Here is a 57,671-nt window from a genome sequence, read left to right as displayed (position 1 = left end):
GGTTGGGCGTAAAGCGCGCAATAATACGGGTTTTGCGCCTGCTTCGCTATTGCTCCGCCAAATTTCTCAACGCATTGTTACGGCTTTTTCGCACTCTGGCAGCTGTCTGATTTTACTTCACCGGGCTGCCTCACAAAATTCCGTGGCTTATTACATTTGTGACATAAGCTGCGGTGGAGCGGGCTCTGGAAATGTGATCGCTGCCGGATAAATGATTGCAGCCATCCGGAGGCAATGATAAAACCGATGGGGTATTCATAACCGTTCGATATGACAATGGTGAGGGGAAATGGCGCAGGTTTATAATTTTAGCTCCGGACCGGCAATGCTGCCGGTGGAAGTGCTTCGTCGTGCAGAACAAGAACTGACAAACTGGCATGGATTAGGCACCTCGGTGATGGAAATCAGTCACCGCAGCAAAGAGTTTATTGAAGTCGCGGAAGCGGCGGAGCAGGATTTTCGCGATCTGCTGAAAATCCCGGCCAACTACAAAGTATTATTCTGCCATGGCGGCGCGCGTGCGCAGTTCGCGGCAATCCCGGGCAATCTGCTGGGCGATGCCAGCCGCGCGGATTACATCGACGGCGGCTACTGGGCGCACAGTGCTATTAAAGAAGCAGAAAAATTCTGCTCGCCGAACGCCATTGACATCAAAACCACCCGTGAGGGTAAACGCGCACTGTTACCGATGCGTGAATGGCAGCTCAGCGATGATGCGGCTTATGTGCATTTCTGCCCGAATGAAACCATTGATGGTATTGCCATCGATGAAGAGCCAGACTTCGGCGATAAAGTGGTGGTGGCCGATCTCTCTTCGACCATCCTGTCCCGGCCGCTCGACATCAGCCGCTACGGCGTGATTTATGCCGGCGCGCAGAAGAACATCGGTCCCGCTGGCCTGACGCTGGTGGTGGTGCGTGATGACCTGCTGGGCAAAGCGCAGCGCTGGGTGCCCTCCATTCTCGACTACAAAGTGCTGGCCGAAAACGATTCGATGTTTAACACGCCGCCGACGTTTGCCTGGTATCTCTCAGGCCTGGTGTTCAAATGGCTGAAAGAGAAGGGCGGTGTAGCGGAGATGGACAAGGTTAATCAGGCGAAAGCCGATCTGCTGTACGGCGTGATTGATAGCAGCAGCTTCTACCGTAACGACGTCGCCAGTGAAAACCGTTCCCGGATGAACGTGCCTTTCCAGCTGGCCGATGCTGCGCTGGATAAGGTGTTTCTTGAAGAATCACTGAAGGCGGGCCTGCATGCGCTGAAGGGGCACCGTGTAGTTGGCGGTATGCGTGCCTCGATCTACAATGCGATGCCGCTGGAAGGCGTTAAGGCGCTGACCGAATTCATGGTCGACTTCGAACGTCGTCACGGTTAATTATCTACTTTAGTGCCAGCCTGCCCGGCTGGCATCAGACCCTGTCACTGGACAGGGTCTCGTATTTCTGGAGATTTGGTTTCACATGCAGGACTCCCTGACTTTACAGCCGATTGCCCGCGTTGACGGCACGGTAAACTTACCGGGCTCAAAAAGCGTATCAAACCGCGCCCTGTTACTGGCTGCACTGGCGAACGGCACCACGCGCCTGACCAACCTGCTCGACAGCGATGATGTTAAACACATGCTTAATGCGCTGCAGGCGCTGGGTGTCAGCTATACCCTGTCAGCCGATCGCACCGTGTGTGAAGTGGTCGGCAATGGTGGACCGCTGCGTGCCGAACAGCCGCTGGAATTGTTCCTGGGCAATGCCGGAACCGCGATGCGTCCGCTGGCGGCCGCACTGTGCCTCGGTGAGCAGTCGGTAGTACTGACCGGCGAACCGCGCATGAAAGAGCGTCCTATCGGCCATCTGGTCGATGCGTTACGGCAGGGCGGCGCGCGCATTGATTACCTCGAACAAACCGACTATCCGCCGCTGCGTCTGAACGGCGGATTTACCGGCGGCGAAGTCAGTGTCGATGGCAGCGTTTCCAGCCAGTTCCTGACGGCGCTGCTGATGACCGCGCCGCTGGCACAAAACGACACCACGATCACTATTAAAGGCGAGCTGGTTTCCAAACCCTACATTGATATCACTCTGCACCTGATGCGTTGCTTTGGCGTGGACGTTGAGAATCAGCACTACCAGCGCTTTGTGGTGAAAGGTCAGCAGCAGTATCAGTCGCCAGGTGATTATCTGGTGGAAGGCGATGCGTCGTCAGCGTCCTATTTCCTTGCCGCTGCGGCAATCAGAGGCGGTACGGTGCGGGTTACCGGCATTGGCCGCAACAGTGTGCAGGGCGACATCCGTTTTGCCGATGTGCTGGAGAAAATGGGAGCGGTGATTGAGTGGGGCGACGATTATATTGCCTGCACGCGCGGTGCGTTGAACGCCATTGATATGGACATGAACCATATTCCGGATGCGGCAATGACAATCGCTACCACCGCGCTGTTTGCCGAAGGCACCACGCTGATGCGCAACATCTATAACTGGCGCGTAAAGGAGACCGATCGCCTGGCGGCCATGGCAACCGAGTTGCGTAAAGTCGGTGCGGAAGTGGAAGAGGGGCACGATTTTATTCGCGTCACACCGCCTGCGCAGTTACAGCACGCCGATATCGGCACGTACAACGATCATCGTATGGCGATGTGTTTCTCGCTGGTTGCGCTGTCCGACACGCCGGTAACCATTCTCGATCCCGGCTGTACGGCGAAAACCTTCCCGGATTACTTCCAGCAGCTGGCAAAAATCAGCCACGCATCCTAATCCGCCAGCCCGGTACCGCTGTGCCGGGCTTCTGAACCCTCTGCTGGCCTCACTGGCGGGAAATTGTTCTGAAACTGTCGAAATTTCTGGCGCTGTCTACGCTAAAGGGTAACCAAGCGGACGCGGGCAGCGTATAATGCCGCGCAATCCAGACAGCCAAGAAGGCTGATCATCAGCACGCAGCAACAGGAGAGAACAATGACGGCAATCGCCCCGGTAATTACCATTGATGGCCCAAGCGGCGCGGGTAAAGGGACTTTATGTAAAGCGATGGCGGAGTCGTTGCAGTGGCACCTGCTGGATTCAGGGGCTATTTATCGCGTACTGGCTCTGGCCGCGCTGCATCATCAGGTGGATATCGAGTCGGAAGAAGCGCTGGTGCCTATGGCGGCGCACCTTGACGTGCGTTTTCTGTCGGTAGACGGTGAAATGCAGGTAGTGCTGGAAGGTGAGGATGTCACCGGCGAAATCCGCACCCAGGAAGTGAGCAATACGGCGTCGCGCGTGGCGGCATTTCCGCGCGTGCGTGAAGCCTTGCTGCGCCGACAGCGTGCTTTCCGCGAGGAGCCGGGTTTAATCGCCGATGGACGTGATATGGGCACCGTAGTTTTCCCGGACGCGCCCGTTAAAATTTTCCTCGATGCCAGCTCCGAAGAGCGTGCGCATCGCCGTATGCTACAGTTGCAGGAAAAGGGCTTTAGTGTTAACTTTGATCGCCTTTTATCCGAGATAAAGGAACGCGACGACCGCGATCGTAACCGCGCCATCGCGCCTTTAGTGCCAGCCGCTGATGCTCTGGTGCTGGATTCAACCAGCATGACCATTGAGCAAGTGATTGAAAAGGCACTAGATTATGCCCGCCAGAAGCTGGGCATTTAATCTTTTCGGCGACCGAATTGTAGTAACCCTGTGCCAGGGAAGCGGTGCAGGGCATGTGAAACAACCCCATCCGACAATGACGTCAGGTGGACGTTAAATTGAAGAATCCTAAGATTATCAATATGACTGAATCTTTTGCTCAACTCTTTGAAGAGTCCCTGAAAGAAATCGAAACCCGTCCGGGTTCCATCGTTCGTGGCGTCGTTGTTGCTATCGACAAAGACGTCGTGCTGGTTGATGCGGGTCTGAAATCTGAATCTGCTATCCCTGCAGAACAGTTCAAGAACGCAGCCGGCGAACTGGAAATCCAGGTGGGCGACGAAGTTGACGTTGCTCTGGATGCAGTAGAAGACGGCTTCGGTGAAACCCTGCTGTCCCGTGAGAAAGCTAAACGTCACGAAGCTTGGATCACGCTGGAAAAAGCTTACGAAGACGCTGAAACTGTTACCGGTGTTATCAACGGCAAAGTTAAAGGTGGCTTCACAGTTGAGCTGAACGGTATTCGTGCGTTCCTGCCAGGTTCACTGGTTGACGTTCGTCCGGTCCGCGACACCCTGCACCTGGAAGGCAAAGAGCTTGAATTCAAAGTAATCAAGCTTGATCAGAAGCGTAACAACGTCGTGGTTTCTCGCCGCGCGGTTATCGAATCTGAAAACAGCGCTGAGCGCGATCAGCTGCTGGAAAACCTGCAGGAAGGCATGGAAGTCAAAGGTATCGTTAAGAACCTCACTGACTACGGCGCATTCGTTGACCTGGGTGGCGTTGACGGCCTGCTGCACATCACCGATATGGCGTGGAAGCGCGTTAAGCATCCAAGCGAAATCGTCAACGTGGGCGACGAAATCACTGTTAAAGTGCTGAAGTTCGACCGCGAGCGTACTCGTGTATCACTGGGCCTGAAACAGCTGGGTGAAGATCCATGGGTTGCTATCGCTAAGCGTTATCCGGAAGGTACCAAACTGACCGGTCGCGTGACCAACCTGACTGACTACGGCTGCTTCGTTGAAATCGAAGAAGGCGTTGAAGGCCTGGTACACGTGTCTGAAATGGACTGGACCAACAAAAACATCCACCCATCTAAAGTTGTCAACGTAGGTGATGTGGTTGAAGTTATGGTTCTTGACATCGACGAAGAGCGTCGTCGTATCTCCCTGGGTCTGAAGCAGTGCAAATCTAACCCATGGCAGCAGTTCGCAGAGACCCACAACAAAGGCGATCGCGTTGAAGGTAAAATCAAGTCAATCACTGACTTCGGTATCTTCATCGGCCTGGACGGTGGCATCGACGGTCTGGTTCACCTGTCTGACATCTCCTGGAACGCGACTGGCGAAGAAGCCGTTCGTGAGTACAAGAAAGGCGACGAAATCGCTGCCGTTGTACTGCAGGTTGACGCAGAGCGTGAGCGTATTTCTCTGGGCGTGAAGCAGCTGGCTGAAGATCCATTCAACAACTACATCACCCTGAACAAGAAAGGCGCAATCGTGACTGGTAAAGTCACTGCAGTTGACGCTAAAGGTGCTACAGTAGAATTAGCTGACGGCGTAGAAGGTTACCTGCGCGCTTCTGAAGCTTCTCTGGACCGCATCGAAGACGCCACTCAGGTTCTGAGCGTAGGCGACGACGTTGAAGCGAAATTCACCGGCGTTGACCGTAAGAACCGCGTTGTGAGCCTGTCTGTTCGTGCTAAAGACCAGGCTGACGAGAAAGAAGCTATCAACACTGTTAACACCAAACAGGAAGATGGCAACTTCTCTAACGCAATGGCTGAAGCGTTCAAAGCGGCTAAAGGCGAGTAATCGACCCGAAGCACCGGACGGTGAAAATCGTCCGGTTTCGGTAAAAGCTGTCATACCTTTCCAAACAGGGATTAACCGGAGGTTACATGACCAAGTCAGAACTGATTGAAAGACTTGCTGGCCAGCATACTCATATCCCGGCGAAAGTCGTTGAGGATGCGGTCAAAGAGATGCTCGAGCACATGGCCACTACGCTGGCCCAGGGCGAGCGCATTGAAATCCGGGGATTCGGCAGCTTTTCTTTGCACTACCGCGCACCGCGCACTGGTCGTAACCCGAAAACGGGTGACAAAGTGGAACTGGAAGGTAAATACGTTCCCCACTTCAAGCCAGGCAAAGAATTGCGTGACCGTGCAAATATCTACGGCTAAGCCGTTACCGAACGATAAAAACGACACCTGCAGGTGTCGTTTTTTTTTGCCTCGCATTCAGGTTTGCGATCCTGCTTCCATGTTGCTGTTCATTTCCTGCAACCACTATAAACTGCGCGTAATCCCTCTCTGAAATCGACATTTAGCCACATGCTTTTCCCTCTGCCAGCGCGCACAATCCGCGGCAATGACAGAAGAGGGCGTGCGCGTGACAATAACAGTGGTAGCCAGAATGATGCTCCTCGCGGCGCTGCCGCTGGGTATGCTGCCGCACATCCCTGCTTACAGCACCATTGTGCTGCTGTTAATAAGCGCACTGTTGCTGGCGTGTACATCAGTAATGCTTTTGCGCTACGCCGGACTGGGCTTGCTGCTGTTGAGCTGGGCACTGATCGAGGCGCGTCAGACGGTCGATACCCTCGAGCAACTGACCATGGCACCGGTGGCGGCCACGCTTCAGATAACTGCAGTGAATCCCGCGAAGAACCAGCTCACGGCGCAGATAATCCGGACAGGTGACCGCTACGTCTTTCCACCGTTGTTTGTCACGCTGCGTAATGTCAGCGATGAGGTCGCCTGGTGTGCCGGACAGCGCTGGCAGATGCAGCTGCGGCTACGCGCGGTGCACGCCCGGCTCAACGAGGGCGAATTTGATCTGCAACGTTTTGCCATTGCTAACCACAGCGCGCTGCAGGGGCGTATTGTCAGCCAGCAGGCTGAGTCTCTGCGCTGCAGCTGGCGGACGCGTTTTATCGATCATCACCTGGCGCGTTTCACCGGGTTAACGCAGCCCGCAATAATACAGGCACTGGCCTTTGGCGTGCGTGATGCGATGACCCCGGCCCAGCGAGCCTTGCTGCGCGAAACCGGTACCGCACACCTGATGGCCATCTCCGGCATGCATATCGCGCTGGCGGCCAGCGTAGGCTGGCTACTGGCGCGCGTCATTCAGTTAGTGTTACCTGCCAGGCAAATCGGCTATCTGATGCCGCTGCTGATCAGCGGGTTAACAGCGGCAGCCTATTGCTGGATCTCCGGCAGTCATCCGCCGGCACAGCGCGCGATGCTGGCGTTAACACTGTGGCTGGCGACGCGTATATCTGGCTGGCAGCTGAGCAACTGGCAGGTGTGGGCGCTCTGCGTGGGGAGTTTGTTATGGCTTGATCCGCTGACGGTGCTGTCAGAGAGCTTCTGGCTGTCGGCGCTGGCCGTGGCGATGCTGATACTGTGGTTTCAGTGGTTTCCTCTGCCGCCACGTTTCCGTCAGCCGCGTCGCTGGCTAATGCTGCGACTGCTGCACCTGCAATTGGGCATGATGATTCTGATGGCGCCGCTGCAGATCTTTCTGTTCCACGGGCTCAGCCTGAGCGCGCTAGTGGCCAACCTGCTGGCGGTGCCGGTAGTGTCGCTGATTACCGTGCCTTTGATTCTGCTGGCGATGCTGTTGCAGCTGCCTGCAATCACCGTTCCGCTATGGCAGCTGGCCGATCTGTCGGTCAGCCTGGTGATGCAGGGGCTGGCGTGGCTGCCCGCCGGCTGGTGGCGCTGGAGCGATACGCTGCCGGCGGTGCTGCTGCTCTGGGCCGGGCTGGCGCTGTGGCGCAGCGGCTTGCTCGCGAAGGCGCTGATGCCCTGCTGCGCGCTGTTGCTATCGCTGTGGTTCTGGCGCAGCAATGCCCAGCAGGATGACTGGCAGATTGACATGATCGATGTCGGACATGGTCTGGCGGTGGCGATCAGTCAGGGAAATCAGGTGATGCTGTATGACAGCGGACCCGGCTGGGCAGAGGACAATGCAGGCGGGCGAGTTTTGTTACCCTGGCTGCACTACACCGGGCGCCAACTGCAAGGGGTGATCCTGAGCCACAAGCATCTCGATCACCGTGGTGGATTAGCCGCGCTGCAACAGGCGCAGCCTGGTCTGCGGGTACGCAGCGCGCTCGGCGAGCCCGGGCATCTGCCGTGCTATCGCGGCCAGCAGTGGCAGTGGGGGCGTTTGCACTTTCACGCGCTATGGCCGCCGCGCGCGCAGACTGCCGGGCAAAATAACGACTCCTGCGTGGTGCGTGTGGATGATGGTCAGTTCAGCCTGTTACTGACCGGGGACATCGAGCTGGAGGCGGAGCGCAAGCTGGTCGCCCTGGAAAAGGGCGGCTTGCAGTCCACTGTTATCCAGGTGCCCCATCATGGCAGTCGGAGCTCCTCCGGCCCTTTACTGTTACGGAGTGTTGCCGGGCAGGCGGCGCTGGCTTCGCTGGCGCGCTATAACGCCTGGCGTATGCCCGCCGTCGCCGTGGTCCAGCGTTACCGCGAGCAGGGCTATCGCTGGTATGACACTGCGCAATCAGGCCAGATTCACATCGCGATACGGCAGGGTCGCTGGCAGATTAAGGGGTTAAGAGAGCAAATAATCCCCCGCTGGTATCATCAGTGGTTTGGCGTCAAACACGATTCCAGGTAGAATGAGCGGCTATTTCAAACAGCGTGAATAAATAATGCATCAAGACAAAGACCTCTCAACGTGGCAGACATTTCGCCGACTCTGGCCGATGATTGCACCGCACAAGGCTGGCCTGATTGTGTCCGCCGTGGCGCTGATACTCAATGCGGCAGGCGACACCCTAATGCTCTCCCTGTTGAAACCTTTACTGGATGATGGTTTCGGCAAAGCCGACAAATCCGTTCTGCTGTGGATGCCGCTGGCGGTCATCGGCCTGATGCTGATCCGCGGCGTAACCAGTTATATCTCCAGTTACTGCATCTCATGGGTCTCCGGCAATGTGGTGATGAACATGCGCCGTCGCCTGTTCGGCCACATGATGGGCATGCCGGTTGCATTCTTCGATCAGCAGTCTACCGGTACGCTGCTGTCGCGGATTACCTACGATTCTGAACAGGTGGCCTCTTCCTCCTCCAGCGCGCTGGTGACGGTGGTACGCGAAGGCGCATCGATCATTGGCCTGTTCATCATGATGTTCTACTACAGCTGGCAGCTGTCACTGATTTTGATCCTGCTGGCGCCGCTGGTCTCTTTTGCCATCCGCACCGTATCCAAGCGCTTCCGCAGCATCAGTAAAAATATGCAGAACACCATGGGGCAGGTAACCACCAGTGCTGAGCAGATGCTGAAAGGGCACAAAGAAGTGCTGATTTTTGGCGGACAGGAAGTGGAAGCCGAGCGTTTCTCGCAGGTGAGCAATAAAATGCGCCAGCAGGGGATGAAACTGGTTTCGGCCTCTTCGATTTCCGATCCGGTGATCCAGCTGATCGCATCGTTGGCGCTGGCTTTTGTGCTGTATGCCGCCAGCTTCCCGAGCGTGATGGATACCCTGACTGCCGGTACCATCACCGTGGTGTTCTCGTCGATGATCGCCCTGATGCGTCCGCTGAAATCGCTGACCAACGTCAACGCCCAGTTCCAGCGCGGCATGGCGGCCTGTCAAACGCTGTTCACTATTCTGGATAGCGAGCAGGAGATCGACAACGGCAAGCGCGAAATCACGCGTGCAAAAGGGGATGTTGAATTCCGCAACGTGACCTTTACCTATCCGGGCCGCGACATTCCGGCGCTGCGTGATATTAATCTCACGCTGCCCGCGGGTAAAACCGTGGCGCTGGTGGGCCGTTCCGGCTCGGGTAAATCCACCATGGCCAGCCTGCTGACGCGTTTTTACGATATCAACGAGGGCGAGATTCTGCTGGATGGTCACGACCTGCGGGAATATACCCTGCGCTCGCTGCGTAATCAGGTGGCGCTGGTCTCGCAAAATGTCCATCTGTTCAACGACACCATCGCCAATAACATCGCTTATGCGCGCAACGGTGAATATACCCGCGAGCAAATCGAGCAGGCGGCGACCATGGCGCACGCTATGGACTTCATCAACAAGATGGATAACGGTCTTGATACGGTCATTGGTGAAAATGGCGTGCTGCTGTCTGGCGGCCAGCGTCAGCGTATCGCCATTGCTCGTGCGCTGCTGCGTGACTGCCCGATTTTGATTCTCGACGAAGCCACTTCGGCGCTGGATACCGAATCCGAGCGTGCCATCCAGTCGGCGCTGGACGAGCTGCAGAAGAACCGCACGTCGCTGGTGATTGCGCACCGTCTCTCCACCATTGAAAAGGCCGACGAAATCGTGGTGGTCGAGGATGGGCGAATCGTGGAACGCGGTACCCATGAGGTGCTGCTGGCGCAGAAAGGCGCTTACGCGCAGCTGCACAAACTGCAGTTCGGTCAATGATTGAACGTATCTGGAGCGGACGCTCGCCGCTGTGGCTGCTGTTGTGGCCGCTGAGTCTGCTGTATGGCGCTATCACCTGGCTGATTCGCCTAAGCTATCAGCGCGGCTGGCGTACCCGCTGGCGCGCGCCCTGTCCGGTCATTGTCGTTGGCAACCTGACCGCGGGCGGCAACGGTAAAACACCGCTGGTGATTTGGCTGGTGCAGGCGCTGCAACAGCAGGGGCTGCGTCCGGGTGTGGTGTCGCGCGGTTACGGTGGTAAAGCGGAACGCTATCCGCTGCTGGTCAATCAGGATAGCGCGACGGAACAGGCTGGTGATGAACCGGTGCTGATCGCCCAGCGCACTCAGGTGCCGGTGGCAGTGGCACCGCAGCGCCGGCAGGCAATTGAGGCCCTGCTGGCGGCGCATCCGCTGGATGTGATTGTGACGGATGATGGCCTGCAGCACTATGCGCTAGAGCGCGATCGCGAAATCGTGGTGGTGGATGGCGTGCGTCGCTTTGGCAACGGCTGGTGGTTACCGGCCGGACCGATGCGTGAAGGCGCATCGCGGCTGGAGCAGGTTGATGCCGTGGTGGTCAACGGGGGCAGCGCACAGGCTGGCGAGATCGCCATGACGCTGCAGCCGGGTCTGGCGGTCAATTTGCTGACCGGTGAACAGGCTGCGCTGATGCAGCTGCCGCCAATTGTCGCGATGGCCGGCATCGGTCATCCGCCGCGTTTCTTCACTACGCTGCAGCAGCAGGGCGTGCAGCCGGTGGCAGAGATCGCCTTTGCCGATCACCACGCTTACAGCGAAGAAGAGTTACGCAGCCTGACTCAGGATGCACAGTGCCTGCTGATGACGGAAAAAGACGCGGTCAAGTGCCGCCATTTTGCCCGCGCTAACTGGTGGTATCTGCCGGTGGATGCGCATCTGGCGGGCGCGCCGCTGGCCGCATTACTGGCCGATCTGACGCAACTCTGTACAGCTGCGCGCGACGCCCGGTCGCGCTAACCATCCAAAGGGACGACGTAATGACCAGCACGCATTCCCTCTCTCTGCAAACCGCCCGCAACCTGCACCTCTCTGCCCAGGGCCTGCTACGCCCGCCGCGCCGTCAGGCGCGTTTTGCCGATATTCACGCCTGTGTGCGGCAGATGTCGCTGCTGCAAATCGATACGATTAATGTGGTCGCGCGCAGTCCGTATCTGGTGCTGTTCAGCCGGCTGGGCGCTTTTCCTGCTGAGTGGCTGGAGCAAACGCTGGCGGCGGGCGCACTGTTTGAATACTGGGCGCATGAAGCCTGTTTTATCCCTTTTGAAGATTATCCGCTGCTGCGTCACCGCATGCTGGCACCGCAGCGCCTGGGCTGGAAATACAATCAGCAATGGGTGGATCAGCATCAGCAGGAGATCGCCGATCTGCTGCAACATATCGCCGCCACCGGTCCGGTTCGCGCCGCTGATTTTGCCAGCGACAAGCACACCAAACCCGGCTGGTGGGCGTGGAAGCCGCACAAGCGACATCTGGAGAACCTGTTTAGCGCCGGTGAACTGATGGTTGTCGGGCGCCGTAACTTCCAGCGCGTCTACGATCTGCGTAGCCGGGTGATGCCGCACTGGCGCGACGAGCAGCATGCGCTGAGCGAGAACGAGGCGGTGATGCAGATGCTGGAGCACAGCGCGCGCAGCCTCGGCATTTTCCGCGCCAGCTGGCTGGCCGATTACTACCGGCTGAAACGTGCGCCCATCGCACTCTGGCTGGCGCAGGCCGCTGAGCAGGGAGTGATTCAGCGCGTCGAGGTTGAGCAACTGGGTGAGATGTGGCTGCACCATACACTGCTGCCGCAACTTGCGCAGCCGCAGGCCGCCACGCACAGCGCGCTGCTGTCACCGTTTGATCCGGTGGTATGGGATCGCCGCCGCGCGCTTGAGTTGTTTAATTTTGATTACCGCATCGAGTGCTATACGCCGGAGCACAAACGTAAATACGGCTACTTTGTCCTGCCGCTGCTGCACCGCGGCGTACTGAAAGGGCGCGTCGATGCCAAAATGGATCGCCAGGCGCAGCGCCTGATTCTGCGAGCCTTCTGGCTGGAGCCCGGCGTGCGGATGAGCCAGCAGTTTCTCGCCGATGTGCATAAAGCCATTAACCGCTTCGCCGCCTGGCAGGGCGCCAGCGAAGTGGTGCTGGAAAACGCGCCTGATGCGCTGCGGGCCGCCTGGTCCACGCGCTGGCACGTCAGCATATAAGCCGATGGCGGCGCGCCGTCCCTGATTGCGCTATGGTATGCTAATCCTCTGACGTATCGGTCCTGAAAGGAGAAAAGTATGGATCACCGTTTACTTGAGATTGTGGCCTGTCCGGTCTGCAACGGAAAACTGTATTACAACAAAGAGCAGCAGGAGTTGATCTGCAAACCCGACGGCCTGGCGTTTCCGGTGCGAGACGGTATTCCGGTATTGCTGGAAGTAGAAGCGCGCACCCTGTCCGTTGAAGAGATTCATCCATGAGTTTCGTGGCGATTATTCCGGCACGCTACGCCTCCACGCGCCTGCCGGGCAAACCGCTGCTGGATATTCACGGTAAACCGATGGTGGTGCACGTGATGGAGCGTGCACGCGAGTCCGGTGCTGAGCGGGTGATTGTGGCCACCGATCATCCTGACGTGGCGGCGGCGGTGACCGCTGCCGGCGGGGAAGTCTGCATTACGCGTGCCGACCACCAATCTGGTACCGAGCGTCTGGCCGAGGTGATTGAAAAGTATCAGTTTGCTGACGATACCATCATCGTGAACGTGCAGGGCGACGAGCCGATGATTCCGGCCGAGATTGTGCGTCAGGTCGCGGACAATCTGGCCCAGGCGGATGCCGGCATGGCCACGCTGGCGGTACCGATTCACGAGGCAGAAGAGGCGTTCAATCCCAACGCGGTAAAAGTGGTCACCGATGCCAGCGGTTATGCGCTCTATTTTTCACGTGCGACCATTCCGTGGGATCGCGAACGTTACGCGCAGTCGCGTGAGCAGATTGGCGATACGCTGCTGCGCCACATCGGTATCTACGCCTATCGCGCCGGTTTCATCCGTCGCTATGTGGCATGGCAACCCTGTGCGCTGGAGCAGATCGAGTTGCTGGAGCAGCTGCGCGTACTGTGGTACGGCGAAAAGATCCACGTGGCGGTAGCGGCTACCGTTCCGAGCGTCGGTGTGGATACGCCGGACGATCTGTTGCGCGTGCGTGAAGCGATGCAGGCATAATCGTCAGCGGCCAGCGCCCCGGCTGGCCGCAAAGTTTGATCTGGCGCTAAGTTTTGCGCCGTCATGACCTCCAGGATGGTGCAATGAGTTAACTCCGGAGGACTCTTCCATGGAACAACTCCGTGCAGAACTGGCGCTGGTGCTGGGCGAAGGCGTCAGCCGGCTGGAAACCATCAGCGAACAGGCACAATCGCGGCTTTACGCCCTCTATGATGACCACGGCAAGCCGATGCCGCTGGTGGCCAAATATTTTCGTCATCAGGGACGCGCCGCGCTCGAAGCGAAAAAACTCACCATGCTGGCGCATGAAGGGCTGATTACGCTGCCCACGGTGTACGGCCTGGTTTTGAGTCAGCAACCGCCGGCGCATGAAATGCTGCTGCTGGCACGCTTAAATGGCGTATCGGCCGAAGCGCCGGCGCGCACGGCAGCGCGCTGGGAGCAGCTGTGTGAACAGATTGTCGAAGGGCTGCTGGCGTGGCACCGCATTGACAGCCATGGCCTGGTCGGCAGCGTTGACAGCGTGCAGGAAAATCGCTGGCCGGCATGGTATCGCCAGCGGGTGGAAGTGCTGTGGTCCACGCTGGGCTACCTGTCGCCCCCCGGATTTACCCACGCCGATCGTCAGATTCTGTTTCGCAGCCGTGAACAGCTGGCACAGCTGTTCACGGCTTTGACGATCCGTGCGTGCTAATGCACGGCAATCTGCGTCTCGCCAGTATGCTGAAAGACCCGCACAGCGATCAGCTGGTGGCGATGACCCAGCCGGGCACCATTTTGTGGGCACCGCGTGAGTATGAGCTGATGCGCCTGGCGGAAAACGGTGCTGAAGCATCGCTGCTGCAGCACTATTTACAGCGTGCGCCGGTGGATGACGGTTTCGTCTGGCGCCGCTGGCTCTATCAGCTGTGGGATTGCGTTGACACGCTGGTCAGCAGCGGCCAGTTTGACCGGCCGCGCTTTGACCATGCCCGCGCGCAGCTACTCCCCTGGCTCGGCTGAAGGTTCGCCACTGCCGCGCAGCCGCTGCCAGATCAGCCCCAGCGTTTCGTACACCGCGCGCTGGCTATGGCTGAGCCACAGCGGCGAGGGCAGCGTGCGATCCCAGACGCTGATCGGTGAGGTGATCGCCAGCTGGTTAGCCGGTGCCGGTAGCGGATTCAGGCCGGCGCTCTGGAAAAAGTGCATGGCGCGTGGCAGATGGTTGGCAGACGTCACCAGCAGAAACGGATGCTGCCCGATGGTCTGCTTCACCGCCAGCGCTTCTTCGCCGGTGTCATGCGGCTGATCCAGCACGATAATGGCATCGTCGGGCACGCCAAGGCTGCGCGCCACGTCAGCGGCAACGCTGGCGTTGCTGCGCGGATTGTAGCCCGCAGCGGCACCGGTGAAGATCATTTTGGCCTGAGGATAGCGTCGCCACTGGCGAACGCCTTCGGTCACGCGCGGCAGGCTGTTGTTCAGCAGGTTGGAGCTTGGTGCCCACTGCCGGTTATAGGTGTAACCCCCGCCCAGCACCACGATATAGTCCACCGGCTCGCTGCCATTCCACGTGGCATACTGGTTTTCCAGCGGGGCCAGCAGCCGATCGGCCACCGGTTGCAGGCTCAGCAGTAACAGCATCAGCCAGCTCAATGAGATAAGGATTTTGCCGCTTTTTTGCCAGCGGCTGAACCAGAGCAGTAAAAGTCCTGCCGCCATAAGCGTTAACAGCAATGGCAAAGGCAGTAGCATCGCGCCAATCCATTTTTTTAAGGCAAAAAACATCGAAAACGTCTCCTTTTGTCCGAAAAAACAGCAGCCAGACAGTTACTGCGGCATGAAAGGTTCATTCTTGTCGAGCCTGTGACAAAATAGCACAAGTTGAATGCAGCAAAGCGGAGCCATCACCATGCAGGATCGTAACTTTGACGATCTGGCGGATAAATTCTCGCAAAATATTTATGGCACCCGTAAAGGCCAGGTGCGTCAGGCGATCATCTGGGATGAGTTGAACGCCATTCTGCCGACGCTGCCCGCCGGCCCGCTGAGGGTGCTGGATGCCGGTGGTGGCGTCGGTCAGATCTCCAGCGGTCTTGCTGCGCAGGGGCACCAGGTACTGCTGTGCGACCTGTCGGGCGAGATGCTTAAGCTGGCCGCCGCCCATGCGCACAGCGCAGGTGTGAGCCACAACATGCAATTCAAACAAATTAGCGCGCAGCAGGTTGGCGAACATTTGGATAAGCCGGTGGATCTGGTATTGTTTCACGCTGTGCTTGAGTGGGTGGCGGATCCGCTGGCGGTGCTGCAGGCGCTGTGGCATACGCTGAAACCCGGTGGTGTGCTGTCGCTGATGTTTTATAACGCGCACGGCCTGACGTTCCGCACCCTGACGCTCGGCAATTTCGGCTATCTGCGCGCCAACATGAACAAGCGCAAAAAACGCACGCTGTCGCCGGATTTCCCCCGCGATCCTGACGATGTACAGCGCTGGCTGACGCAGTGCGGATTTATCACCGAGCAGCGTGCCGGTATCCGCGTGTTCAGTGACTACATGAAGCCGCAGCCCGGCGCCGGGAAGAGCGTTGAGGAAATTATTGAGATGGAACGGCGCTACTGTCGTCAGGAGCCCTTTTTGAGCTTAGGGCGCTATATCCACGTGACTGCGCGCAAACCCAGGTAGAAGGATCAACTATGAGCGAATTTTCCCAGACGGTCCCCGAACTGGTGGCATGGGCGCGCAAGAATGACTTTTCCCTTGCGCTGCCGGTAGAACGTCTGGCGTTTTTGCTGGCCATCGCCACCCTCAATGGGGAGCGCATGGACGGCGAGATGAGTGAAGGTGAGCTGATTGACGCCTTTCGTCACGTCAGCAAAGCATTTGAACAAACCCACGAAACCATTCAGGTCCGTGCCAACAACGCCATCAACGACATGGTGCGTCAGCGCCTGCTTAACCGCTTTACCAGCGAGCTGACCGAAGGTCACGCCATCTATCGTCTGACGCCACTGGCGATCGGCATCACCGACTATTACATCCGCCAGCGCGAATTTTCCACGCTGCGCCTGTCGATGCAGCTGTCGATTGTTGCGCAGGAGCTGAAGCGCGCCGCCGACGCCGCCGAGGAAGATGGCGACGAATTTCACTGGCATCGCAACGTCTTTGCGCCGCTGAAATATTCGGTCGCGGAAATCTTCGACAGCATCGACATGACGCAGCGCCTGATGGACGAACAGCAGCAGGCGGTAAAAAGCGATATCGCCGATCTGCTGAATAAAGACTGGCGCGCGGCCATCTCCAGCTGTGAGCTGCTGCTGTCGGAGACCTCCGGCACGCTGCGTGAACTGCAGGATACGCTGGAAGCGGCAGGCGACAAGCTGCAGGCTAATCTGCTGCGGATTCAGGACGCCACGCTGAGCAGCCCGGATCTGGGCTTCGTCGACAAGCTGGTGTTTGACCTGCAAAACAAGCTCGATCGCATCATCAGCTGGGGCCAGCAGGCTATCGATCTGTGGATCGGTTACGACCGCCACGTGCACAAATTTATTCGTACCGCCATCGACATGGATAAAAACCGCGTGTTCGCGCAGCGTTTACGCCAGTCGGTGCAGAACTATTTCGATCAGCCGTGGGCGCTGACCTACGCCAATGCCGACCGTCTGTATGACATGCGCGATGAAGAGATGACGCTGCGTAACGACGAGGTGATGGGCGAGCTGCCGCCGGAGATGGAGTACGAAGAGTTTAACGAAATCCGCGAGCAGCTGGCGGCGATGATTGAAGAAGCGCTGCAGATTTATAAGCAGCAGCAGAAGCCGCTGCATCTCGCCACGGTGATGCGTGACTATCTGGCGCAGTATCCCCGCGCGCGCCACTTCGACCTCGCACGCATCGTCATCGATCAGGCGGTGCGACTCGGCGTGGCCGAAGCCGATTTAGCCGGTCTGCCTGCGGAATGGCAGACCATCAATGATTACGGAGCCAAGGTGCAGGCACATGTCATCGACAAATATTGAACAAGTGATGCCGGTCAAACTGGCGCTGGCACTGGCAAACCCGATTTTTCCCGCGCTTGATAGCCAGTTACGCGCCGGCCGCCACATTGGTATTGAAGAGCTGGATAATCACGCTTTTCTGATGGATTACCAGCCGTTCTTAGAAGAGTTTTATGCGCGCTACAACGTTGAGCTGATCCGCGCACCGGAAGGGTTTTTCTATCTGCGTCCGCGCTCAACCACGCTGATCCCGCGCTCGGTGCTGTCCGAGCTCGACATGATGGTGGGTAAAATTCTCTGCTATCTCTACCTGAGCCCGGAGCGGCTGGCCAACGAGGGCATTTTCACCCAGCAGGAGCTGTACGACGAGCTGCTGTCGCTGGCGGATGAAAGCAGGTTGCTGAAGTTGGTTAACCAGCGCTCCACCGGGTCGGACCTGGATCGCGCCAAACTGCAGGAGAAGATGCGTGCGTCGCTCAGCCGTCTGCGCCGTCTCGGCATGGTGTGGTTTATGGGCAACGACAGCAGCAAATTCCGCATCATGGAGTCCGTTTTCCGCTTTGGTGCGGATGTGCGCAGCGGTGACGACGCACGTGAAGCGCAGCTGCGCCTGATTCGTGACGGTGAAGCGATGACGCTGGAGAACGCACCGGTCGCCAGTGAGAGCGACGAGGCAGAAAATGACAGCGAACACGACGCGAGCGAGCGCGCGGAGGATGAACAGGCATGATTGAACGCGGTAAATTTCGATCGCTCACGCTGATCAACTGGAACGGTTTCTTTGCCCGCACCTTTGATCTGGATGAGCTGGTCACCACGCTGTCCGGCGGTAACGGTGCCGGTAAATCGACCACCATGGCGGCGTTTGTTACGGCACTGATTCCGGACTTAACCCTGCTGCATTTCCGTAACACCACCGAAGCCGGTGCCACGTCCGGCTCGCGCGATAAGGGCCTGCACGGCAAACTGCGCGCGGGCGTCTGCTATGCGGTGCTGGACGTGGTCAACTCGCGCCATCAGCGCGTGGTGGCTGGCGTGCGCCTGCAGCAGGTGGCCGGACGCGATAAGAAAGTCGACATCAAGCCGTTCAGTATCCACGGGCTGCCGACCGATACGCTGCCAACCGATATGCTGACCGAAATTCTTGGCAGCCGTCAGGCGCGCGTGCTGCCGCTGGCAGAAGTGAAGGAGCGGGTGGAAGCGCAGGAGGGCGTGCAGTTCCGCCAGTTCAGCTCGGTCACGGACTACCACGCCATGATGTTTGAGCTCGGCGTGGTGCCGCGTCGTCTGCGCACCGCCGGCGATCGCAGCAAATTCTACCGTCTGATCGAAGCCTCGCTGTATGGCGGTATCTCCAGCGCCATTACCCGCTCGCTGCGTGATTACCTGCTGCCGGAAAACGGTGGCGTGCGTAAAGCGTTCCAGGATATGGAAGCGGCGCTGCGCGAAAACCGCATGACGCTGGAAGCGATTCGCGTCACGCAGTCGGATCGCGATCTGTTTAAGCATCTCATCTCTGAAGCCACCAGCTACGTTTCTGCCGACTACATGCGCCACGCCAACGAGCGTCGCATCCATCTCGACGGTGCGCTGCAGCTGCGTAACGAGCTGTTCACCAGCCGCAATCAGCTGGCATCGGAACAGTATCGTCACATCGAAATGGCGCGCGAACTCTCTGAGCACAACGGCGCAGAGAGCGATCTGGAAACCGATTATCAGGCGGCGAGCGATCACCTTAATCTGGTCCAGACGGCGATGCGTCAGCAGGAGAAGATCGCGCGTTACGACGCCGATCTGGAAGAGCTGACTTATCGTCTCGAAGAGCAGAATGAAGTGGTGGCCGAAGCGCGTGAGGTGCAGGAAGAGAACGAAGCGCGCGCTGAAGCGGCGGAAATTGAAGTCGACGAGCTGAAAAGCCAGCTGGCCGATTTTCAGCAGGCGCTTGATGTGCAGCAAACCCGCGCCATCCAGTATCAGCAGGCGTTGCAGGCGCTGGAAAAAGCGCGGGCGCAGTGCCAGCTGCCGGACCTCACCATCGACAACGCCGCAGAGTGGCAGGAAACCTTCCAGGCGCGCGAAGAAGAGGCCACCGAACGGCTGCTGCGCCTGGAGCAGAAGCTGAGCGTGGCGGAAGCGGCGCACAGCCAGTTTGAACAGGCGCTGGCGCTGGTCACCAGCATTGCCGGCGAGGTAAGCCGGCAGGATGCGTGGCAGGTCGGGCGCGAATTGCTGCGCGATGCCGCTAACCAGCGCCATCATGCCGAACAGCTCTCTTCGCTGCGTCTGCGTCTCAACGAACTGGAAACCCGCCTGCGCGAGCAGCATGACGCCGAACGTCTGCTGGCCGACTTCTGTAAACGTCAGGGCCAGCATTATGACGCTGACGCGCTGGAAGGCCTGCAGCGTGAACTGGAAGCGCAGATAGAGCAGCTGAACGAAAGCGTGGCCGACGCCGGTGAACGCCGCATGCTGATGCGCCAGGAGCTGGAGCAGCTGCGCGAGCGCATCACTGCGCTGACCGCGCGGGCACCGCACTGGCTGGCGGCGCAGGAGATTCTCACCCAACTGAGCGAGCAGACCGGCCAGACGCTGAGCAGCAGCCAGCAGATCACCGAATATATGCAGCAGCTTCTGGAGCGCGAGCGTGAAACCACCGTCGAGCGTGATGAAGTGGCGGCGCGCAAGCGTGAGGTGGAGCAGCAGATTGCGCGGCTCAGCCAGCCGGGCGGGGCGGAAGATGCGCGCCTGACCCAGCTGGCGGAGCGGTTTGGCGGCGTGCTGCTGTCAGAAATTTACGATGACGTGACGCTGGATGATGCGCCGTACTTCTCCGCGCTGTATGGCCCATCGCGTCACGCCATTGTGGTACCGGACCTGTCGCTGGTGCGCGAGATGCTCGACGGCCTTGAAGAGTGTCCGGAAGATCTCTATCTGATCGAAGGCGATCCGCAGTCGTTTGATGACAGCGTCTTTAGCGTCGACGAGCTGGAAAATGCGGTCGTTGTCAAAGTGGCGGAGCGCCAGTGGCGTTATTCGCGCTTCCCGAAAGTGCCGCTGTTTGGTCGCGCGGCGCGGGAAAATCAGCTGGAGCTGTTGAACAATGAGCGCGACCAGCTGGCCGAACGTTTTGCCACGCTGTCATTTGACGTGCAGAAAACCCAGCGTCTGCATCAATCGTTTAGCCGCTTTATCGGCAGCCACCTGGCGGTGGCCTTCGACGAAGATCCGGAAGCGCAGATGCGTCAGCTCAACAGCCGTCGTGGCGAGCTGGAGCGTGCGCTGGCGCAGCACGAGAATGACAATCAGCAGCAGCGTGCCCAGTTCGAGCAGGCAAAAGAGGGTGTGGCGCAGCTCAACCGCCTGCTGCCGCGCGTTAACCTGTTGCTTGACGACTCGCTGGCCGACCGCTGCGAAGAGATTCGTGAGCGGGTGGAAGAAGCCCAGGAAGCCGCGCGCTTCCTGCATCAGCACGGCGCGAAACTCAGCAAACTGGAGCCGCTGGTGGCGGTGCTGCAGAGCGATCCGCAGCAGCACGAACAGCTAACGCGTGATTATCAGCAGGCGCAGCAGCAGCAGCGCGAAGCGCGTCAGCAGGCATTTGCCCTGACCGAAGTGGTGCAGCGCCGCGCGCACTTCAGCTATGAAGATTCGGCTGGCATGCTGACCGGTAACAGCGATCTCAACGAAAAACTGCGCCAGCGTCTGGAGCAGGCAGAAGGCGAACGCAGCCGCGCGCGCGAACGACTGCGTGAACATCAGGCGCAGCTGACGCAGTATTCCCAGGTGCTGGCATCGCTGAAGAGTTCGTACGACGCCAAGCGCGACATGCTGAAAGAGTTGCAGCAGGAGATGCAGGATATTGGCGTGCACGCCGATGCCAGCGCCGAGGAGCGCGCGCGCAGCCGGCGTGACGAACTCTACACGGCGCTCAGCCACAACCGTGCGCGTCGCAATCAGCTGGAGAAACAGCTCACCTTCTGCGAAGCCGAAATGGATAGCCTGCAGAAGAAACTGCGCAAGCTGGAGCGCGATTATCATCTGATGCGTGAGCAGGTTGTCAGCGCCAAAGCGGGCTGGTGCACCGTACTGCGTCTGGTGAAAGAGAACGGCGTCGAGCGCCGTCTGCATCGCCGCGAACTGGCTTACCTGAGCGGCGATGAGCTGCGCTCGATGTCGGATAAAGCCCTCGGTGCACTGCGCCTGGCGGTTGCGGATAATGAACACCTGCGCGATGTGCTGCGCATGTCGGAAGATCCAAAACGGCCGGAGCGCAAGATTCAGTTCTTTATCGCCGTCTATCAGCATCTGCGTGAACGTATCCGTCAGGACATTATTCGTACCGACGATCCGGTTGAAGCCATCGAGCAGATGGAGATTGAGCTGAACCGCCTGACCGAAGAGCTGACGGCGCGTGAGCAGACGCTGGCGATCAGCTCGCGCAGTGCGGCCAATATCATCCGCAAAACCATTCAGCGCGAGCAGAACCGCATCCGTCAGTTGAACCAGGGCCTGCAGGCGGTGAGCTTTGGCCAGGTGCGCAGCGTGCGGCTGAACGTCAACGTACGCGAAACGCACGCCATGCTGCTGGATACGCTGTCGGAAGAGCATGAACAGCATCAGGATCTGTTTACCAGCAATCGCCTCACGTTCTCGGAAGCGCTGGCGAAGCTGTATCAGCGTCTCAATCCGCAGATTGATATGGGCCAGCGCACGGCGCAGACCATCGGTGAAGAGCTGCTCGACTACCGCAACTACCTTGAGATGGAAGTGGAAGTGAACCGCGGCTCAGACGGCTGGCTGCGCGCCGAAAGCGGGGCGCTGTCGACCGGTGAAGCGATCGGTACCGGTATGTCGATTCTGGTGATGGTGGTGCAGAGCTGGGAAGAGGAGTCACGGCGTCTGCGTGGTAAAGATATTTCACCGTGCCGCCTGCTGTTCCTCGATGAAGCCGCGCGTCTTGATGCGCGCTCCATCGCCACGCTGTTCGAACTGTGCGAGCGTCTGGAAATGCAGCTGGTGATTGCCGCGCCGGAGAATATCAGTCCGGAAAAAGGCACCACTTATAAGCTGGTACGTAAAGTCTTTAACAATACGGAGCATGTGCACGTGGTCGGACTGCGCGGTTTCTCCGCCGATCCGACGCCGGTGAAACAGGAAAATCCCGGCGCAGGCGTGGCCACTGAAAATAGCTAGCAGCAAATCTGGTTAAAAATTCAGGCTGCGGTTAATCTGTAAACGGCATCGGCCCTGCGAGGCGGATGCCGTTTTTTATTTTATACTCAACCATAAGAGTACAGGCGGTACACGGCGTTTTCAGGATGCTGTGTCTTTGGTAAGAAGGGGGCAGGGATGTTGCTGAACAAGAAGAGCAGAGTTAATCGTGCTGCAATAGCACTCAGTTTGTCACTGATGGCGGCACCGCTGGCTATCAGCCAGGCGGCAGACGTCAGCGCGCTGCCGCACAGCACGCAGTCAGTGGCTGCCAGCCAGCAGCAAATTCAGCAGGCATTTAGCCCCAGCGAACGACCCTTTTATCTGCCCGGCCTCGCCGGCATCTATGCGGCACGCAATATGGCACCGCTGTGGCAGGATCGCGACGCCGTGCAGGCTTTCCAGCAGCAGCTGGCAGAAGTGGCGCTCTCCGGCGTACAGCCGCAGTTTACCCGCTGGGTAGAGTTGCTCACCAATCCGGATATCAAAGGCTTCGCGCGGGACGTGGTGCTGAGCGACGCCATGCTTGGCTATCTGCAGTTTGTCGCTAACGTACCGACCCAGGGCGAAACCTGGCTGTACAGCAATGTACCGTACAAGCTGACCATGCCGTCACTCTCCGCCATTAATCAGTGGCAGAACGCGGTGAACGGCGGCGGCAGCCGCGCCTTTGTGGTGTCGCTGCAGCCGCAGCATCCGCAGTACGCACCGATGCACAGTGCGTTAAAAGCGTTGCTGACCGATAACCGGCCGTGGCCGCAGCTGCGCGATAAGGGCACGCTGCGCCCGGGGCAGATCAGCGATGATGTGCCGGCGCTGCGTGAGATTTTGCAGCGCACCGGGATGCTGACCGGCACGCACAGCGCGACGCCCACGCCAGCCGACGATGCCGTCCCGACGGCGCCGCAGCCGGTGAGTCAGAGCGATCAGCCCGTGGCCGTCAGTCCGTCGGCCACCAGCGTCAGCGATCTGCCGGCGCAGGTTCCGCAGGCCAGCGGCAACATCAGCACGGTCACCCCGGCTGCCAGCAATAATGTTTACGACAACACGCTGGTGGAGGGGGTAAAACGCTTCCAGCACTGGCAGGGACTGGCAGACGACGGTGCCATCGGCCCGCGTACCCGCGAGTGGCTGAATGTTTCCCCGCAGATGCGTGCGGCGCTGCTGGCGCTGAATATTCAGCGTCTGCGTCTGCTGCCGGATGACATGCACAACGGCATCATGGTGAATATTCCCAACTATTCCCTGACCTACTACAACAACGGCAATACCATTCTGTCCTCGCGGGTGATTGTAGGTCGTCCGGACCGCAAAACGCCGCTGATGCGCAGCGCGCTCAACAATGTGGTGCTCAATCCACCGTGGAACGTGCCCACCACGCTGGTGCGCCAGGATATCGTGCCGAAGGTGAAGCAGGATCCGAGCTATCTGTATAAGCACGGCTACACGCTGCTGTCGGGCTGGAGCGCTGATGCGGAAGTGATCGATCCGTCGATGATTGACTGGCACATGGTGTCCGCCGCCAGTTTCCCGTATCGCATTCGTCAGGCGCCGGGTGCCAGCAACTCGCTGGGCCGCTATAAATTCAACATGCCGAGTTCAGACGCAATTTATCTGCATGACACGCCGAACCATGGCCTGTTCCAGCGTGATATCCGCGCGCTCAGCTCCGGCTGCGTGCGCGTTAACAAAGCTTCTGAACTGGCCGATCTGCTGTTGCAGGACGCGGGCTGGAACGACAGCCGTATCTCCGACACGCTGAAGCAGGGCGATACGCGCTACGTGCCGATTCGCCATCGTATTCCGGTCAATCTCTACTACCTTACGGCCTGGGTGGCGGACGACGGCCAGCCGCAGTATCGTACAGATATTTACAATTATGATAACCCGGCGCGCTCCGGCAGCCAGGTGCTGACCAAAGCGGGGCAGCTGCTGCTCTAAGCGTTGATTTCCCTGTTATCCCTCCCTCAAAGAAAATGGCAAGACCGGTCTGGAAAATTGATTTCAGACCGGTTTTGCGCATTCTGTGACAGATTGCGGGTTGACTGCTCACCAGGCTGCGGTTACTGTTCGGCCTTGTGTACTTTTTGCACATATTTTTATCGTTTTAGATTAGGTAACCCCGCTTCATGGCTAATTTTGATTCTCAACGTCGTCGTTTATTGCTGCTGGGTGGCGCAGCGGCTGGATTGTCACTGCTGCCAGGTGCAGCGCTGGCGTCAGTTTCTACCTCCCGCCCCCGGGTATTAACGCTCAGTAACATGCATACCGGTGAAACCCTCAAAACTGAGTTTTTTAACGGTAAGAGTTATGACAAGGATGAGTTAGCTCGCTTAAACCACTTCTTCCGTGATTACCGCGCCAATCAGGTTAAACACATCGATCCGCATCTGTTTGACCAGCTGTATCGTTTGCAGACGCTGCTCAACACGCGCAAACCGGTGCAGCTGATCTCCGGCTACCGTACGCTGGCGACCAATAATATGCTGCGTGAATCGGGCCCTGGCGTGGCTAAACACAGCTATCACACCAAAGGGCAGGCGATGGATTTCCACATTGAGGGCATTTCTCTCAGCAATGTTCGCAAAGCGGCGTTATCTATGCGCGCCGGTGGTGTAGGATATTACCCGCGCAGCAACTTCGTACACATTGATACCGGGCCTGCAAGGCACTGGTCCTGATACCGGCAGCGCTGCGTGTGTCGGTCATGGAGCGCTATGAATTACCTGATTATTCCGGTCACCGCCTTTTCACAGAACTGTTCCGTTATCTGGGATGATGAGACGCAGCAGGCTGCGCTGGTTGATCCCGGCGGCGATGCCGAAACCATTATTGCCGTGCTGGCGGAGCGAGGCTTAACGCCGTCGCAAATCCTGCTGACCCACGGCCATCTCGATCACGTCGGTGCTGCTGCCGAACTGGCGCAGCACTATCAGGTGCCGATCGTCGGGCCGCAGCCAGCCGATGCCTTCTGGCTGGATAACCTGCCCACTCAAAGCCGGATGTTTGGTTTGCCGGAGTGTGCGCCGCTGACGCCAGATCGCTGGCTGGAAGAGGGCGAAACGGTACAGCTGGGCAACGTGACGCTGGAAGTGCTGCACTGTCCAGGGCATACGCCTGGCCATATCGTGTTCTTTGACCGTGCTGGCCGTCTGTTGATCTCAGGTGATGTGATTTTTAACGGTGGCGTCGGACGCACCGATTTTCCGCAGGGCAGCCACAGCGATCTGATCGCGGCCATCCGGGATAAACTTCTGCCGCTGGGTGATGATGTGACGTTTGTCCCCGGCCATGGCCCGATTTCCACCCTCGGCCACGAGCGCGTCAGTAATCCTTTCCTGCAATAAAAAAAATGGGCCATCAGGCCCATTTTTCGTTGGTCACAGCACGGCGACTATCGCTTCGCACAGCGCCGACATATTATCCGGCGTCATGCCTGCCACGTTAACGCGACCGGAATTCACCGCATACACGCCAAACTCCTCACGCAGACGCACCACCTGATCTTTGGTCAGACCGCTGAACGAGAACATGCCGTTCTGTTTGATGATGAAGCTGAAATCGCGCTGTGCGCCTTTCTCCGCCAGGGTATTCACAAACAGCTGACGCATGCGCTGAATGCGCTGACGCATGTCGGTCAGTTCCTGCACCCAGATGGTACGCAGCGCGTCGTTACCGAGAATGGTGGCGACCACGGCAGCACCGTGCGACGGCGGGTTAGAGTAGTTGGCGCGGATGCTGTATTTCACCTGGCTGAATGCTGTCTTCGCCACGTCGGCCGTTGCCGCTACCAGCGTCAGCGCACCGACACGCTCGTTGTACAGACCAAAGTTTTTCGAGTAGGAGCTGGCAACGATCAGTTCCTGATGGGACGCTGCGAAAATGCGCAGGCCTTCAGCATCTTCATCCAGACCGCGTGCGAAGCCCTGGTAGGCGAAATCGAACAGTGGCAGCCAGCCTTTCTCCAGCGACAGCTGCGCCAGCTGTTGCCACTGGTCAGCGGTAGGATCGATACCGGTCGGGTTATGGCAGCAGCCGTGGAACAGCACCACGTCGCCCGCCTGCGCTTCCTGCAGCGAGGCCAGCATGCCGTCGAAGTCGAGGCTGTGGGTCGCCGCATCGTAATACTGGTAATCACACACTTCCAGACCAGCGGCGTTGAACACGTTTTTGTGGTTCGGCCAGCTGGGATTGCTCACCCAGACGCGTTTGACGTTGGTTTGCGTAGCGAGGAAATCCGCGGCGACGCGCAGCGCACCGGTACCGCCCGGCGTCTGCGCGGTGCAGGCGCGGCCAGCGCTAATCAGCGCGTTCTCTTTGCCAAACAGCAGTTCCTGCGTGCAGCGCGCGAAATCAGCCAGACCATCAATGCTGAGGTAGTTTTTGGTGGTCTCGTTCTCCAGCAGATACTGCTCAGCTTTTTTCACACTGGTCAGCACCGGCGTTTTGCCGGTTTCATCTTTATAAACACCAATGCCAAGATTGATTTTATTCGGGCGGTCGTCGGCGCGAAACAGGTCAGCCAGTCCCAGAATAGGATCGGCTGGTGCGGCAGAGATTGATTCAAACATGAGTCAGTTCCGTTAGGGTGAACTTTAGCAAAATGAGCTATCAGGTTAACGTCAGACGCAACGCTTGCCAACCGCTGACATAAAAAAGAAATAACTGTGGCGTATAAAGTAATGGCGCTAATCGGGAGCCCGATCACTGAAATGCAAAACGGAGCCCGAAGGCTCCGTTTCTGAGGTGTTACGCAGTTCGAATCGGCAGATTAGAACTGGTAAACCAGGCCAACGCCAACCACGTCGTCGGTAGAAGTACCGGTAGAACGGGTGAAGTCGTTGTCGTCCAGCAGGTTGATTTTGTAGTCAACGTAGGTGGACATGTTTTTGTTGAAGTAGTAGTAGGTACCCACTTCGATGTATTTAACCAGGTCAGCATCGCCGCCGCCGAAGGTACCTACAGAGTTCAGGTCCTTGCCTTTAGACTGCAGGTAAGCGATGGATGGACGCAGACCGAAGTCGAACTGGTACTGAGCAACCACTTCGAAAGCCTGAGCTTTGTTAGCAGCAAAGTTATATGGAGTGCTTACACCATCAACAATATTGGAACCGTTGTTGCCGTACTGAGTCAGGTTACGAGATTCGCCGTAGAATGCTGCCAGGTAAACGTTGTTGGCGTCGTATTTCAGACCGAAACCGTATGCATCTGCTTTCTCACCGTTGCCATCCAGCTGCTGCTGATTGGTACGATCTGAAGAGAAGTATGCACCCACTGCGCTGATGCCCATGCCAGTGTCATAGGACAGAGAGGTACCCCAGCCATCACCGTTGTCGTAACGTGGACCGCGGCCTTCGTTTTTGCCCTGATACTGAACAGCAAAGCCCAGACCGTCAACCAGACCGAAGAAGTTGCTGTTGCGGTAAGTTGCCAGGCCGTTTGAGCGACCGGTCATGAAGTTGTCATTGTCCTGATACAGGGTATCATCACCAAACACTGGCAGCTGGTCAGTGTAAGACATTGCGTCGTACAGTACGCCGTAGTTACGGCCGTAATCGAAGGAGCCTGCATCAGCAAATTTCAGACCGGCGAAGCCCAGACGGGTTTTAGAACCGCTGGTACCCTGAGATTCAGCTACGTTAGCCTGTACGTTGTATTCCCACTGACCGTAACCGGTCAGCTGGTCGGTAATCTGAGTTTCACCCTTGAAGCCAAAACGAACATAAGATTTGTCGCCGTCATCATCAGTGTTGTCAGAGAACTGGTGACGCGCATCAACTTTACCGTAGAGGTCCAGTTTGTTGCCATCTTTGTTATAGATTTCTGCTGCGTTTGCTGCGCCGGCAGCTAACAGAGCAGGGATAACCACTGCAAGAATGTTGCGCTTCATCATTATTTATTACCCTCATTGGAGTTATTTGGACATCTGCCACTGCCGTCAAGAAACCTTTACGGGAACCTTGAAAGAAGTTTGATGTCTCCTGTGTCTGCACGCATCTTTCCATCACGGGGTTGCTAATTCTAGCCCGAAAATGATTCAATTCTCGTAATTACGTATCAAAAAGCAAAATTGTATTACAATTTGTAAAATATCGGGAACTTTGTGAGAGAACTCAAAATTTACAAAAATAAAAAAAGGCCGGCAGGGCCGACCTCAATATATATATGAATTTCTTATATTTAATCTTAAATCCTAGAAATTCGCGTTACGTGGCGTGCGTGGGAACGGGATAACGTCTCTTACATTTTGTACGCCGGTGACATAGGCGATCAAACGTTCGAAACCTAAACCGAAGCCGGCATGTGGCACGGTGCCATAGCGACGCAGGTCACGATACCACCAGTAATCTTCTTTATTCAGGCCCATTTCAGCGAGGCGCGCATCCAGTACATCAAGACGCTCTTCACGCTGGGAACCGCCGATGATTTCACCGATGCCCGGTGCCAGCACGTCCATCGCCGCCACGGTTTTACCGTCGTCGTTCATACGCATGTAGAACGCTTTGATATCTTTCGGGTAGTTCTTCACTACCACCGGCGCTTTAAAGTGTTTCTCCGCCAGATAACGCTCGTGTTCGGAAGAGAGATCGACGCCCCATGACACCGGGTTCTCGAAGCTCTGGCCGCTTTTCAGCAGGATGTCGACGGCGTCGGTATAGTCTACCTGGGCGAAATCCGTGGTGATGAAGCGCTCCAGACGGGCGATGGCCTCTTTATCCACGCGCTCGGCGAAGAACGCCATATCATCAGCGCGCTCTTCCAGCACCGCTTTAAACACGTACTTCAGCATCGCTTCCGCCAGGGCAGCTGCATCGTCCAGCGTGGCGAACGCCACTTCCGGTTCCAGCATCCAGAATTCCGCTAAGTGACGGCTGGTATTCGAGTTTTCGGCACGGAACGTCGGGCCAAAGGTATAAACTTTGGACAGCGCACAGGCGTAGGTCTCGGCGTTCAGCTGGCCGGAAACGGTCAGGAAAGCCTCTTTACCAAAGAAGTCTTTATCGAAATCGACTTTGCCCTGCGGGTCGCGCGGCAGGTTTTCCAGATCCAGCGTTGAGACGCGGAACATCTCGCCGGCACCTTCGGTGTCAGAGGCGGTGATCAGCGGCGTGGAGACCCAGAAATAGCCGTTTTCATGGAAGAAGCGATGCAGCGCCTGCGCCAGCGTATGACGTACGCGCGCCACGGCACCGACAATATTGGTGCGCGGACGCAGGTGCGCCACTTCACGCAGGTATTCGATGCTGTGACGTTTAGCCGCCATCGGATAGGTATCCGGATCGTCCACCCAGCCGGTGACTTCAACCTGGGTCGCCTGCAGTTCGAATGCCTGGCCTTCACCCGGCGACTCCACCACTTTACCGGTGACGATCACCGAACAGCCGGTGGTCAGACGCAGCACTTCATCCTGATAATTATTCAGAGAATTATTGACGACGGCCTGAACGGGATTAAAGCAGGAACCGTCATAAACGGCGATGAAGGAAAGACCGGCTTTGGAATCTCTTCGGGTACGTACCCAACCACGTACGGTGACTTCACTGTCAACCGCGACACGGCCGTGCAGTACATCCGCTACAGGCACTACGCTCATAAAAATCTCTCTATATAAATGAAGATGGAGTGAAATAAGCCCCATTCCGGGGTTTAGCTATGTTACTTGCGAGCCACCAGGAAACAAGCAAAATTGCCGGAGAATAAAGAGATTTTCTGGCGCAGAGCAGGGCGCAGGCACCCTGCTCAGGCCGCAGGCACCCTGCTCAGGCCGATTAGCTGGCGCGTTTGACCAGCGGCAGGTCGAAGGCTTTGCGCAGGGCGCGCACGAAGGCTTTATCCTGGCAGATGGTTTTACCGGGACTGTCGGAGAGTTTGGCCACCGGTTTGCCGTTGCAGCTCACCAGTTTGATCACGATATTCAAAGGCGTGACGCCGGGAATATCGCAGGTGAGGCGGGTGCCGATGCCAAATACCACGTTCGCGCGCTGACCGAAATGCCGATACAGCGCCAGCGCTTTATCGAGGTTGAGATTGTCGGAGAACACCAGCGTTTTGCTGAGCGGATCGATATTCAGCCGCTGATAATGCGCAATGGCTTTTTCTCCCCACTCCACCGGATCGCCCGAATCATGGCGAAGGCCCTGATAGCGATGGGCAAAACCGGGGCCGAAATCACGCAGGAAGGCGTCCATCGTGATGCAGTCGGTCAGGGCAATGCCGAGCTGGTTATCGTACTCATCCAGCCACGACTGCAGCGCCGCGCGCTGGCTGTTGGCCAGTACCGGGCTGATCTGCTGATGTGCCTGGAACCATTCGTGTGCCTGGGTTCCGACCGGGTTAAGCTGCAACCGGCGCGCCAGATCGTAGTTACTGGTGCCCAGCAGCCACGGGAATTCGTTTTTCAGCGTGCTGACAATCGCTTCCTGCACCGCGCGCGAATAACGACGGCGTGTGCCAAAGTCCATTAGCTGGAAGCGCGACATATCGAGATCGCCTACCTGCTCACGGAAGTGCACCAGCTTCTGCTGCAGATGCGCCACCGCCTGTTCCGCGCCGCTTTCCGGCGTCCGGTGACGGTGTACCACTTCGCTGATCAGCGCCAGCAGCGGCACTTCCCACAGAATCACTTCACGCCACGGGCCGCGAATCTGAATGCGCAGATGCCCGTGATCGTCGCGCACCTCAACCTGCGAGGCATCGAAGCGGAACTGGCGCAGCCAGTCGAGATAATCCTGCTGGAAAAACGGTAAGCTGCTGAGGTAACGATATTCGTCATCGCTCAGCGCCAGAGATTGCATGGCAGTAATGTGCGTGCGGATGGCCTCGGCATACTGGCCGAGCTGCTCATCGCTGCGGCAGCGAAATTCTGCCGTTACCGGGACATCGTAGTAACGATGATAAACGGCCTGCTGCATGTGAAGCTTATAGGCATCGGTATCAAGCAGCGTGGTCAAAATCGGGGAAGCGTGTCCAGTCATGGTGCGTTTCAGCATCCTCTTCCGCGGAGCAGAGCCCGGTATTCAACAAAGTCATAAAGACGCAGGAGTATAAAACAGTAATCACCGCGATCACACCATAATTGCAGGTGACAGGTCGAGGGTCATTTGTGCCATTGTTAATGAATTGTAGACTTTTGGCGCAACGCACGCATTGTGCGTGGCAACCCGGGCGCAACCCGCTTAGACTCTGAGGGTTGACTATATTAACGATGCGAGAAGGATTTATGACGCAACAGCCGCAAATTAAATATCGCCATGACTACCGGGCGCCGGACTACACCATCACCGATATCGACCTGACGTTTGATCTTGATGCGGCGACCACGCGCGTCACCGCCGTCAGTCAGGTAAAACGCCTTGGCGCGCAGCAGGCTGAACTGCGTCTGGACGGTGAGGCGCTGACGCTGCTGTCGCTGGCGGTGGATGGCAATCCGTGGCCGCACTACCGCGAAGAGCAGGGTGCGCTGATCATCAGCCAGCTGCCGGACAACTTTACCCTGACCATCATTAATGAAATCCATCCGGATAAAAACACCGCGCTGGAAGGGCTGTATAAATCCGGCGAGGCGCTCTGCACCCAGTGTGAAGCCGAAGGCTTCCGGCATATCACCTGGTATCTCGATCGCCCGGACGTGCTGGCGCGCTTCACCACCACCCTGATCGCCGACGCGGCTAGCTATCCGTACCTGCTGTCCAACGGCAACAAACTGGAGAGCGGTCAGCACGAGGATGGGCGTCACTGGGTGAAATGGCAGGATCCGTTCCCGAAACCCTGCTACCTGTTTGCGCTGGTCGCCGGCGATTTCGATGTGCTGCGTGACAGCTTTACCACCCGTTCCGGCCGTAACGTGGCGCTGGAAATTTTTGTCGATCGCGGCAACCTGGACCGCGCGGACTGGGCGATGACCTCGCTCAAAGCCAGCATGAAGTGGGACGAAGAGCGGTTCGGCCTCGAATATGACCTCGATATCTTTATGATCGTCGCGGTGGACTTCTTCAACATGGGCGCGATGGAGAATAAAGGCCTCAACGTCTTCAACTCCAAATATGTGCTGGCTAAAGCGGAAACCGCTACGGACAAAGACTATCTCGGCATTGAAGCCGTGATTGGTCACGAATATTTCCACAACTGGACCGGCAACCGCGTGACCTGCCGCGACTGGTTCCAGCTCAGCCTGAAAGAAGGGCTGACGGTCTTCCGCGATCAGGAGTTCAGCTCCGATCTCGGCTCGCGCGCGGTCAACCGTATTGATAATGTGCGCGTGATGCGCGGCGCGCAGTTTGCCGAGGATGCCAGCCCGATGGCCCATCCGATCCGTCCGGATCAGGTGATTGAAATGAACAACTTCTACACCCTGACGGTGTATGAGAAGGGTTCTGAAGTGATTCGCATGCTGCACACGCTGCTGGGTGAAGAGCAGTTCCAGCAGGGGATGCAGCTCTATTTCGAGCGTCACGATGGCAGCGCCGCCACCTGTGATGATTTCGTGCAGGCGATGGAAGATGCCTCCAATGTCGATTTGTCACAGTTCCGCCGCTGGTACAGTCAGTCGGGCACGCCGGTGCTGACGGTGCGCGATGACTACAATCCGGAACTGGAGCAGTACACGCTGCACGTTACGCAGCACACGCCGCCGACCGCCGATCAGAAAGAGAAGCTGCCGCTGCACATTCCGCTGGATATCGAGCTATATGACGGCGAAGGCAAGGTGATTCCGCTGCAGCACAATGGCCATCCGGTTCATCACGTGCTGAACGTCACCGACGAGTTCCAGACCTTTATTTTCGACAAGGTCTATTTCCAGCCGGTGCCGTCGCTGCTGCGGGAATTCTCCGCACCGGTGAAGCTCGACTATAAATGGAGCGATGCGCAGCTGACTTTCCTGATGCGGCATGCGCGCAACGACTTCTCGCGCTGGGATGCGGCGCAAAGTCTGCTGGCGACCTATATCCGCCTCAACGTCGCGCGCCACCAGCAGGGCCAGCCGCTGTCACTGCCGCTGCACGTCGCGGACGCTTTCCGCGCGGTGCTGCTGGATGAGCAGGGCGATCCGGCGCTGATGGCGCTGATCCTGTCGCTGCCGTCAGAGAATGAGATCGCCGAGCTGTTCGAGGTGATCGATCCGCTGGCGATTGCCGCCGTGCGCGCGGCGCTGGTGCGTACGCTGGCGAATGAGCTGAGCGATGAGTTTTACGCGGTGTATCTTGCTAACCAGAGCAGCGACTACAAAGTGGAGCATGCCGAAATTGGCAAGCGCGCGCTGAAAAATGTCTGCCTGAGCTATCTGGCGTTTGCGGACGCGGAGCAGGCCAGCAAACTGGTGCAGGCGCAGTACGACAAAGCCAGCAACATGACCGACGCGCTGGCCGCGCTGTCTGCCGCCGTGGCGGCGCAGCTGCCGTGCCGCGATGCGCTGCTGGCCGCGTACGACGAGCGCTGGCATCAGGACGGTCTGGTGATGGATAAGTGGTTTATGCTGCAGGCCACCAGCCCGGCGGCTGACGTGCTGAGCAAGGTTCGTAGCTTGCTGACACATCGCTCGTTCACCATGGGTAACCCGAACCGCATCCGTTCACTGATTGGCGCGTTTGCCTCGGCCAACCCGGCAGCCTTCCACGCCAAAGATGGCAGCGGCTACCAGTTCCTGGTGGAAATGCTGACCGATCTCAACCGCCGCAACCCGCAGGTGGCAGCGCGCATGATTGAGCCGCTGATTCGTCTGAAGCGTTATGATGCCGAACGTCAGGCGCTGATGCGTAAGGCGCTGGAGACGCTGAAAGGGCTGGAGAATCTGTCCGGCGATCTGTACGAGAAGATCACCAAAGCGCTGAACGCGTAAGAAAACAATGCGCAATAAATTGCGCCGCTACAAAGAGTTGCAATCCTCTGTAGCGGCGCGATTTATCGCGCGTCCTGAATTAACGCTGCTGCGCGAACTGCAGGGGCTGCTCTGAGGTTCCCCGCTTCATCACCCGATCCAGCACCTCGGCCTCCAGCTCGGCGAGGCGCGCCGATCCTTTGCGGCGCGGACGCGGTAAATCCACCGCCAAATCCAGCCCGATCTGACCCTCTTCAATCAGCAATACGCGATCGGCCATCGCCACCGCTTCGCTGACATCGTGCGTCACCAGCAACACGGTAAAATTATGCTGCTGCCACAGCGACTCAATCAGGCCCTGCATTTCAATGCGCGTCAGCGCATCAAGTGCGCCGAGCGGTTCATCGAGCAGCAGCAGGCCGGGACGATGAATCAGCGCCCGCGCCAGGGCCACCCGCTGTTTCTGTCCGCCGGAGAGCGCTGCCGGCCACTCATGTGCGCGATCGGCCAGACCGACCGCCGCCAGCGCCTCAAGCGCGGCGCTGCGCCACTCGCGGCCTTTCAGACCGAGGCCAACGTTGTCGATCACTTTCTTCCATGGCAACAGACGCGCATCCTGAAACATCAGGCGGGTATCTTCGCGCGCCTCGGCCAGCGGCGCGTTGCCCGCCAGCAGTTCACCGTGCGTGGTGGATTCCAGCCCGGCCAGCAGGCGCAGCAGGGTACTTTTACCGCAGCCGCTGCGGCCGACCACCGCGACAAACTGGCCGGCCGGAATATGTAAATCGATATGATTCAGGATGGTGCGATTGCCATACTGCTTGGTGACGCCATTGACGCCCACCGGGGTACCGCGGTTCAGGCGCGCCGGACTTAGCGTTGCGTTGCTCATGCGTTCTCCTCCTTCAATTGGTAAGCCGGATGCCAGCGCAGCCAGACACGCTCCAGCAGCTGTGCCGTCACGTCGGCCAGTTTGCCCAGCAGGGCATAGAGAATGATGGCGACCACCACCACATCGGTTTGCAGAAACTCACGGGCGTTCATTGCCAGATAGCCAATACCGGAGTTGGCCGAGATGGTTTCGGCCACGATCAGCGTCAGCCACATCAGACCGAGGGCAAAGCGCACGCCAACCATGATTGACGGCAGCGCGCCCGGCAAAATCACCTGAATAAACAGGCTCCAGCCGGAGAGACCATAGCTGCGCGCCATCTCCACCAGGCCGCGGTCAATATTCCGTATGCCGTGATAGGTATTGAGGTAGATAGGGAACAGCGTGCCGAGCGCCACAAGAAAAATTTTGGCTGACTCGTCGATGCCGAACCACAGAATCACCAGCGGGATCAGCGCCAGGTGCGGCACGTTACGCAGCATCTGTACCGAAGTATCCAGCAACCGTTCGCCGGTGCGCGACGTGCCGGTAATCAGCCCGAGAATCAGGCCAATCGAACCGCCAATGGCAAAGCCGATTGCCGCTCGCCAGCCGCTGATGGCGAGGTGTTGCCACAACTCACCGCTGGCCGCGAGATGCCAGAAGGTGATGACAATATTCTCCGGCGAGGGCAGGATGCGCGTCGACAGCCAGCCGGCCTGTGAGGCAATCTGCCACACCACCACCAGCAGCACCGGCAGCGCCCACGGCAGCAGGGCATTGCTCAGCTGTTTCTTGACCTTTGCCATATGCGACTCCTTAACTCTGCGCGACTTTTTGCGGGGTGAAATCATTGGCGACCGCTTCACCGTGCGCCTGCACTACGCGGGGTTGCGGGATTTCCGGCACGGCCAGGTCGAGATGCGGGAACAGCAGCTCGCCCACGCGATAGGCCTCTTCCAGATGCGGATAGCCAGACAGAATGAAGGTCTCGATGCCGAGATCCTGATACTCCTGCATACGCGCCGCGACCGTCGGACCGTCGCCCACCAGTGCAGTCCCGGCACCGCCGCGTACCAGACCGACGCCGGCCCACAGGTTCGGGCTGATCTCCAGCCGATCGCGCCGTCCGCCGTGCAGCGCGGCCATGCGCTGCTGACCGACTGAATCGGTGCGGGCAAAGGCCGCCTGCGCTTTAGCAATGGTGGCATCGTCAAGATGGGCGATGAGCCGGTCTGCCGCCTGCCATGCTTCCTCATTGGTTTCACGCACAATCACGTGCAGACGGATGCCGAAGCGCACCGTGCGCCCCTGCGCCGCCGCTTTGGCGCGCACCTGTTCAATCTTCTCTTTGACCAGCGCGGGCGGTTCGCCCCAGGTCAGATAGACATCCACCTGCTCCGCGGCCAAATCCTGCGCGGCATCCGATGAGCCACCAAACCACAGCGGTGGACGTGGCTGCTGCACCGCTTTAAACATCAATCGTGCACCGCGCACTTTGACGTACTTGCCTTCGTAATCGACCGTTTCGCCTTCACTCACCCGGCGCCAGACGCGGGTAAACTCCGCAGATTCGGCATAACGCTCGCGGTGATCGAGGAAAACGCCGTCGCCCGCCAGCTCTTCCGGATCGCCGCCGGTGACGAGGTTAAACAGCGCGCGTCCGTTGGAGAGACGATCGAGCGTGGCGGCCTGCCGTGCGGCCTGCGTCGGGGAAATCACTCCCGGGCGCAGCGCCACCAGAAAACGCAGGCGCTGCGTCACCGGAATCAGGGATGCGGCCACCAGCCATGCATCTTCACACGACCGGCCGGTGGGGATCAGCACGCCACCAAAACCGAGGCGATCGGCGGCCTGCGCCACCTGTTGCAGATAACCGTGGTCCACCGGGCGCGCGCCTTCGGCGGTACCGAGGTAGTGGCCGTCGCCGTGGGTGGGAAGAAACCAGAATACGGATACGCTCATGATAAATTTCCTTATGGCCGGGCCGGCTGTGGCTGCCAGATGCGATCGGCAATGGTGACTTTGACCGGCATTAAATGGTTGGCATAAAACAGATCGGCAGTTTGCTGTTGGGCCTGCGCCGTGTGGGCGCTGACCGGCGTAATGGTGGTCGGAGGACGATGGTCAAGGTAGCTGGCGATCACCGGCTTCGGCAGGCCCATCGCCTGTGCCAGCAGATCGATACTTTGCTGGCGCTGGCTACGCGTCAGCGCGTCGGCTTCGCTAAAGGTGTGCAGCACCTGCTGCACGAAGTCACCGTGATCGGTAGCAAAGCTGCGCGTGGCGAGATAGAACGAACCGGTCTGATTCAGCTTGCTACCGTCCACCAGCACACGGACGTTGCCCTGCAGCAGCGCAGCGGAATAGTAGGGATCCCAGATCGCCCAGGCGTCAACATCGCCCTGCTGAAACGCGGCGCGCGCATCGGCTGGCGTCAGATAAGTCGGCTGAATATCGTTAAAGCTCAGCCCGGCCTGTTCCAGCGCGCGCAGCAGCAGATTGTGCGAACTGGAGCCTTTCTGGAACGCCACTTTATGGCCTTTCAGTTGCGCCACGCTGTGGATGGGACTGTCCTTCGGCACCAGAATCACTTCAGCCTGCGGCTTAGGTGGCTCCGAGCCGACATACAGCAAATCCGCCCCGGCGGCCTGAGCAAACAGCGGCGGGATATCACCGGTGCTGCCCAGGTCAATGCTGCCCACGTTCAGTGCCTCAAGCATTTGCGGACCGGCCGGAAACTCGATCCACTGAATGTTGGTGGCCGGGAAGCGCTGCTCCAGCAGCCGATGCGATTTGGCCAGCACCATGCTGACCGATCCTTTCTGATAGCCGATACGGAATTGTGCTGGCGCTTCGGCAGCCTGAGCCGCGAGGGTCAGGGCAAACAGCGCGGTAACGGTTGGCAGCAGCCAGCGGGTTAACATCCTTTTCATCGCGGTTCCTTTATACAGCCTGAGCATAGGGTTGATGACGACGGTGCAGCGCCTGCCAGAAGGTTTCCAGCGCCTCATCAATGCGCTCGCTCAGCAGCGCATCCAGCTCAGGCTGGCGGTCGTAATGAGTGATTTGCGTATCACTGGCGAACACGCCGTGCAGAACTTCCTGCGCTTTCAGCGCGTTCAGCACCGGTTTCAGCGCGTAGTCAACGGCCAGCATGTGCGCCACGCTGCCGCCGCTGGCCAGCGGCAACACCACTTTATGTTCCAGCGCCCGCTCTGGCAGCAGGTCGAGCAGGGTTTTCAGCGCGCCAGAGAAAGAGGCTTTATAAATCGGTGTGGCGACGATCAGCCCCTCCGCGAGCGCTAAATCTGCTTTCAGCGCGGTCAGTGCCGGTGAGTCAAAGCGCGCATATAGCAAATCTTCCGGCTGAAAGTTGTGAATATTCCACGGAATCACCTCAACGCCACGCGCTTCCAGCGCCCGCTGGCACACACTCAGCAGCGCCGTAGAACGTGAAGGAAAACGCGGACTCCCCGCCAGCGTAATAACCCGCATGGTCACTCCTTATAACTGAAAGTTATTGATTAGCAATTATTGAGAACTGATGCATTCAATCCTGACAGAGCAGGCGGCGAGGCGTAAATGATTTATCCGGCAATGGATAGCCGTCAGGCGGGAATAGCTCGCTCATATAAAGGAAGGGAAAAGCGCCTCTAAGGTTAATCTGAATTGCACCCGCAGATTGCCGGGTTTTCATTAGCGGCTTCCGTCACGGGCAAGGTGAGAATGATTAAAAGCGCTGTTGCCTGGTTAAATCAGAGGTGTAACCGTCGACACACATCGCCGGGCGCGCCATTGTCGTCAGGCTTAAGAAGAAATAGATGAGGTAATTTAAGGAGTAGCAAACAAACGCTGACGTAAGTTTAAAGCGGGCACCAGGATTTTTCGTAGTGGCTGTTTAGAATGTTCCATTTTAAGCTGGTCTCAAATTAGCGAGTAAGTGTGTCAAAGCGTGGCGTTTTATTAAAATCGCACCGTTTAACGCGTTTCCTGTTACCGATATTACGTATTACTTCAGCACTCTGGCCGGGATTGCTTCAGTTGCGCTTAACAATAAACGGTAAATTATCAGCCAGTCTGGCAAGGGCCAATAGTCATGCCGTCGGCGGGCTGTTTATAATTGATTGAGTTTTCTTACGCTAAAAAAAAGTCACTGCCTTATTTGCGCCTTAATTGGGCGGATTTTTGTCTGGCCATTATTCAGTATTATTTTTAGGGAGAGGAATATGGGAAGGTCTGCTCTGTTAGTGCACCCGGCTGAGCCGGTTGCCGCTCAGCCCGCGCGCGTCGCGGCTGATAACGTTAATCCACTATTGTGTTATCTGCTGCAGCCGGATGCCGCGCACAGCCAGTTTACCGCTGTGCCACAGCCAGCGGCGGAGAGCGTCAGCGACGACGCGTTCTTACTGTTTGCCGCCGACGGCTTTGCGCCCTCTGCTGCACTGTTGCAGGAAGTGGCAACGCTCAGCCATCAGCGCCCGGAGCTCAACTGCATGCTGGTTTCACTGGCACCACGCGCACTGAGCAGCGGCCTGCAGTCGTCGCTGCAGCTGTTCCAGCAGCTGCAGGCGCAGCGCCTGTGGCAGCAGAATAACTATGCGGTCATCCTGCGCGCCGCGCTGGTGAAAAATGCCGCTCCGCTGGTACGCATTCAGGATGTGATGCTGGCCGGCCTGTTAAATACGCAAACGGTATGGCTGCTGGATGCTCGCGCTGAGCATGAGGTCACCACGGTTAATCCGCCACCCAGCTATCAGCAATTTATGACGGAGTATGAAAAGGTCACCCGTTTGTCACACTTTATTCCGGAGCGAAACCGTTATCGCCAGAGTTATTTACGCAGCGGGTTATTACAGCTGGTACAGCAGGAATTAAACGCTGAAACGCAGTTCTCTAATAATGTGCGGCACGCGGTGCGCTACTTTGCCGATCAGTTTTCACCGCAGAGCACAATGGAAAAACTGTTACTGAAACAGCCCGACCTCTATTTCTCACTGATGAAAATGAGAAAAAGCCGCTGAGATAGCGCCAGCGTTAATTTTAAGAATTACTCCCGTGGGCGCTGAGGTATTTTTATGTCACGCTGTTAACACTGAGAAAAATACCCAGACGCCAGAGTTTTTATGTCTATCAAACGTAACGCGATTGCCAACTATGTTGGCCAGATCTATCTGACGCTGTCAGGTATTTTAGTAGTTCCCCTGTATATTCAGCATTTAGGTATGGAAGCTTACGGTCTTGTGGGCTTCTTTTCTATATTGCTGACCTGGCTGCAGCTGCTCGACGCGGGCGTTTCAACCACGCTGATGCGCGAGGCGGCACGCTACCGGGCGAATCAGGCAGAATTTGTCTGGTTTCCGGCGCTGTTTGCCACGCTGACCCGCTTCTTTCTGTTCTCCACCCTGGTGCTGGTGGTGCTCGGCTGGCTGGCGACGCCATGGATCGCCACGCACTGGCTGGATGCGCAGCACTTGCCCGCCAGCGATGTGGTGGTGGCCGTGGCGATCATGGTGATCACCGCCGCGATTCGCTGGCGTACCAGCCCGTATCGCAGCGTGATTGTCGGTTTTGAGCATCAGGTCTGGCTCAACGGCGTGAACCTGATCATTACCACGCTGCGTACTTTTGGCGCGGTACTGGTGATCCAGCTGTTCCCGAATCCGCTGCTGACCTTCTTTATCTGGCAATTGCTGGTGTCGATTGCCGAAGCCGCCTGCTGTATCTGGAAATCCTGTCAGCTGGTGCCCCGCGCAGCGCGCAAAGAGAAGCGCGACGATCTGAAAGGCGTGCTCAAACCCTTTATCCGCTTTGCGCTGAGCGCCGCCTTCTCCAGTGCCGTGTGGACCTTTATTTCGCAGATTGACCGGCTGGTGCTGTCAAAAACCCTGCCACTGAGTGAATACGGCTCGTTCACCGTGGTCGCCACGGCCGCGACCGGTATCCTGCTGCTGAGCAGTCCGATTATGCAGGCGATTGTGCCGCGCATGACCGGCATGAAAACCCGTCAGCAGGGCGATGCCGAATCGCTGAAGCTCTATCGCTATACCACCCAGGCGGTGGCAATTTTTATGGCCCCGCTCAGCATCACCATTGCCTGCTATGCCGGACCGCTACTGTGGGCGTGGACGCAGAAACCGCAAATTGTCGAAGAGATGGCGTTTGTGCTTAGCCTGTATGCGCTCGGCAGCGGCATCCAGGCGATCTGCGGCCTGCTGTATCACCTGCAATACGTTAACGGCAATCTGAAACTGCACATGCAGGGATTCACCTGTTTTGCCGTCGTGCTGGTGCCGCTCAACATCTGGTGTGCCGTCCATTACGGGGCGCTGGGCACCGGCTGGCTGTGGCTGGGGCAGAATATCTTCTATTTAGTTGGCTGGGCGTGGCTGGTGCATCGCCGCTTTGCGCCGGGCATCCATTTCAGCTGGCTGACGCGCGACGTAGCGCTGATTTGGGCGGTGTCGGCGCTGATTGCCTGGCTCAGCACGCTGCTGCCCATCGAGTGGAACCAGAATCGCTGGATCAACCTGCTGTGGCTGGGGCTGATCGGGGCCTTTAACCTTGGCGTGTGCTGTCTGTTACACAGCCTGGTGCTAAAACGCCTGCGCGCGCCGCTTGTTAACGCAGAGGAAAGAGGATGAGCATGACATCACGCCGCACGCCGACGGTTTCGGTAATTATCCCTAACTGGAACTGCGCGCCCTGGCTGCCGGAAACCCTGGGGTCGCTACTTCGCCAGTCATCGCCGCCGGAAGAGATCATCATTATTGATGATGGCTCAAGCGATGACAGCGTGGCCTGGCTGACGGCGTTTGCTGCGCAGCATCCGCAGGTGACGCTGCTGAGTGGTGGACGCGGCGGCGTCAGTGCCGCGCGCATGAAGGGGCTGGCCGCAGCCAGCGGCGATTTCGTCTATTTTATGGATGCCGACGACTTCGTCTCGACAGAACTGTTCGCCGATTTCCGCCGCGTGCAGGCCCGTCACCCGGAAATTGATCTGTTCTGTTTTGGCGCGAAGATGTTTTTCGACCTGCCAGCGCCGCAGCGCCATTATCAGACCATCCATCAGCGCCACGTCAGCGGCCTGCTGCCGGGCGGCAGTGCCACGCTGCGCACGCTGATTCAGCATCAGTCGGCGCATCGGGTGATCTGGAGCAGCATCATCTCGCGTCGCCTGATTGACCAGCTCGATCTGCAGTTTCTGCCGATCCAGAACCATGAAGACGCGCCCTTTATGTTCGCCCTCTACCTGCAAGCGCGCGCGCTGTACTGCACCAGCCAGAGCTACTACTACAAACGCTTTATGCTGAGTTCACTGTCGCAGAGCACGCGCGACTTCTCATGGGTGAAAAATTACTTTATCGCCCGCGCCGGCAGTGAGCAGTTCCTGCAGCAGCAGCAACTGCCGCACGATGAGGCGCTGCTGGACGATTATTACCAGACGGTGATGCACGGCTGCCTGACGCAAATCCGCAAAAATCAGATGACGGTGCCCGCCGAGTGGCAGCCGCAGGTGAATCAGCTGGTGCGTAAAGTGTTACAGCACAACGCGCGACTGAAACTGCTGTGGTATTGCCCGGCGATTTACAGCGGCTTACAGGCCTGCCGCGATCGTCTGGGACGCTATTCCGCCCGACGCTGATACCGATCAAATTGTTGCATCCCAGAGTAATTTACTTTTGCGCCAGAGCACCTTACCATTCTGGCGCACAAATTCCCGTGCACCCGACTTTCACGAAGCTTCCGCCATTCAGGAGAGTGCATGCTATATCCTATCGTCCGGCCGGCGCTGTTTAAGCTCGATCCAGAGCGCGCGCACGAACTCACCTTTCAACAGTTACGCTTCATCAGCGGCACGCCGCTGGAAGGGCTGATTCGTCAGTCGCTGCCGTCACGCCCGGTGACCTGTATGGGGCTGACCTTTCCGAACGCGCTGGGTCTGGCTGCGGGGCTGGATAAGAACGCGGAGTGCATTGATGCCTTTGGCGCCATGGGCTTTGGCTTTGTCGAAGTGGGCACGGTGACGCCGCGCGCGCAGCCGGGCAATGACAAACCCCGCATGTTCCGGCTGGTGGCGGCGGAAGGTATCATCAACCGTATGGGATTTAATAATCTCGGCGTTGATCACCTGGTAGAGAATGTGAAAAAGGCGCGCTTTAAAGGCGTGCTCGGCATCAATATTGGTAAAAATAAAGACACGCCGGTAGAGCAGGGCAAAGACGATTATCTCACCTGCATGGAAAAGGTGTATGCGCACGCCGGTTATATTGCCATCAATATTTCCTCACCGAATACCCCCGGATTACGTTCGCTGCAATATGGCGAAGCGCTGGACGATCTGCTGTCGGCGATTAAATTAAAACAGCGGGCGCTGCAGGAAAGCCATCTGAAATATGTGCCGGTGGCGGTGAAGATCGCGCCGGATCTTTCTGAAGAAGAATTGATCCAGGTTGCCGACAGTTTAGTGCGTCACGAAATAGACGGCGTGATCGCCACCAATACCACGCTCGATCGTTCGCTGGTGAGCGGGCTGAAATATGCCGACGAAGCGGGGGGATTAAGTGGCCGTCCGGTACAGTCGCGCAGCACCGAGGTTATTCGCCGTCTGGCGCAGGAGCTGCAGGGACGTCTGCCTATTATTGGCGTCGGCGGCATTGATTCGCTGGTCGCGGCACGGGAAAAAATGGCGGCTGGCGCAACGCTGGTGCAGATATACTCTGGCTTTATTTATAAAGGTCCGGGTTTAATTAAAGATATCGTGACCCATCTCTAAGACATTTCTCACTTTCCCAGGCCGGGGGGTTTATTTCTCCCTCCGGCTCGTTTATATTTTGTCCTGTTCGTACAATTTTCAGCTTTTTCCTTAAAGCAATATTTTAAATTTCAGCGCCGTTTAGCGCAGCGTAAATCCACAGGGCACCCCATGAAAATCAAACCCGATGACAACTGGCGTTGGTATTTTGACGCAGAGCATGACCGGATGATGCTGGATCTGGCCGATGGAATGTTATTTCGCTCGCGCTTCTCGCGCAAAATGCTGACGCCCGATGCCTTTAATGACAGCGGTTTTTGCGTTGATGACGCTGCGCTTTATTTTACTTTTGAAGAGCGCTGTCGCCAGAGCGGTTTAAAAAGCGATCAGCGCGCCGAGCTGGTGCTGAATGCGCTGGTGGCCAGCCGTTTCCTTAAGCCGCTGATGCCGAAAAGCTGGCACTTCACCAGCCATGCGCACAGCTGGCAGCCCGTCGCGGGCGATATGGTGGCGGTAACGCTGGCCGACAGCGGCGAACAGGCACAGCTGCTGGTGGTCGAAAGCGGCGAGAATGCCGCGCTCTGTCTGCTGGCGCAGAGTACGCTGACGGTGGCGGGCAAAGGGATGCAGCTCGGCGATGCCATCAAGATCATGAACGATCGCCTGCAGCCGCAGTTGCAGGAGAGCAGCGCGCACTTCGCCCGCGCGGTGTAGCGCTTACGCCAGTTCGATATCTCCGTTCGGAATACAGCTGCAGCTGAGAATGGTGCCGTCGCCGCGCACCGCGCTCTGCTTCAGCGCCTTCACGTCACCCGACACCAGCGTCATTTTGCAGCTGCCGCAGATTCCGGCCCGACACGAATAGGGAATGCGAAAGCCCTGCATCTCCAGCTGTTCCAGTAATACCTGCTGATTATCGCCGGCAAACTGCTGACCCTGATAGCCAATGGTCACGGCGGCCGGCGCGCTGCTGGCCGCCTGCAGCGTTTCCACCACCTCACCGGCACCGTAAGCGCGCGGCGTTTGCCGTTCCAGCACTTCAACCGTATCGCCGACGCGCACGATACCGCTGTTAAGCGCAATCAGATTCAGACCGAAATCGATATCACCGCTGCCGTCCTGCGCGCTGCGAAAGCGCTGCAGCGTGGCGAGCGGTTCGCCCTGCGGGTGCTTGCGACCGCTTTCGGTGCCGATGGTGGTAAACACGCAGCGGCTGCACGGCTTCGGCATCTCGAAGGTGATCTCGCCGATCTTAATACGTTTCCAGCTGTCCTCGTCCCAGGCGCTGGCGCCGCTGACGATCAGATTGGGGCGGAACTGCTCCAGCCGCACGCTGGCCGGACAGCGCTGCTGCAGATCCTGCAGCGACGCCATGTTGACCAGCAGGTAAGGGAAACCGTCAGCGAACCCCAGCGGGACCTGATCGAAGCGTTTTACCCGGCGTGACGGCTCAGTGCCAACCCAGCGCAGCTGCACCGGGCGCGGGAAAAAGCCGCTCAGCCATTGGTTGATGGTGTCAGGCGCAATGCGCGCAGTGAACTGGTTTCCCCACACTTCGGTCGGTGCCGGCTGGGCGCTGAAATCGCTGAAGCGGATCAGCGCCTGGCTGCCGTCCGGCGCGGTGATGAATAGCCCGTCGGGCAGCAGGGCGGGCGTGAAACGCACCATCTCCGGAAACTGGCGGGCGGTAATAAAGGTCCCGTCCGCTTCGGTCACCATAAAGATGCGATCGAAGGCCAGACCGCTTTCCAGCACCTGCGCGTGTGACAGCTGCAAACCACGCATCGATTTAACCGGGTGAATATACAGGCGAGACAGGGTAATCATCACAACTCCGTACAGACAAAAAGAAGCTAACTTTATGACATAGGACGCTGATTCGCTATAATGCGCAACAATTTTAGCAAGAGTAAAAGTGACGATATGAATTCTCTGTTTGCCAGTACGGCGCGTGGGCTCGAAGAGCTGTTGAAAACTGAGCTGGACGCGCTGGGTGCGCAGGATTTGCAGGTGGTGCAGGGCGGCGTCCACTTCCGAGCCGACGACCGCGTAATGTACCAAAGCCTGCTGTGGAGCCGTCTGGCTTCACGTATTTTGCTGCCGCTGGGAGAATTCGGCGTCTGGAGCGATCTCGATCTCTACGTCGGCGCGCAAAGCATCCCGTGGAGCGAGCTGTTTGACAGCAACACCACGTTCGCCATCCACTTCAGCGGCACCAATGAGGTGATTCGCAACAGCCAGTTTGGTGCGCTGCGCATCAAAGATGCGATTGTCGATAGCTTTACCCGGCAGAATCTGGAGCGTCCGAGTGTCGATCGCGAGCAGCCGGGCATCCGCATCAACGCGTGGCTGAACAAAGATCGCGTTAGCATCGCGCTGGATCTGAGCGGCACTGCACTGCACCAGCGCGGCTATCGTCAGCAAACCGGCCAGGCACCGCTGAAAGAGAACCTGGCGGCGGCGATTGTGATGCGCTCCGGCTGGCAGAGCGGCACGCCGCTGGTCGATCCGATGTGCGGCTCCGGTACGCTGCTGATTGAAGCGGCGCTGATCGCCTGCGATCGCGCGCCGGGCCTGCTGCGTTCGCACTGGGGCTTCAGCCGCTGGAAACGCCACAACAATGCACTGTGGCAGGAGGTGCGCAGCGACGCGCTGCAGCGTGCGCGCGCCGGCACGGCCGCCACCACGTCTCGCTTCTTTGGCTATGATAATGATGGTCGCGTGCTGGAGTGGGCACGTGCCAACGCACGCCGCGCCGGCGTGTTTGATCTGTTCACCTTCGCGCAGCAGGATGTGCTGCAGCTGAAAAATCCGCTGGCGGGCGAAGCGATGCGCGGTACGGTGCTGAGTAACCCGCCGTACGGTGAGCGTCTGGAGAGCGAGCCGGCGCTGATTGCGCTGCACAGCCAGCTGGGCCGCATCATGAAACAGCAGTTTGGCGGCTGGAATTTGTCGCTGTTCAGCGCCTCACCAGAGCTGCTCAGCTGCATGCAGCTGCGCGCCGATCGCCAGTTTAAAGCGAAAAACGGTCCGCTGGAGTGCGTACAGAAAAACTACCAGCTGGCGGAGAACAGCGCCGAAGGCGGCGCACAGATTGCCGAAGACTTTGCTAACCGCCTGCGTAAGAACAGCAAAAAACTGGACAAGTGGGCGCGCCAGTCGAATATTGACTGCTACCGCCTGTATGACGCCGATCTGCCGGAGTATAACGTGGCGGTCGATCGCTACGCCGACTGGGTGGTGGTTCAGGAGTACGCGCCGCCGAAAACCGTGGATGCGACCAAAGCGCGTCAGCGCCTGTTTGACGTGATCGGTGCCACGCTGAGCGTACTGGAGATACCGGCCAATCGCCTGGTGCTGAAAACCCGCGAACGGCAGAAGGGCAAAAACCAGTACCAGAAGCTGAGCGAGAAGGGCGAATTCTTTGAAGTGCAGGAGTTTAACGCGCGGCTGCTGGTGAACCTGACGGATTATCTCGATACCGGCCTGTTCCTCGACCACCGTATCGCGCGCCAGATGCTGGGCCAGATGAGCCAGGGGAAAGATTTCCTTAACCTGTTCTCCTATACCGGTAGCGCCAGCGTGCATGCCGGGCTGGGCGGCGCCAAATCCACCACCACGGTCGATATGTCGCGCACCTATCTGGAGTGGGCCGAACGTAACCTGCGCCTGAACGGATTAACCGGGCGCCAGCATCGCCTGATGCAGGCGGACTGCCTGAGCTGGCTGCGCGAAAGCGATGAGCAGTTCGATCTGATCTTTATCGATCCGCCGACCTTCTCCAACTCCAAACGCATGGAAGATGACTTCGATGTGCAGCGCGACCACCTGATGCTGCTGCAGAACCTGAAGCGCATGCTGCGTCGCGGCGGCACCATTATGTTCTCCAATAACAAGCGCGGCTTCAAAATGGATCTGGACGGCTTGCAGCGTCTGGGTCTGCAGGCGCAGGAAATTACGCAAAAAACGCTGTCGCAGGACTTTGCGCGCAACCGTCAAATTCACAACTGCTGGCTGGTAAGCCACGCCGGTAAGGAATAAGTTTTATGTCACTGATCAGTATCCATGGCGCTTACCTGTCGTTCAGCGATGCGCCGCTGTTGGATAACACCGAACTGCATATCGAAGAGGGCGAGCGCGTCTGTCTGGTTGGGCGCAACGGCGCCGGTAAATCGACGCTGATGAAAATCATCAATGGCGAACAGCCGCTGGATGACGGCCGCATTATTTATGAGCAGGATTTGGTGGTCGCGCGGCTGCAACAGGACCCGCCACGCAATATCACCGGTTCGGTGTACGACTTCGTTGCCGAAGGCGTGGCCGAACAGGCTGAGCACCTTAAGGCGTATCACGCCATATCGCACCTGGTGATGGAAGATCCGAGCGAGAAAAACCTCAACGAAATGGGGCGACTGCAGACGATTCTCGACCATCACAACCTGTGGCAGCTCGACAGCCGCATCAACGATGTGCTGCAGCAAATCGGGCTGCAGCCGGACACCGAGCTGTCGTCACTCTCCGGTGGCTGGCTGCGTAAAGCCGCGCTGGGCCGTGCGCTGGTCAGCAACCCGCGCGTGCTGATGCTCGACGAACCGACGAACCACCTCGATATTGAAACCATCGACTGGCTGGAAAGCTTCCTGAAAACCTTCAACGGCAGCATCGTGTTTATTTCGCACGACCGCTCGTTTATCCGCAATATGGCGACGCGCATTGTCGACCTCGATCGCGGCAAGCTGGTGTCATGGCCGGGCGATTACGATCAGTTCCTGCTCGGCAAAGAGGAAGCGCTGCGCGTTGAGGAAATGCAAAACGCCGAATTCGACCGCAAGCTGGCGCAGGAAGAAGTGTGGATTCGCCAGGGCATTAAAGCGCGCCGTACCCGTAACGAAGGCCGCGTGCGCGCGCTGAAAGCGCTGCGTCGTGAACGCTCCGAACGGCGTGACGTGATGGGCAAAGCCAATATGCAGGTCGGTGAAGCGGCGCGTTCCGGCAAAATCGTCTTTGAGCTGGAAAACGTGGATTACGGCGTTGACGGCAAAACGCTGGTGAAGGATTTCTCCACCCAGGTGCAGCGCGGCGACAAAATCGCCCTGATTGGCCCGAACGGCTGCGGTAAAACCACGCTGCTGCGCCTGATGCTCGGCCAGCTGAAGGCGGATGCCGGTCGCGTGCACTGCGGCACCAAACTGGAAATCGCCTACTTCGATCAGCACCGCGCGGAGCTCGATCCGGATAAAACCGTGATGGACAACCTGGCGGAAGGCAAACAGGAAGTGATGGTCAACGGCAAGCCGCGCCACGTGCTCGGCTATCTGCAGGACTTCCTGTTCCACCCGAAACGCGCCATGACGCCGGTGCGTGCGCTGTCCGGCGGCGAGCGTAACCGTCTGCTGCTGGCGCGTCTGTTCCTCAAGCCCAGCAACCTGCTGATCCTTGACGAACCGACCAACGACCTCGACGTCGAAACGCTCGAGCTGCTGGAAGAGCTGGTGGATGGCTATCAGGGCACCGTGCTGCTGGTGAGCCACGATCGTCAGTTTGTGGATAACACCGTGACCGAATGCTGGATCTTTGAAGGCAACGGCGAGATCGGTACCTTCGTCGGTGGCTACCATGATGCGCAGCAGCAGCGCGCCGCCTACAAACAGACCAAAGCCGCACCGGTCAAAAGCGCAGCGGCTAAACCGGCAGAAAAAGCCGACGCCCCCAAACGCAGCGCAGGCAAGCTAAGCTATAACCTGACGCGTGAACTGGAACAGCTGCCGCAAAAGCTGGAGCAGCTGGAGACCCGTATCGGTGAGCTGCAGGCGCAGATGAGTCATCCGGACTTCTTCAGCCAGCCGCACGACAAAACGCAGCCGGTGCTGGATGCGCTGGCGCAGGCGGAGCAGGAGCTGGAAACCACCTTTGAACGGTGGGAAGAGCTGGAAGCGCTGAAAAACGGCGCATAACGCAGAGGGAGTCAGCATGTGTGCCACGCATCAGACGCAGCACTGGATGCTCTGTCCGCAGTGTGATTTAACCGTAAAACTGCCCGCCGTACCGGTGGGCAGCCGTGCGCGCTGTCCGCGCTGTCACACCACGCTGGTGGCTAACTGGCACGAACCGCGTAAACGTCCCACCGGCTATGCGCTGGCGGCGCTGTTTATGCTGCTGCTGGCCAATCTGTTTCCGTTTATCAGCATGCATGTGGCCGGTCTCAGCAGCCAGATCTCGCTGATGGCTATCCCGCAGGTGATGGATCGCGAGGATTATCGCAGCCTCGCCACGCTGTTCCTGCTGTTTGTGCAGGGCATTCCGGCTTTCTGCATGATCGCCATTCTGCTGCTGGTGAATCCGGTGCGCCTGCCGCACAGCCTGCGACTCGGGCTGGCACGCATTCTGTTTCAATTGCGCAGCTGGGGTATGGCCGAAATTTTCATGGCCGGTGTGCTGGTCAGCTTCGTCAAACTGATGGCCTACGGTGAAATTGGCCTTGGCAGCAGTTTCTGGCCGTGGTGCCTGTTTTGTCTGCTGCAGCTGCGCGCGTTTCAGTGCGTCGATCGCCGCTGGGTCTGGCAGCGCATCGATCCGCTGCCGCCGCTGGCGCAAACGCCGCAGGCGGGCATCAGCGGACTGAAGCAGGGGTTGCGCAGCTGTCCGTGCTGCACCGCGATTCTGCCGGCTGCTGAGAAAACCTGTCCGCGCTGCGGCGTGAGCGCTGCGCCGCGCAGGCAGCACAGCCTGCAGTGGACGCTGGCGCTGCTGATCACCTCGGTGATGCTGTATATCCCGTCGAATATTATGCCGATCATGGTGACCGAAACGCTCGGCTCGCAGTATCCGTCCAACATTATGGCCGGCGTGATTTTGCTGTGGAGCGATGGCTCCTGGCCGGTCGCGCTGGTGATTTTTATCGCCAGTATTATGGTGCCTTCGCTGAAGATGGTGGCGATTGGCTGGCTGTGCTGGCACGCCAGCGGCCGCGGCCGGCGCGACAGCGAGAAGATGCACCTGATTTATGAGGTGGTGGAGTTTGTTGGCCGCTGGTCAATGATTGATGTGTTTGTGATCGCTGTGCTTTCTGCGCTGGTGCGCATGGGCCAGCTGATGAGTGTTTACCCTGCGCCAGGCGCGCTATTGTTTGCGCTGGTGGTGATCCTGACTATGTTCGCCGCCATGACCTTTGATCCGCGCCTGATTTGGGATCGCCTACAGGAAACTGAACGTAAGGAGCCGCGTCTTGACGGACAACCAACACGGCATTGCTAACGTCGACCAGATTAAACGCTGGTCGCCGGTGTGGATCGTACCTATCGTCACGCTGTTAATCGGCGGATGGATTCTGTTTTATCACTTCAGCCATCAGGGACCGCAGGTCACGCTGATCACCGAAAACGCCGAAGGCATTGTTGCCGGTAAAACCACCATTAAAAGCCGCAGCGTCGACGTGGGCACCGTCGAAAGCGCGGTGCTGACGGACGATCTGCACCATGTGGAGATCACCGCGCGCCTGAATGCCGGCATGGAAAAACTGCTGCATAAAGACAGCGTGTTTTGGGTGGTGAAGCCGCAGATTGGCCGGGAAGGGGTGACGGGCCTCGGTACGCTGCTCTCCGGCGCCTACATTGAACTGCAGCCGGGCGCCAAAGGGGATAAGCCAGAGCATTATCAGCTGCTCGACGCGCCGCCGCTGGCACCGCCGGATGCCAAAGGTATTCGCGTCATCCTCGACAGCAAAAAAGCCGGCCAGCTTAATCCGGGCGATCCGGTGCTGTTCCGCGGCTATCGCGTCGGCACGGTGGAAACCAGCACCTTTGATACCGACAAGCGCATGATGACCTATCAGCTGTTCATCGCCGCGCCTTACGATCGGCTGATTACCACTAATGTGCGCTTCTGGAAAGACAGCGGCATTGCGGTGGATATGTCCGCTTCCGGTATGCGCGTCGAAATGGGCTCGCTGACGACACTGTTCAGCGGTGGCGTGAGCTTTGACGTGCCGGACGGCTGGGAACTCGGCGAGCTGGCCAAAAACCAGGACGACTACCATCTGTATGATGACCAGCGCAGCATTCAGGATTCGCTGTACACCAAACACACTGATTTCCTGATGTTCTTCAGCGACTCGATTCGTGGTCTGCAGGTTGGTGCGCCAGTCGAGTTCCGCGGCATTCGTCTCGGTACTGTGGCTCAGGTGCCTTACATGATCCCGGGCGTGAATCAGGCGCTGAACACCGATTACCGCGTGCCGGTACTGATCCGCATCGAGCCGGACCGCTTTATCAGCCGTCTGGGGGGCGACTTCAATCTTGAACAGCATCTGCAGGATGGTAAGAAACGCGGCCTGCGCGCCACGCTGAAAACCGGCAACCTGCTGTCCGGTGCGCTGTTTGTCGATCTCGACTTCTATGACAATGCACCGGCTTACAAAGGACCGAACGAAGTGGCGGGGCTGGAAGTGATTCCGACCGTGAGCGGCGGCCTGAGCCAGATTCAGCAGAAACTGATGGCGGCGCTGGATAAGATCAACGCGCTGCCGCTCAACCCGATGATCAACCAGGCCACCGGCACGCTGAAAGAGAGCCAGCGCACCCTGCAGCAGCTGCAGAAAACGCTGGATAACCTCAATCAGATCACCGCCAACCCGGCGATGAAAACGCTGCCGGCCGATATGCAGCAAACCCTGCGCGAGCTTAATCGCAGCATGAAGGGGCTGCAGCCGGGATCGCCAGCCTATAACAAACTGGTGGGCGATATGCAGCGCCTTGACCAGGTGCTGCGCGAATTGCAGCCGGTGCTGAAAACGCTCAACAGCAAGAGCAACGCGCTGGTATTTGAAGCCAAACCGGGTCAGGATCCGCAGCCAAAGAGGGCGAAACAGTGAAAAAAGGGCTGATTATCGGTGCTGTGCTGCTGCTGGCGGGCTGCAGCAGCACCATCGACACCACTTATTACCAGCTGCCTGCGGGCAGCAATATGGCGCGCGTCAGCAGTGACGCCTCCGCCAGCCAGCCGATGATTTGGGTTGAACAGGTGAGCGTGCCGGATTATCTCGCCGGCAACGGACTGGTTTATCAAACCAGCGACGTGAAGTACGTGATTGCCGCCAATAATCTGTGGGCCAGTCCGCTCGACCAGCAGCTGCAGCAGACACTGGTGAGTAACCTCGGCCAGGCGTTGCCCGGCCGGCTGGTGGCCAGTCAGCCGCTGGGTGACACGCACGATACGCTCAGCGTGCACGTCACCGGCTTCCATGGTCGCTATGACGGCAAGGTGGTAGTAAGCGGTGAATGGCTGTTACAACATCAAGGCCGGCTTATCAAACATGGCTTTAATCTGACGCTGCCGCAGACCGAAGATGGCTACGATGCGCTGGTGCGCACGCTGGCGCTCGGCTGGCAGCAAACGGCACAGCAGATCGCTAACAGCGTGGTGACGCTAAATTAGGATTTGTTCGATGCTTATGCTAAGTCCCTGATTTGCCGTTATGTGACGGCGCGCAAATCAGGGACTTTTTTATTGCGGAATCAGCCAGATATGGCGGCGGCACTGAGGGATTTGTGTCGATTTCACGGCAAATTGATGACATTGGCGTGAATATTGCGCATTGACCTTTCACCCACCACAGGTTAGAACATTACTGTGGTTGAACATTAATTCACCACTCTTTCTTTCCACCAGATTCCACCAGACCTGAAATGAGGGAAACGAGGTATGAAGAGACAGAAGAGAGACCGCCTGGAACGAGCACATTCACGAGGCTATCAGGCAGGCATTACTGGCCGCTCAAAAGAGATATGCCCTTATCAAATGATCGATGCCCGGTCTCACTGGTTGGGAGGTTGGCGACAAGCCATGGAGGACAGGTCGGCGGTGGCTTAGGCACTGTCGGATGTCTGTAAACAGGAAAAAAACCTCCGCTGCGTGCGGAGGTTTTTGTTGGCGGGTCAGAACGCTGAAGTGTCTTTAAACAGGCCCACTTTCAGGTCAGTCGCGGTGTAAATCAGGTTACCGTCGACGAACACTTCGCCATCGGCCACGCCCATCACCAGCTTGCGGTTGATGACGCGTTTGAAGTGAATTTTGTAAGTAACCAGCTTCGCCGTCGGCAGAACCTGGCCGGTGAATTTCACTTCACCCACACCCAGCGCACGGCCTTTACCTTCCGCACCCAGCCAGCCGAGATAGAAGCCAACCAGCTGCCACATAGCATCCAGACCCAGACAGCCTGGCATAACCGGATCGCCTTTAAAGTGACAATCAAAGAACCACAGGTCAGGGCGGATATCCAGTTCGGCTTCCACATAACCTTTATCGAATTTGCCGCCGTCTTCGGTCATTTTGACCACGCGGTCCATCATCAACATGTTGTCAGACGGAAGCGGTGGGCCATTCTCGCCAAACAGTTCGCCGCGACCAGAGGCAATCAGGTCTTCTTTGCTATAGGATTCGCGTTTATCTACCATGTTCTCAATATGCCTTCTTTTAGTGAAGCCCGAATATTAGCGAACAGTTGTACGCTGGGCAATGTAATCAGCTGTGGTTGAACCAGTTGAGCCAGCGTAATGGCCAGGGCCGCGGTCGGTTTTCCTGCTGATTGAGCTGAGTAATGCGCTCCTGAATGGTGCTCAGCAGCGAGTCGCCGCTTTCGCTCTGCCAGGCAATACCGGTTAACAGCGGCAGCGCTTCGTCAACGCGCTCAATCGCCCAGATATGGAACTGGCCCTGCTGCACCGCTTCTACCACGTCGTCGCTGAGGCTGAGATGGCGGACGTTGCTGGCAGGCAGAATCACGCCCTGTTTGCCGGTCAGCTCGCGCGACTGGCAGATATGGAAGAAGCCTTCGATTTTCTCATTCAGACCACCCACCGGCTGCACGTTACCAAACTGGTCCACCGAACCGGTAACGGCAATCTGCTGGTTCAGCGGCTGGTTTGCCAGCGCGCTGATCAGCACACACAGCTCGGCCAGCGAGGCGCTGTCACCGTCGACTTCGGAGTAAGACTGCTCAAACACCAGCGATGCCGAGAAGGGCAGCTGCTGTTCCAGCTCCAGCTCCGAAATCAGATATGCCTGCATGATCATCATGCCTTTGGCGTGGATGTTGCCGCCAAGCTCCGCTTTGCGCTCCACGTCGGTAAACTCGCCATCGCCCGGATGCACAACACAGGTGATGCGTGATGGCTCGCCCCACGGACGTGGATGACCAGGGAATTCAATCACCGACAGGCCGTTGATCTGACCGACCACTTCGCCTTCTGTTTCGATCATGATCTGATTTAACAGGATCTCATCGCGCATCCGGTCGGCAAGGAAACTCTCGCGCCACTGGCGTGCTTCCAGCGCCTCTTTCAGCGCCTCGCCATTCAGTGTCTCACCGTGCAGCGCGGCTTCCTGCAGCTGACGGCGCAGCCAGCGCGGGCACAGCGGCAGCGTGTCCTGATCGCCGGTCAGACGCACCGCTTCCTGGATCAGCAGCGGCCAGAAATCAGCTTCGGGTGGGGTCAGACCGGCCAGTTCCGCCTGGCATAGCGTCCAGCGGCACCAGTTGGCCATGTCATCCTCATCGACCAGCTGCAGATTCTCTTCGAACTCGCTGTAGAGCGCCATTTCGTGCACTTCAACGTCCAGCTCCTGGAAGCTGGCCAGCGCCTCGCGATCGCCACATAAAATCAGACGCAGCTGCAGCGGCAGTGAGGGAATGGTCACCGGCAGGGGACGACGCTCGTCCGGTGAGTACCAGTCGAAGCGACCCAGCTCGATCACTTTGCGCAGGCGTAGCCACAGCAGCGGCTGCGCCAGCAGGGTATTGATCGACAGAATCAGCGTGCCACCGTTAGCCTGATGCAGCAGACCGGGCTCCAGCTGTACGCGATCTTTATACTGACGCACGCAGCCAAACAGCTGCTCGGACTCAATCCAGTCGGCGTAATGCACGCCACCGGTGCTGGTGAAGGGACGGCTGGCATCGACAGGCGGTTGCAGGCTGACGTTGTCGCCCATCACATGGTAATCACCGCCGTACAGCGCGTCCTCATCAGGCTGAAAGCGCTGCGCCGCTTCGGCAATCCACGCCAGATAATCACTGTTTTCCTGGCTGCGTAACAGCAGCAGCGGAAAGCCCAGCGTTTGATGATGTAAATGCGCCAGCGCATTCAGCAGACGCGGCTGAACCGCGGCAAGCGTATCGCTATCTTCCAGAGAGACGGTTGAGAAAAGTGATTGGTAGCGTGAGCTATCCGGCTGCAGGGCTTGCCACGTAAGTTGAGTGCTGGTCAAAATATTCGCATTAGTCTGGTTCAGGAAAAGCGCGATTATACAGGATTCAACCCGGTTAAGCACGGCGCACTTCCGGCCTGAACTGTGATGGCCGCAACATGTTTTTCCTTGCTGCATCCGGGAAAAAAGCTGTTATTCTTAGTTTGTTACGTGATCACGATGAGATTCCGATGAAATACCAGCAACTCGAAAATCTTGAAAGTGGATGGAAGTGGAAATACCTGGTGAAAAAGCATCGGGAAGGTGAGCTGATCACCCGGCATATTGAGCTGAGCGCTGCGCAGGCGGCGGTAGAGACGTTGCTGGCGATGGAGAATAACCCGGTTGAGGTCGGTGACTGGATCGCAAAGCATATCCATCCGGAGCTGGAAAACCGTCTGAAACAGACCATACGCGCGCGGCGCAAACGTCATTTCAACGCAGAGCATCAGCACACGCGGAAAAAATCGATCGATCTGGAGTATCTGGTGTGGCAGCGTCTGGCCGGTCTGGCGCAGCGTCGTAACAGCACCCTGTCAGAGACCATTGTTCAGCTGATCGAAGATGCAGAACGCAAAGAGAAGTATGCCAGTCAGATGTCGACGCTGAAGCAGGATCTGCAGGCGATTCTGGGTAAAGGCGGCGCGGATAACGAATAGCAAAAAATTGCGTGTGATAAAAAGCCAAAAAAAACCCCGCCGAAGCGGGGTTTTTTATTGCGCGATAACTTAAGCCTGTGGCTGAGTTACAACGTCTTTGATACCTTTCACGTCGATTTCTACGCGACGGTCTGGCGCCAGGCAGTCGATCAGGGCATTGCGGCCTTTCACGCTGTCACAGGTGTTGCCAGTAACTGGGTTAGATTCACCCATGCCACGTGCAGAGATCTTGTTAGCCGGGATACCTTTAGATACCAGGTAGTCGACAACAGACTGAGCACGTTTCTCAGACAGTTTCTGGTTGTACTGGTCTGAACCGATGCGGTCGGTGAAGCCCAGAACCACAACAGAACCGTCTTTCGGATCCATTGAGCTCAGCTGGCTGTACAGCTGATCCAGAGCCTGCTGGCCTTCTGGCTTCAGGGTAGATTTGTTGAAGGTGAACAGCACGTCAGACTTCAGAGTGAAACGCTTGGTTTCAACAACCGGAGCCGGAGCTGGCGCTGGAGCAACAACTGGTGCAGCAGCTTCATCCTGACCGAAACGGTAAGAAACGCCGACGCTCAGCATGCTGTTGTCTGGACGCGCACCAACGGTACCTGCGTCACCGATGTTGTTAACCCACTGGTAGTCCAGGCGAGTCGCCCAGTTTTTAGTCAGTGCGTATTCAACACCAACAGCAGCCAGCGGAGAAACGCCGGTGTCGTGGTTGCTGATACGAGTGCCGTCGTTCAGGTTAGCCTGAGTTGAGTCTGCACGCCAAACCATGCCACCCAGACGGGTGTACACGTCCAGATCGTCAGCAATTGGGTAGCTCAGTTTAGCTGCCAGCTGTACGCCCTGTGCTTTGAATGCGCCGTTA

At 58.0% G+C, this 57,671-nt stretch carries 45 protein-coding genes and 1 pseudogene (1 of these 46 only partly in view); 32 read left to right on the top strand and 14 right to left on the bottom strand.

Features of this window, described 5'->3' with window-relative positions; translation table 11 throughout:
* The first annotated feature begins 289 nt into the window (after nt 1-289).
* From serC to OXR61_RS04105, 12 genes and pseudogenes are all read left to right on the top strand, one after another.
* The gene (serC, locus tag OXR61_RS04160; RefSeq protein ID WP_021508348.1) at nt 290-1,375 is read left to right on the top strand and encodes a 3-phosphoserine/phosphohydroxythreonine transaminase; all 1,086 of its coding nucleotides are present in this window, start codon (nt 290-292) and stop codon (nt 1,373-1,375) included.
* A gap of 85 nt (nt 1,376-1,460) precedes the next feature.
* Complete coding sequence (gene aroA, locus OXR61_RS04155; RefSeq protein WP_021508347.1) at nt 1,461-2,747, top strand: 3-phosphoshikimate 1-carboxyvinyltransferase; 1,287 nt, start codon at nt 1,461-1,463, stop codon at nt 2,745-2,747.
* A 198-nt stretch (nt 2,748-2,945) separates the two neighbouring features.
* The gene (gene cmk, locus OXR61_RS04150) at nt 2,946-3,626 is read left to right on the top strand and encodes a (d)CMP kinase (protein ID WP_021508346.1); all 681 of its coding nucleotides are present in this window, start codon (nt 2,946-2,948) and stop codon (nt 3,624-3,626) included.
* Between the two features lie 122 nt (nt 3,627-3,748).
* A complete protein-coding gene (gene rpsA / locus OXR61_RS04145) occupies nt 3,749-5,422 on the top strand; it encodes a 30S ribosomal protein S1 (protein WP_021508345.1) in 1,674 nt (557 codons plus the stop codon).
* 86 nt (nt 5,423-5,508) lie between these two features.
* Nucleotides 5,509-5,793, top strand: coding sequence for an integration host factor subunit beta (gene ihfB, locus OXR61_RS04140; RefSeq protein WP_010618275.1), 285 nt, complete (start codon nt 5,509-5,511; stop codon nt 5,791-5,793).
* Nucleotides 5,794-6,025: 232 nt separating this feature from the next.
* Complete coding sequence (locus OXR61_RS04135; protein ID WP_021508344.1) at nt 6,026-8,254, top strand: DNA internalization-related competence protein ComEC/Rec2; 2,229 nt, start codon at nt 6,026-6,028, stop codon at nt 8,252-8,254.
* A 34-nt stretch (nt 8,255-8,288) separates the two neighbouring features.
* Nucleotides 8,289-10,037, top strand: a complete 1,749-nt coding sequence (gene msbA / locus OXR61_RS04130; RefSeq protein WP_021508343.1) for a lipid A ABC transporter ATP-binding protein/permease MsbA — start codon at nt 8,289-8,291, stop codon at nt 10,035-10,037.
* A complete protein-coding gene (gene lpxK, locus OXR61_RS04125) occupies nt 10,034-11,035 on the top strand; it encodes a tetraacyldisaccharide 4'-kinase (RefSeq protein ID WP_021508342.1) in 1,002 nt (333 codons plus the stop codon). Before msbA ends, lpxK begins: the two co-directional genes overlap by 4 nt.
* 20 nt (nt 11,036-11,055) lie before the next feature.
* Nucleotides 11,056-12,273 (top strand): winged helix-turn-helix domain-containing protein, encoded by a 1,218-nt coding sequence (locus OXR61_RS04120; RefSeq protein ID WP_021508341.1) that lies wholly within the window; start codon nt 11,056-11,058, stop codon nt 12,271-12,273.
* Nucleotides 12,274-12,351: 78 nt separating this feature from the next.
* Complete coding sequence (locus tag OXR61_RS04115) at nt 12,352-12,534, top strand: Trm112 family protein (RefSeq protein WP_010618270.1); 183 nt, start codon at nt 12,352-12,354, stop codon at nt 12,532-12,534.
* Complete coding sequence (gene kdsB, locus OXR61_RS04110) at nt 12,531-13,280, top strand: 3-deoxy-manno-octulosonate cytidylyltransferase (RefSeq protein WP_021508340.1); 750 nt, start codon at nt 12,531-12,533, stop codon at nt 13,278-13,280. Before OXR61_RS04115 ends, kdsB begins: the two co-directional genes overlap by 4 nt.
* Before the next feature lie 109 nt (nt 13,281-13,389).
* Nucleotides 13,390-14,282, top strand: a pseudogene (locus tag OXR61_RS04105) (YcbJ family phosphotransferase).
* Here the strand turns inward: OXR61_RS04105 and elyC are convergent.
* Nucleotides 14,262-15,047 carry an envelope biogenesis factor ElyC gene (gene elyC / locus OXR61_RS04100; RefSeq protein ID WP_021508338.1) on the bottom strand — a complete coding sequence of 262 codons (786 nt, stop codon included), beginning with the start codon at nt 15,045-15,047 and terminating at the stop codon, nt 14,262-14,264. The pseudogene OXR61_RS04105 and the gene elyC overlap by 21 nt on opposite strands.
* Nucleotides 15,048-15,171: 124 nt before the next feature.
* On the opposite strand from elyC, the gene cmoM reads away from it, so the two are divergent.
* The 7 genes from cmoM to OXR61_RS04065 all read left to right on the top strand — a co-directional run bounded on the left by cmoM (nt 15,172) and on the right by OXR61_RS04065 (nt 25,813).
* Nucleotides 15,172-15,942: a tRNA uridine 5-oxyacetic acid(34) methyltransferase CmoM gene (cmoM, locus tag OXR61_RS04095; protein WP_021508337.1), complete on the top strand. Its 771-nt coding sequence runs from the start codon at nt 15,172-15,174 to the stop codon at nt 15,940-15,942.
* Between the two features lie 11 nt (nt 15,943-15,953).
* Nucleotides 15,954-17,276 (top strand): chromosome partition protein MukF, encoded by a 1,323-nt coding sequence (gene mukF / locus OXR61_RS04090; RefSeq protein WP_021508336.1) that lies wholly within the window; start codon nt 15,954-15,956, stop codon nt 17,274-17,276.
* Nucleotides 17,257-17,985 carry a chromosome partition protein MukE gene (mukE, locus tag OXR61_RS04085; RefSeq protein ID WP_031279857.1) on the top strand — a complete coding sequence of 243 codons (729 nt, stop codon included), beginning with the start codon at nt 17,257-17,259 and terminating at the stop codon, nt 17,983-17,985. The genes mukF and mukE overlap by 20 nt, the downstream gene beginning before the upstream one ends.
* Nucleotides 17,982-22,448, top strand: a complete 4,467-nt coding sequence (gene mukB, locus OXR61_RS04080; protein WP_021508334.1) for a chromosome partition protein MukB — start codon at nt 17,982-17,984, stop codon at nt 22,446-22,448. The genes mukE and mukB overlap by 4 nt, the downstream gene beginning before the upstream one ends.
* Nucleotides 22,449-22,604: 156 nt before the next feature.
* On the top strand, nt 22,605-24,407 hold the full coding sequence (gene ldtD / locus OXR61_RS04075) for a L,D-transpeptidase (RefSeq protein WP_031279856.1): 1,803 nt from the start codon (nt 22,605-22,607) through the stop codon (nt 24,405-24,407).
* A 188-nt stretch (nt 24,408-24,595) separates the two neighbouring features.
* Complete coding sequence (locus tag OXR61_RS04070; protein ID WP_031279855.1) at nt 24,596-25,147, top strand: YcbK family protein; 552 nt, start codon at nt 24,596-24,598, stop codon at nt 25,145-25,147.
* Nucleotides 25,148-25,183: 36 nt separating this feature from the next.
* A complete protein-coding gene (locus OXR61_RS04065; protein WP_021508331.1) occupies nt 25,184-25,813 on the top strand; it encodes an MBL fold metallo-hydrolase in 630 nt (209 codons plus the stop codon).
* Nucleotides 25,814-25,846: 33 nt separating this feature from the next.
* Here OXR61_RS04065 and OXR61_RS04060 read toward each other — a convergent pair whose 3' ends face one another.
* From OXR61_RS04060 to pncB, 4 genes are all read right to left on the bottom strand, one after another.
* Complete coding sequence (locus OXR61_RS04060; protein WP_021508330.1) at nt 25,847-27,037, bottom strand: amino acid aminotransferase; 1,191 nt, start codon at nt 27,035-27,037, stop codon at nt 25,847-25,849.
* A gap of 200 nt (nt 27,038-27,237) precedes the next feature.
* A complete protein-coding gene (gene ompC / locus OXR61_RS04055) occupies nt 27,238-28,359 on the bottom strand; it encodes a porin OmpC (protein WP_021508329.1) in 1,122 nt (373 codons plus the stop codon).
* A 300-nt stretch (nt 28,360-28,659) separates the two neighbouring features.
* Nucleotides 28,660-30,060: an asparagine--tRNA ligase gene (asnS, locus tag OXR61_RS04050; RefSeq protein WP_031279853.1), complete on the bottom strand. Its 1,401-nt coding sequence runs from the start codon at nt 30,058-30,060 to the stop codon at nt 28,660-28,662.
* A gap of 175 nt (nt 30,061-30,235) precedes the next feature.
* Nucleotides 30,236-31,441 (bottom strand): nicotinate phosphoribosyltransferase, encoded by a 1,206-nt coding sequence (gene pncB / locus OXR61_RS04045; RefSeq protein WP_040679804.1) that lies wholly within the window; start codon nt 31,439-31,441, stop codon nt 30,236-30,238.
* A gap of 245 nt (nt 31,442-31,686) precedes the next feature.
* Here pncB and pepN point away from each other — a divergent pair, with 245 nt between their 5' ends.
* On the top strand, nt 31,687-34,302 hold the full coding sequence (gene pepN, locus OXR61_RS04040) for an aminopeptidase N (RefSeq protein ID WP_021508326.1): 2,616 nt from the start codon (nt 31,687-31,689) through the stop codon (nt 34,300-34,302).
* Nucleotides 34,303-34,381: 79 nt separating this feature from the next.
* On the opposite strand, the gene ssuB is transcribed toward pepN, so the two are convergent.
* Genes ssuB through ssuE form a run of 5 tightly spaced genes read right to left on the bottom strand, consistent with a single transcriptional unit; the run spans nt 34,382 to nt 38,650 of the window.
* Nucleotides 34,382-35,173, bottom strand: a complete 792-nt coding sequence (gene ssuB, locus OXR61_RS04035; RefSeq protein ID WP_021508325.1) for an aliphatic sulfonates ABC transporter ATP-binding protein — start codon at nt 35,171-35,173, stop codon at nt 34,382-34,384.
* Entirely contained in the window at nt 35,170-35,961 is a 792-nt protein-coding gene (gene ssuC / locus OXR61_RS04030; protein WP_021508324.1) for an aliphatic sulfonate ABC transporter permease SsuC, read from the bottom strand. The genes ssuB and ssuC overlap by 4 nt, the downstream gene beginning before the upstream one ends.
* Nucleotides 35,962-35,971: 10 nt before the next feature.
* Complete coding sequence (gene ssuD, locus OXR61_RS04025; RefSeq protein WP_058775379.1) at nt 35,972-37,117, bottom strand: FMNH2-dependent alkanesulfonate monooxygenase; 1,146 nt, start codon at nt 37,115-37,117, stop codon at nt 35,972-35,974.
* A gap of 11 nt (nt 37,118-37,128) precedes the next feature.
* The gene (locus tag OXR61_RS04020; protein ID WP_021508322.1) at nt 37,129-38,088 is read right to left on the bottom strand and encodes a sulfonate ABC transporter substrate-binding protein; all 960 of its coding nucleotides are present in this window, start codon (nt 38,086-38,088) and stop codon (nt 37,129-37,131) included.
* 10 nt (nt 38,089-38,098) lie between these two features.
* Nucleotides 38,099-38,650 carry an NADPH-dependent FMN reductase gene (ssuE, locus tag OXR61_RS04015; RefSeq protein WP_021508321.1) on the bottom strand — a complete coding sequence of 184 codons (552 nt, stop codon included), beginning with the start codon at nt 38,648-38,650 and terminating at the stop codon, nt 38,099-38,101.
* 731 nt (nt 38,651-39,381) lie between these two features.
* Here ssuE and OXR61_RS04010 point away from each other — a divergent pair.
* The 5 genes from OXR61_RS04010 to OXR61_RS03990 all read left to right on the top strand — a co-directional run bounded on the left by OXR61_RS04010 (nt 39,382) and on the right by OXR61_RS03990 (nt 44,621).
* Nucleotides 39,382-40,176 (top strand): hypothetical protein, encoded by a 795-nt coding sequence (locus tag OXR61_RS04010; protein ID WP_031279850.1) that lies wholly within the window; start codon nt 39,382-39,384, stop codon nt 40,174-40,176.
* A 102-nt stretch (nt 40,177-40,278) separates the two neighbouring features.
* Nucleotides 40,279-41,796, top strand: a complete 1,518-nt coding sequence (locus OXR61_RS04005; RefSeq protein ID WP_021508319.1) for a lipopolysaccharide biosynthesis protein — start codon at nt 40,279-40,281, stop codon at nt 41,794-41,796.
* Nucleotides 41,793-42,797 carry a glycosyltransferase family A protein gene (locus OXR61_RS04000; RefSeq protein ID WP_021508318.1) on the top strand — a complete coding sequence of 335 codons (1,005 nt, stop codon included), beginning with the start codon at nt 41,793-41,795 and terminating at the stop codon, nt 42,795-42,797. The genes OXR61_RS04005 and OXR61_RS04000 overlap by 4 nt, the downstream gene beginning before the upstream one ends.
* 120 nt (nt 42,798-42,917) lie before the next feature.
* Nucleotides 42,918-43,928 carry a quinone-dependent dihydroorotate dehydrogenase gene (gene pyrD, locus OXR61_RS03995; protein WP_021508317.1) on the top strand — a complete coding sequence of 337 codons (1,011 nt, stop codon included), beginning with the start codon at nt 42,918-42,920 and terminating at the stop codon, nt 43,926-43,928.
* A 150-nt stretch (nt 43,929-44,078) separates the two neighbouring features.
* Nucleotides 44,079-44,621: a cell division protein ZapC gene (locus tag OXR61_RS03990; RefSeq protein WP_021508316.1), complete on the top strand. Its 543-nt coding sequence runs from the start codon at nt 44,079-44,081 to the stop codon at nt 44,619-44,621.
* A gap of 3 nt (nt 44,622-44,624) precedes the next feature.
* Here OXR61_RS03990 and OXR61_RS03985 read toward each other — a convergent pair whose 3' ends face one another.
* Nucleotides 44,625-45,734 carry a YcbX family protein gene (locus OXR61_RS03985; protein WP_021508315.1) on the bottom strand — a complete coding sequence of 370 codons (1,110 nt, stop codon included), beginning with the start codon at nt 45,732-45,734 and terminating at the stop codon, nt 44,625-44,627.
* Between the two features lie 96 nt (nt 45,735-45,830).
* Here OXR61_RS03985 and rlmKL point away from each other — a divergent pair, with 96 nt between their 5' ends.
* The 6 genes from rlmKL to rmf all read left to right on the top strand — a co-directional run bounded on the left by rlmKL (nt 45,831) and on the right by rmf (nt 53,774).
* Nucleotides 45,831-47,948, top strand: a complete 2,118-nt coding sequence (rlmKL, locus tag OXR61_RS03980; protein ID WP_031279849.1) for a bifunctional 23S rRNA (guanine(2069)-N(7))-methyltransferase RlmK/23S rRNA (guanine(2445)-N(2))-methyltransferase RlmL — start codon at nt 45,831-45,833, stop codon at nt 47,946-47,948.
* A gap of 5 nt (nt 47,949-47,953) precedes the next feature.
* Nucleotides 47,954-49,861 carry an ABC transporter ATP-binding protein gene (locus tag OXR61_RS03975; RefSeq protein WP_021508313.1) on the top strand — a complete coding sequence of 636 codons (1,908 nt, stop codon included), beginning with the start codon at nt 47,954-47,956 and terminating at the stop codon, nt 49,859-49,861.
* A 16-nt stretch (nt 49,862-49,877) separates the two neighbouring features.
* Entirely contained in the window at nt 49,878-51,161 is a 1,284-nt protein-coding gene (pqiA, locus tag OXR61_RS03970) for a membrane integrity-associated transporter subunit PqiA (RefSeq protein ID WP_021508312.1), read from the top strand.
* On the top strand, nt 51,133-52,776 hold the full coding sequence (gene pqiB, locus OXR61_RS03965; RefSeq protein WP_021508311.1) for an intermembrane transport protein PqiB: 1,644 nt from the start codon (nt 51,133-51,135) through the stop codon (nt 52,774-52,776). The genes pqiA and pqiB overlap by 29 nt, the downstream gene beginning before the upstream one ends.
* Nucleotides 52,773-53,339 (top strand): membrane integrity-associated transporter subunit PqiC, encoded by a 567-nt coding sequence (gene pqiC / locus OXR61_RS03960; RefSeq protein WP_021508310.1) that lies wholly within the window; start codon nt 52,773-52,775, stop codon nt 53,337-53,339. The genes pqiB and pqiC overlap by 4 nt, the downstream gene beginning before the upstream one ends.
* 267 nt (nt 53,340-53,606) lie before the next feature.
* Nucleotides 53,607-53,774, top strand: coding sequence for a ribosome modulation factor (gene rmf, locus OXR61_RS03955; protein WP_013508548.1), 168 nt, complete (start codon nt 53,607-53,609; stop codon nt 53,772-53,774).
* 65 nt (nt 53,775-53,839) lie between these two features.
* Here the strand turns inward: rmf and fabA are convergent, their stop codons facing one another.
* Nucleotides 53,840-54,358 (bottom strand): bifunctional 3-hydroxydecanoyl-ACP dehydratase/trans-2-decenoyl-ACP isomerase, encoded by a 519-nt coding sequence (gene fabA, locus OXR61_RS03950; RefSeq protein ID WP_010616565.1) that lies wholly within the window; start codon nt 54,356-54,358, stop codon nt 53,840-53,842.
* A gap of 67 nt (nt 54,359-54,425) precedes the next feature.
* Nucleotides 54,426-56,288, bottom strand: a complete 1,863-nt coding sequence (locus OXR61_RS03945; RefSeq protein WP_052022835.1) for a Lon protease family protein — start codon at nt 56,286-56,288, stop codon at nt 54,426-54,428.
* A gap of 53 nt (nt 56,289-56,341) precedes the next feature.
* On the opposite strand from OXR61_RS03945, the gene matP reads away from it, so the two are divergent.
* The gene (gene matP / locus OXR61_RS03940) at nt 56,342-56,809 is read left to right on the top strand and encodes a macrodomain Ter protein MatP (RefSeq protein WP_021508308.1); all 468 of its coding nucleotides are present in this window, start codon (nt 56,342-56,344) and stop codon (nt 56,807-56,809) included.
* A 69-nt stretch (nt 56,810-56,878) separates the two neighbouring features.
* Here matP and ompA read toward each other — a convergent pair whose 3' ends face one another.
* A protein-coding gene (ompA, locus tag OXR61_RS03935; protein WP_021508307.1) for a porin OmpA crosses the window boundary here: on the bottom strand, nt 56,879-57,671 show its 3' portion. Its footprint extends 281 nt past the window's final position; only the last 793 of its 1,074 coding nucleotides appear in the window; its start codon lies beyond the right edge, outside the window; its stop codon occupies nt 56,879-56,881.

It is taken from the genome of Pantoea sp. GM_Pan_4, from assembly GCF_026541005.1.
In the GTDB taxonomy this organism is placed as follows: Bacteria; Pseudomonadota; Gammaproteobacteria; order Enterobacterales; family Enterobacteriaceae; genus Pantoea; species Pantoea dispersa.
This window is presented reverse-complemented; position numbering and strand designations above follow the sequence as displayed.

Coding starts and splice junctions, on each gene's coding strand:
- serC (WP_021508348.1), top strand. CDS start 290: ATGGCGCAGGTTTATAATTTTAGCTCCGGACCGGCAATGCTGCCGGTG.
- aroA (WP_021508347.1), top strand. CDS start 1,461: ATGCAGGACTCCCTGACTTTACAGCCGATTGCCCGCGTTGACGGCACG.
- cmk (WP_021508346.1), top strand. CDS start 2,946: ATGACGGCAATCGCCCCGGTAATTACCATTGATGGCCCAAGCGGCGCG.
- rpsA (WP_021508345.1), top strand. CDS start 3,749: ATGACTGAATCTTTTGCTCAACTCTTTGAAGAGTCCCTGAAAGAAATC.
- ihfB (WP_010618275.1), top strand. CDS start 5,509: ATGACCAAGTCAGAACTGATTGAAAGACTTGCTGGCCAGCATACTCAT.
- OXR61_RS04135 (WP_021508344.1), top strand. CDS start 6,026: ATGATGCTCCTCGCGGCGCTGCCGCTGGGTATGCTGCCGCACATCCCT.
- msbA (WP_021508343.1), top strand. CDS start 8,289: ATGCATCAAGACAAAGACCTCTCAACGTGGCAGACATTTCGCCGACTC.
- lpxK (WP_021508342.1), top strand. CDS start 10,034: ATGATTGAACGTATCTGGAGCGGACGCTCGCCGCTGTGGCTGCTGTTG.
- OXR61_RS04120 (WP_021508341.1), top strand. CDS start 11,056: ATGACCAGCACGCATTCCCTCTCTCTGCAAACCGCCCGCAACCTGCAC.
- OXR61_RS04115 (WP_010618270.1), top strand. CDS start 12,352: ATGGATCACCGTTTACTTGAGATTGTGGCCTGTCCGGTCTGCAACGGA.
- kdsB (WP_021508340.1), top strand. CDS start 12,531: ATGAGTTTCGTGGCGATTATTCCGGCACGCTACGCCTCCACGCGCCTG.
- elyC (WP_021508338.1), bottom strand. CDS start 15,047: ATGTTTTTTGCCTTAAAAAAATGGATTGGCGCGATGCTACTGCCTTTG.
- cmoM (WP_021508337.1), top strand. CDS start 15,172: ATGCAGGATCGTAACTTTGACGATCTGGCGGATAAATTCTCGCAAAAT.
- mukF (WP_021508336.1), top strand. CDS start 15,954: ATGAGCGAATTTTCCCAGACGGTCCCCGAACTGGTGGCATGGGCGCGC.
- mukE (WP_031279857.1), top strand. CDS start 17,257: ATGTCATCGACAAATATTGAACAAGTGATGCCGGTCAAACTGGCGCTG.
- mukB (WP_021508334.1), top strand. CDS start 17,982: ATGATTGAACGCGGTAAATTTCGATCGCTCACGCTGATCAACTGGAAC.
- ldtD (WP_031279856.1), top strand. CDS start 22,605: ATGTTGCTGAACAAGAAGAGCAGAGTTAATCGTGCTGCAATAGCACTC.
- OXR61_RS04070 (WP_031279855.1), top strand. CDS start 24,596: ATGGCTAATTTTGATTCTCAACGTCGTCGTTTATTGCTGCTGGGTGGC.
- OXR61_RS04065 (WP_021508331.1), top strand. CDS start 25,184: ATGAATTACCTGATTATTCCGGTCACCGCCTTTTCACAGAACTGTTCC.
- OXR61_RS04060 (WP_021508330.1), bottom strand. CDS start 27,037: ATGTTTGAATCAATCTCTGCCGCACCAGCCGATCCTATTCTGGGACTG.
- ompC (WP_021508329.1), bottom strand. CDS start 28,359: ATGATGAAGCGCAACATTCTTGCAGTGGTTATCCCTGCTCTGTTAGCT.
- asnS (WP_031279853.1), bottom strand. CDS start 30,060: ATGAGCGTAGTGCCTGTAGCGGATGTACTGCACGGCCGTGTCGCGGTT.
- pncB (WP_040679804.1), bottom strand. CDS start 31,441: ATGACTGGACACGCTTCCCCGATTTTGACCACGCTGCTTGATACCGAT.
- pepN (WP_021508326.1), top strand. CDS start 31,687: ATGACGCAACAGCCGCAAATTAAATATCGCCATGACTACCGGGCGCCG.
- ssuB (WP_021508325.1), bottom strand. CDS start 35,173: ATGAGCAACGCAACGCTAAGTCCGGCGCGCCTGAACCGCGGTACCCCG.
- ssuC (WP_021508324.1), bottom strand. CDS start 35,961: ATGGCAAAGGTCAAGAAACAGCTGAGCAATGCCCTGCTGCCGTGGGCG.
- ssuD (WP_058775379.1), bottom strand. CDS start 37,117: ATGAGCGTATCCGTATTCTGGTTTCTTCCCACCCACGGCGACGGCCAC.
- OXR61_RS04020 (WP_021508322.1), bottom strand. CDS start 38,088: ATGAAAAGGATGTTAACCCGCTGGCTGCTGCCAACCGTTACCGCGCTG.
- ssuE (WP_021508321.1), bottom strand. CDS start 38,650: ATGCGGGTTATTACGCTGGCGGGGAGTCCGCGTTTTCCTTCACGTTCT.
- OXR61_RS04010 (WP_031279850.1), top strand. CDS start 39,382: ATGGGAAGGTCTGCTCTGTTAGTGCACCCGGCTGAGCCGGTTGCCGCT.
- OXR61_RS04005 (WP_021508319.1), top strand. CDS start 40,279: ATGTCTATCAAACGTAACGCGATTGCCAACTATGTTGGCCAGATCTAT.
- OXR61_RS04000 (WP_021508318.1), top strand. CDS start 41,793: ATGAGCATGACATCACGCCGCACGCCGACGGTTTCGGTAATTATCCCT.
- pyrD (WP_021508317.1), top strand. CDS start 42,918: ATGCTATATCCTATCGTCCGGCCGGCGCTGTTTAAGCTCGATCCAGAG.
- OXR61_RS03990 (WP_021508316.1), top strand. CDS start 44,079: ATGAAAATCAAACCCGATGACAACTGGCGTTGGTATTTTGACGCAGAG.
- OXR61_RS03985 (WP_021508315.1), bottom strand. CDS start 45,734: ATGATTACCCTGTCTCGCCTGTATATTCACCCGGTTAAATCGATGCGT.
- rlmKL (WP_031279849.1), top strand. CDS start 45,831: ATGAATTCTCTGTTTGCCAGTACGGCGCGTGGGCTCGAAGAGCTGTTG.
- OXR61_RS03975 (WP_021508313.1), top strand. CDS start 47,954: ATGTCACTGATCAGTATCCATGGCGCTTACCTGTCGTTCAGCGATGCG.
- pqiA (WP_021508312.1), top strand. CDS start 49,878: ATGTGTGCCACGCATCAGACGCAGCACTGGATGCTCTGTCCGCAGTGT.
- rmf (WP_013508548.1), top strand. CDS start 53,607: ATGAAGAGACAGAAGAGAGACCGCCTGGAACGAGCACATTCACGAGGC.
- fabA (WP_010616565.1), bottom strand. CDS start 54,358: ATGGTAGATAAACGCGAATCCTATAGCAAAGAAGACCTGATTGCCTCT.
- OXR61_RS03945 (WP_052022835.1), bottom strand. CDS start 56,288: ATGCAGCAAGGAAAAACATGTTGCGGCCATCACAGTTCAGGCCGGAAG.
- matP (WP_021508308.1), top strand. CDS start 56,342: ATGAAATACCAGCAACTCGAAAATCTTGAAAGTGGATGGAAGTGGAAA.